Raw genomic sequence first — 57,671 nt, 5'->3', positions numbered from 1 at the left:
TAACCTTAATGTCTGCCCTGTTAATTTGGTTTCGATAATTCAAGCAGCAATGGAAACGGTGCGACTGGCTGCTGAAGCCAAGTCCATCAATTTACGATTTCCGTTTTTAGATTTTGGATTGGAAGATATTGATGTCAGTCCAAAATCTACAAACTCTAACGAGCAACCTGGTAATCTAAAATCCAAAATCCAAAATCCAAAATTTCTGGTTTCCGGTGATGCCAATCGATTGCAGCAAGTAATCTGGAATCTCCTCTCCAACGCCGTCAAATTTACGCCAGAAGGGGGGCGGGTAGACATTCGACTCGAACAAATTGGCTCTGTTGCTCAAATTACCGTCAGCGATACAGGTAAGGGGATCGAGCCTGATTTCCTTCCCTATGTATTTGACTACTTTCGTCAAGCAGATGCAGCCACAACCCGTAAATTTGGGGGGTTGGGGTTGGGACTGGCGATTGTCCGTCAGTTAGTCGAATTGCATGGTGGAACAGTCCAGGCGGAAAGCTTAGGCGTCGATCGGGGTGCAACCTTTACAGTGAGATTGCCACTGATGCACAATCAATCTCAGACCCATGAAGATACTCAACAGTCTGAGCTATCCCGTGATTTAAAGGGTATAAAAATTTTAGTAGTGGATGACGACACAGATACACGAGAATTTATTGCCTTCTTGCTAGAAAAGCATGGCGCAACTATCACAGCCGCCGCCTCCGCTAACGAGGCACTCAGCGCTTTTACTCAGTTCCAGCCAGACATACTGTTGAGCGATATTGGAATGCCAGAAATGGATGGATATATGTTAATGCGACAGGTGAGATCTCTGCCGCCAGAACAAGGAGGACAGATTAGCGCGATCGCTCTGACAGCTTATGCCGGAGAAATTGACTACCAGCAAGCGCTCACAGCAGGCTTTCAAAGGCATATTTCCAAACCAGTCGATCCTGTTACACTTATTGAAGCCATAACCGTCTTAGTTGGTAAATAATGTCTAGTAGGATGGCAGTGCCCACTATATCAAGGTTTTGCTAGTCAATGCCACACCCTACATCAAATAAGCAACTCATGGCAATGCCCAACACCCAATACCTGATATATACCGTTTCCTAGAATCCCTGAACCTGTAACAATAGCGATCGCAACAGCCTTAATTCATACATACCAGTGAACGTCCCCAACAGCATCTCAGCACAAACCCAGTCTCGTAAAGCCGAGCATATTCGCATCTGTCTAGAGGAAGATGTTCAATGTCACCAAATAACCAATGGACTAGAGCGCTATCGTTTCAGCCATTGTTGCTTACCAGAATTAGATCGCAATGATATAGATATCAGTACAAATTTTTTGGAAAAACGCCTAGGCGCACCTTTGTTAATCTCTTCCATGACTGGGGGAACTGAACAAGCAGGGATCATTAATCAGCGTTTGGCACAAGTTGCCCAAGATTACAAAATTGCAATGGGTGTTGGTTCTCAGCGCGTAGCGGTGGAAAAACCTCAGGTAGCTGATACCTTTGCTATACGTAAGTATGCCCCCGATGTTCTGTTATTAGCCAATTTGGGTGCTGTGCAGCTTAACTACAAGTATGGTTTAGAAGAATGCCTGCGAGTAGTTGAGATTTTAGAAGCCGATGCCTTAATTTTGCATCTTAACCCTTTACAAGAATGCATTCAATCTAAAGGTGATACTAATTTTCGAGGATTGCTTGACAAGATTGCTATCTTATGCTTTAAGTTGCCAGTGCCAGTGATTGCCAAGGAAGTAGGCAATGGGATTTCTGCGGCAATGGCAGAGAAATTACTCGCGGCTGGGGTAAAGGCGATTGATGTGGCGGGTGCGGGAGGAACTTCTTGGGCAAAAGTAGAAAGCGAACGGGCGGATAATGACTTGCAACGGCGTTTGGGAAAGACCTTTGCTGATTGGGGTTTACCAACAGCAGATTGTATTACAACTATTCGAGCGATCGCACCTCATGTGCCGTTAATTGCCTCAGGCGGGTTGCGTCATGGACTAGATGTAGCAATGGCGATCGCCTTGGGGGCCGATATCGCTGGTTTAGCTATGCCATTTCTGCAAGCAGCCGTGACATCACAAGCAGCACTTGTTGATTTAGTTGAGGTATTAATTGCAGAAATCACTACAGTTTTATTCTGTACTGGTAACGCAACTTTAGATCAATTAAAGCATTCTGGAAGTTTACAGCGGATACAATAATGATTGCGTATGTAATAAACAGAATCCAATTTTTAAGGTGAGATAAAAAATCTTCCTAGCTTAAATAAATATTTTCTGTTCCCTGTTACCTCTTCCATGTTCTCTTTTTATTGACTATTAACTATTAACTAAAATGCGTAATTTTCTGCAACAAACTTTTGCCAGCTTACTAGGCAGTTTACTAGGACTAATTATTTTCAGCGGTATTGGAGCTACTGGATTATTATTGCTATTATTTGCCGCCGCTACATCCAAAGATACGGGGCCAGAAGTAAAAGATAAGTCTGTTGTAGTTTTTGACTTATCAATGAACATCACCGATGGCGAACCTAAGTCTGCTGAATTTTTTCAGAAAGCGCTATCAGGTGTCGATGAAAACCAGATGTCACTCCGCAGCGTTCTGAATACCTTAGAAAAGGCGCAGCGCGATCCCCGAATTGTGGGTATATATCTAGATGCAACACGCACCAACTCAACTAACAGCGCAGGCTATGCATCCATGAAAGAAATTCGGCAAGCACTAGAGAAGTTCCGCGCTGCGGGCAAAAAGGTTGTAGCCTATGGTAAGGACTGGGACGAACGGGAATATTATCTCAGTTCAGTAGCAGATACTGTTGTACTCAATCCTCTGGGGATGATGGAAGTCAACGGTTTAAGTTCGCAACCAATGTTTTTGGCAGGTGCATTGCAGAAATATGGTATTGGTGTGCAGGTTGTGCGAGTCGGAAAATTTAAAGGCGCAGTCGAACCGTTTATCCTCACAAAGTTGAGTCCAGAGAACCGCGAGCAAACTCAGAAATTGTTAGATGATGTTTGGGCGGAGTGGCGCACATCTGTGGGAGCTAGTCGCAAAATCGGTGCTGATAAATTGCAGGCGATCGCAGATAATCAAGCAGTGTTGGAAGCACCAGAAGCAAAATCTAGCGGTTTGGTAGATCGGGTAGCTTATGTTGATGAGGTGGTTAGCGACCTGAAAAAGCTAACCGCTAGCGATAAAGATGATAAAACCTTCCGCCAAATTAGCCTCAGCGACTACGCCCAAGTTCCCAATAAGTCCCTGGATGTAGAACGTAAATCAAAAAATCAAATTGCCGTTGTTTATGCTGAAGGCGAGATTGTTGATGGCAAAGGCGACGATGGCGAAATAGGAGGCGATCGCTTTGCTAAAATCTTCAGCAAACTGCGACAAGATGATAATGTCAAGGCTGTGATTTTGCGAGTTAACAGTCCTGGTGGTAGCGCTACAGCCGCTGAGGTAATGCAACGAGAAGTGCGACTCACTCGTGCAGTCAAACCAGTTGTAGTTTCAATGGGAGATGTCGCCGCCTCTGGTGGTTACTGGATTTCTAGCGACTCCAACCGAATTTTTGCCGAACCAAATACAATTACAGGTTCAATTGGTGTATTTGGGTTACTATTCAACGGTCAAAAGTTAGCAAACGATAATGGTATTACTTGGGATTCGGTGAAAACTGGACGCTATGCAGACAGTCAAACCGTTTCTCGCCCAAAATCACCCCAAGAGTTAGCACTTTACCAGCGCAGTGTTAACCGGATTTACAATATGTTTCTCAATAAAGTATCTCAAGGACGCAAACTCCCAGAAACCAAGGTTGCAGAGATTGCCCAAGGAAGAGTTTGGTCAGGTACAGCCGCCAAAGAAATTGGTTTAGTAGATGAAATTGGTGGTTTGAGTACTGCTATAGAATATGCTGCTAAACAAGCAAAGTTGGGAAAAGATTGGCAAGTCAAAGAGTATCCCCAAACTAGCAGCTTTGAAGAACGCTTTTTTGGCAAAGCAACTGAAGAGACGCGGAGTGCTTTAGGGATCAAAGGAACAGAAATCAAACCCTCCAATCCCCTCACTGCTGAATTCCAAAAACTGCAACAGGAATTGGCAGTTCTGCAAAAGATGAACGATCCCCAAGGAGTTTACGCACGCTTACCCTTTAACCTCAAAATTGAGTAGGCGTTGGGATTTCGCCTGTCTTAATCGTGCAAATTACATTCCGCAGCTATGCAATATTATGAAATTATTCAAAATATTGCATAGCAAGGCTTTGAGGAATTTATCTTGAGATCGCGATCGCGCAGAGCATTTTTAAGAAAATTGAGTAAGAAATGAAATTCCTTGATTCACCCAAAAGCCCTATTTATCAGGGTGAAGGTAAGAAGCGATTGCGCATAGCACTCCAGCAAGTGTATATTTAACTACTTGCTTTTGTTTATACTCCTCAGTTACTTGAGATTCCGCAAAATGACATAAAACTTTCGTAGTCAAGACTTCAAACCAATTCTCTAAAATTGGGTGCAAGTAAGAAAAGCAATTAAGAAAAATTTGATTTCCTTACTACAATGCTTTATTTATAAGGATTACAGACGCCAATACTGTACAACTTCCTTGCGCGATAATAGCTTCAAAAACTTATAACGTATCATTAGGTGTATGAGTGATATCGATAAACAGTGGGAGAACTTAAAGCAGAAATTTCCCATTGGTTACAAATTTTATGGAGAAATTACAAAGGTCAAGCCTTTTGGTATTTTTGTGTACCTTGGCTATCAAGTCATCGACGGTTATAAACTAAGCGGAATTATAGATATTGTTACAAAGCCCGATTGTGATTCATCTGGTTTACCGACAGACACTTCTTTGTGGCCACAAGTTGGTCAACGAGTTCATTGCAAAGTAATCGCTTACCGAGAATGTAACAAGGAAGTAGATTTAACATTGGTTAAATAAACAATATAAATTTGTTGTGTGTCCCGGACTCTGCTGCTGTTGAGCGAGAACTTAAATAGAATTAGGACTTATGATCTGGTACATACTCTTCAAAAAAGCGATCGCTTTTTTCTCCCCCAGCTGCGACTTCGCAATTGAGATGCTCGGCACTGGCTCTCAAAACTTTTGATACGACTCGGCTGTAGCAACTAAAGTAAGAAACTAAGGACTGAATTTTCTTACTTTGAGTATCCAATATTAACTATTGCTATGGGTTCTTATTTTGTTAATCGCGGAACCTGTAGCAAATCTAACCCCCGTTCAAAAATTTCATCAATCGGTAACATTTCTCCATCAGTAGTCATAAATTTATGGTCTTTTGTCGCCCGAATAATCGAACCATCTTCTAAACAATATTCAAACACTTCTTGTTGACCGCGATTATGCCACTGTGCTACAGGTTGAGTATAAACATTGCCATTGGTATCAACACTATAAACGCTGCATTCCAGGCGTTTTTCGACAATTTCACCAATCGCAATTAACCCATATTCTACTGTCAAAACTTCCGTATCATAGCTTAAGCAATATTCGGCGAATTTTAACATATCATCAAATAACTTTTCAGCTACTTGCTTTTTAACGCCGTTTTTAGTCGCACCATCAATAAACTTTTCCTGCTGCTTCTGCATCTCCGACACTTTCTTTTTACCCATTGCGCGACGCAGCAAGTCGGCTTGTCCTAGCGAATATCCGGCCATGTCCTGAGCAATTTTCATAATTTGCTCTTGATAGACCATAATTCCATAGGTTTCATTTAATATGGGTTCTAAAATAGCAGTTTCATAGTCAATATTTTCTCGACCATGTTTGCGGTTAATAAACTTAGGAATTAGTCCCGCATCTAAAGGGCCAGGTCGATAAAGTGCCAAAATTGATGAGATATCTTCGATATTAGATGGCTTCAAATCTCGGACTATCTGCTTCATCCCAGAAGATTCTAATTGAAATATTCCTTCTAGTTCACCCGCTTCTAATAGTGCATAAGTTTTTTGCACATCTTTTGGTAAAGTGCTATGTTCACCTTTCGCTAATATCTTCTGCGCTTTTCTTTCTTGACCTGTAATTTCATCAGGATCGACGCGATAACCATTAGTTTGTTCAATCAAATCTAAAGTCTTTTGAATCAAGGTCAAGTTCCGCAGACCGAGAAAGTCCATCTTTAACAATCCCATTGATTCTAGATCTTCCATGAAATACTGAGTAATCACGGAACCGTCGTTATTTCTCTGTAACGGCACAATTTCATCAAGAGGATCAGCAGAAATTACCACGCCTGCTGCATGAACCCCAAAAGTTTTGTTAGTTCCTTCAATTCGCATCGCCATATCAAGCCAATGGCGAACATGAGGCTCATTATCATACTTTTCTTTAAACTCTGGTGCTGGGGTGTCATCAGAAACCATCACCTTGAGTTTAGTTGGTTTCCCTCGCACTACAGGAATTAATTTCGCCATTTTGTCGGCTTCCCCGTAGGGAATATTTAATACCCTGGCGACATCTTTTAATACAGCTTTAGAAGTCAGGCGGTTAAAGGTAATAATTTGAGCAACTTTATCAGCACCATATTTCTCAGTTACATATTCAATAACTTTATCTCTTTGTTCAATGCAGAAATCCGTATCAATATCAGGCATGGATTTCCGTTCTGGGTTTAAAAAGCGCTCAAATAGTAGACCATGATGTACTGGATCGATGTTGGTAATGCGCATGGCATAAGCAACTAATGAACCAGCAGCCGATCCGCGTCCAGGCCCCACAGGAATATTATTATCTCTAGCAAATTTGATATAATCCCATACGACTAAAAAGTATTTGGAAAACCCCATTTGTTGAATCATTTTTAGTTCGTATTCCAACCTTTCTTTATAGGTTGGATCGACTTCGCTGCGGGATTTGCGATTTAACCTTTCTAAAAGTCCGCTCCATGCAACTTCTTCGGCGTAAGTATCAGCAGTATGACCAGAGGGAATGGGAGGGGTAGGAATTTGCGGCTCACCCATAATCTGGTAAGGCTCGACTTTATCGGCAACTTCTTCGGTGGTGGCTACAGCTGACGCAATCACATCATCAGGCAAATGATCGCGAAATAGCAGCTTCATTTCTTCGGCAGATTTGAGATATTCTGTGCCGCTATAACGCATTCGGTTTTCTTCAATAATTAGCTTACCTGTTTGAATACACAGCAAAGCGTCGTGTGCTTCTACGTCATAACAGGAAATAAAATGAGAATCATTAGTAGCAACAACTTTAATTTCTAATTCCCGAGCAATTTTAATAATTTCTACGTTAACAATTCTGTCTTCTTGGGAACCGTGGTCTTGAATTTCTAAATAATAGTCATCACCAAATACATCTTTATACCATTTAGCAACTTTACGCGCTGCATCTGGTCTATTGCTAAGAATTGCTTGCGGAATTTCTCCACCTAAACAAGCACTGGTAACAATCAATCCTTCATGATATTCTTTTAATAATTCTTTGTTAATGCAAGGACGGGAAAAAATACCTTTTCCTTGTACACCTTTTAGATGGGAAATAGTAGTTAATTTGACTAAATTTTTGTAGCCTTTAGTATTTTTAGCTAAAACAACTTGATGATAACGGGGGCGGCGTTCTTGCTTTTCAATATCGCCATTAATGATATACATTTCGTTGCCAAGAATTGGCTTAATGTTCTTACTCCGGCAGATTTTGATCAGTTCCACCGCACCGTACATCACACCGTGATCGGTGAGGGCGATCGCTTTCATCCCCAGAGCGATCGCTTGATCCACCAACTCTGGTAGCTGACTGGCTCCATCGAGCAAGCTGTAATCACTGTGAATATGCAAAGGAACAAAGGACATATCGATCTCCAACCACAAGCCAACGATAGCTCTTGGGGCATACTAGTGACATACCCTTTTGAGCAAGATTCTGCAAAGAAAGCAACGGGATCTTAGATTAACGCGTTTGTGAAAATTTCACTTCCGCAAGTGATGTTTAAATAGTTACAGCAGTCCAGTTACCCAACATATAACAATGAGTGAACCAGAGAGCATTACTTCGCTTGAAGCCAAAACCCGTCCTTGGTGGCTGCGTATTCCTCTGACATTACAAATTGTTATCGCCTTAGTGCTTGCTGTCAGTTTAGGAATCGTTCTCGGTGCAGGAAATCCTAGCCCAGACAATGCCACATTTATTACCAACTTAGCCATTCCCGCGGAATTAGTACTAAAGGCTCTCCGTGCCCTAGCTACGCCGCTAATTTTGGTAGCAGTGCTGCATACCTTCATGACTACCAATATCCCTGGTACAGCTGGTAGGCGGCTAGCAGTATTACTATTAACAAACACTACCGCCGCTATTCTCATAGGTTTGCTTGTAGCCAACGTCTTGCGTCCAGGTAGTTGGGGAAGTTTAGCAGTGACCCCAACAGGTACGGAAATACCTGCTCAAAGTGTCGACCCTTGGGGTTTAGTCAAAGATGCTGTACCCGATGCCATCCTCAAGCCGTTAGTCGATAATAATGTTATCCAACTGATCGTTATTGCCCTTTCCTTTGGGATTGTGCTGCGGGCATTAAAATCAGAACAAATTGCTCAAGGCAAAACAGGATACCAACCAATAGAAGATGTAATTGGGATTTTATTTGAGGCGGTAATTCGCATCCTCAACTGGGTAATTGCCTTAGTCCCCTTAGCTGTCTTTGGAATTGTCGCTAAAACTGTGGCTGAAAAAGGTTTTGCTCCCTTCCAATCTTTGGGGGCCTTTATCGTGGCAGTACTGGTCGCTCTGACGTTACAAGCTTGTTACTATCTCACTAGGGTAAAAATAGGTTCTTGGGTAAGTCCATTAAGATTCCTCGTTGGTGGTTCCGATGCTTTTATTACAGCTTTTTCGACTTCTTCCTCAACGGTGACAATGCCGATTACCTTTGAAGTTTTGCAAACAAAAATAGGTTTAAGGGAATCTTCAGCTTCTTTAGGGGCATTAGTCGGCGCAAACTTTAATAATGATGGTACTGCCCTGTATGAGGCAATGTCTGCATTGTATATTTCCCAAGTACTAGGGCAACATCTAAGTTTAGGACAGCAGTTAATCGTCATCCTCACATCTATTTTTGCATCCGTAGGCGCAGCTGGTATTCCGAATGCGGGATTGGTAACGATGACCTTGGTGTTTACTTCGGTTGGCTTGCCAACGCAGTATATAGCTTTGTTGGTAACTGTAGATTGGTTTTTGGATCGCTGCCGTACTGCGCTCAATGTTATGGGAGATATGACAGTCAGTGCTTTACTAGACGGTAAAAAGCCTCGTACTTTAGACGAGGCTTAATTTGCACCCTTAATAATAAACATTTAATGCTGTTGAGGCCCCTTGGCATCACATTCTCTATGCCAGCATCGTTCTAAAAGTTGAATTCGCCATATAGAAGCAAAAGTACGAGGATTCCATATTAATTTAGTGTGGCTACTAAACAAGGGCTGATTGAGATAATGCCAAAGTGGAAATTTAACGTTCTTAAGTTTGGGAGCCATAGGAAGAAATACTATACAGGCTATGTCGCAGTCTAGTTAAAGATTAAACAATGATATACACGATCGTCCTGGTGACAATTGCGGAAAATCACTAAATTTTATTGCAAAAATCATGAGAAAAACCTTGGTGGGAGAAATTTCCGCTGCAAGCTGATTTTGTATGGAATTATCTGAGTTATTTCGGCTTAAAGGAGTTTAAGCTCAGGTTTTGGCGCTCTTACTCCGCGGTAAGCTAACTCAGCTTAGTTGTTTCAGCCTAGAGTATTTATAGCGATTTTCAGACAATTTAAAAAATTATTAAGATAGATGCCTCGCTCAATACAATTACCAAAAAATTTTTTATGATTTAGCATTTAACATCTAAGTAGGTCGGCGTGAATATTTATCGTTGGGATGAGGCAGGAGGCAGGAGGCAGAAGGCAGGAGGGAAGAGGGTTTAAGCCTATTTGATTTTTCAAAACATAGTTTTGTTTTTCTACACCGTTCTACTTAAAATGGCAGAACTGAAGAAAATTAAAGACGTAAGGACAGAATATTTTGTGTCCTTACAATTTGCCATCAAAATACAACAAAATAAGATTGCGCCTGCTGACTAAACTGAGGGTATATTTGCCTCGCTGTTGTGGTCAAATAAATAATACAAATTTGCCAAAATACTGGCTATGTCCAAAAATTGAACAGTTCCTTTGGCAAAAGTGGTAAAAGCTGGGTAAATTTTCTTAAAAATGTCTTTAATCTAAAAATCTAGCCCACCCAGGTAGGCTTAGTGTTAAATGCCGCACACATGCACATAAAATCAGAGATTAGATAAAATCCCAAGTCTAACTCTTGACTCTGAAGTATGGACTAAACTAGTTATTTGTAGTGTAGTGTTATAAAATCCTGTTGATTAACTGTTTTATGGTGACCAGACTCTCAACATCACCAACTATAGCTCCTGAACGGTCTAATCAAGTTACCCGCAAGCTATATCCAAATTACAAAGTGATCGTTTTAAACGATGATTTTAATACATTTCAGCACGTGGCTGATTGTCTAATGAAGTATATTCCGGGGATGACAAGCGACAACGCATGGGATCTGACCCACCAAATACATTTTGAGGGTCAAGCGATCGTTTGGATAGGCCCGCAAGAACCAGCAGAACTTTATCACCAACAACTACGGCGTGCGGGTTTGACAATGGCTCCTCTAGAGGCAGCTTAAAAATGGGCAAACCCAATGATGGTAGATTAGTCTGGAACCACTCAACCCACATTAGTGGACTCATCCCCATATTAGAACGTCTATGTCAGCAGCATGGCATTCAAACTGTGACCCCAGGCGTAATTGGGCGAGTTAAAAGTCATGCTCCCAAAATGCAACTGCGTGTGTCTGTACCGATTCGGGGGGGTTATAAAGTCATCGCTCGACAAGGGAAGACAGTGCAGGAGGTATTTATTTTGACGACTTTAGATCAAGATAGCCTCTTAGAAGCGATCGCGATCGCTATGAAAAGTTAATCACTTCAATAGTCCATAGTCCAGCGACTATGCACTGTTGACTCTCAACTATTCTTCTACCTGATGTACTGCAAATCTGTGGAGTGGCAAACTGAGAATACAAGAAAATGTTAAAAAATATGACAGCGCTGTAGTTATTTTTAAAGACATTACTATTGGTTCCCAGCTTGGTAAAAGTATTTTTTCCAAGCTAAAAGCAACACAATAAACTAGCCAGTAAGTAAAGCTCATTCTAAACAGAATCTGCTCTGTTTCTTCCAAATCATCTTTCTGCTGCTTGCCATCCCAAAGTAAAAATAGACCAAGGATACAAGCAATAAAGGAAACAGCAACTACAAACTCATGACAGAATATGTTTACCGAATGCATTTGTCTTGATCCCAATATTTTTCAATTGAGATTCAGTCTAAAGGAATAGGCCTTTAGGATGCACAAAATAGTTACAAACTGCAATAGAACAATCGATATTTTGTAACCAATTGCAACAATAACACTGTATATTGACATCTGTAAATTATACGTAACTGTGATAAATTATTCCCAGTTTGCATTTGTTGATTACTGAATATAGGAATCCGTTTTGATTCCTGAAATTATTTGCGTAGCGAGGGAACAGGGAACAGTGAAGAAGGAATAAAAGTGTACTGAGTTTTTTTCAAAAATCAAATATGAGTCCTATAGTTTTGACTAAACCTAAATAGAGCCTTAATTTTCTAATCTTGGATAAGCATGAGTAGTATTTTTTTTGACATAATTCCTGAAATATCAATTGTCATCTGCACCTATAACCGAGCTAAACATTTAAATAAAGCTATTGATAGTGTGATTGCTCAAACTTTTAAAGATTGGGAATTAATTATAGTTGACGATGGTAGTCAGGATAATACTTTTGAAATAATTGATTCATATATTGAAAATTTTAATAATATCCGTTATTTAAAACATCGCAACAAAAAACAATGCTATGCCAAAAATGCCGGAATTCAAGCGTCTTTTGGCAATTACATTACATTTCTTGACAGTGATGATGCATACAAACCCAATCATCTAGAATCGCGGCTGGAATATATGCAAGCTCATTCTGAAATTGATTTGATTCAAGGTGGCTTTGCTACTGAAGAAGATATTTGGGTAGCAGATTATTTTAATCCTGGTGAAAAAATTAATATCCAAGAATGTGTATTAGGCCCAACTTTTTTTGGCAAAAGGCATGTATTTTTTGATTTACAGGGATTCAAACATATGCTTTACGGAGAAGATACAGATTTATGGGAACGGGCAGAAAAAACCTTTAGAATTCAAAAAATAGTCACACCCCAAACATATCTCTATACCAGGGCAGAAACTAGCGTTAGCAAGACTTTTTCAGAGCATATTTCCTGATATAGCTAACTAATTGGCATGAAAAATCACCTTTTCCCGTCTCTAATTCAGAATTTATTTCGCCAGTTTGTCAGTTATATTAGGCATCTTCTACCTTTAGCAATTTCTCTTAGTTTATGTTTAGTTCTGTTATCTAGTTGTCAAAGTTCAGTACATCAAAAGAATGGAGTAATTCATCTTACACTATGGCAAGGAATCAATCCACCAACGAATCGAGATGTATTTCAGAAGCTGGTAGATAAATTTAATCAGGCTCATACTGATATTCAAGTAGAATCTATATTTGCGGGTGAACTAGACCAACAATTGCCGAAGATACTAACAGCAGTTATTGGCAATTCCCCTCCAGATATTTTGTCATTCTATCCTCAGATTACAGGTCAGTTTGTAGAATTAGGCGCAGTTCGACCATTGGATGATTGGTTAGAAAAATTGCCAATTAAGTCGGAAGTCGTTCCTAACTCACTTAATGAATTAAAATTAGACGGTCACTTGTGGTCAGTCCCGCTTTACACCAGCAATATCGGCATTTTTTACCGACCTAAGCTTTTTAAAGCTGCTGGAATCACAGAAATGCCCAAAACCTGGGAAGAATTACGGCGAGTTGCGAAAAAATTGACTATAGACCGCAACGGTGACAAGCGACCGGAACAGTACGGTATGTTGTTACCTTTAGGAAAGGGAGAGTGGACGGTTTTTAGTTGGTTTCCCTTTTTATTGAGTGCTGGGGGAGAAGTAGTAACAAATAATCACCCGAATTTAACAAATCCTGGAGCTATTACCGCCTTAAAATTTTGGCAAGACCTAATGAAAGATGGTTCAGCAACCCTTTCTCCCCCAGAACGGGGTTATGAAGAAGATGCATTTATTGCGGGTCGTGTGGCGATGCAAATTACAGGACCTTGGACTTACATTACAAAATCTGACGTTGATTATGGAGTTTTTCCCATACCTGCAAATGTAGGTCAAGCTACGGTAATAGGAGGCGGAAATCTTTATGTGATGAAAACCACAGCAGAAAGAGAAAAAGCGGCACTGAAGTTTTTAGAATATGTTTTAAGTGAAGAATTCCAAACAGAATGGAGTATTGGCACAGGTTTTTTACCTGTGAATATCAAATCTGCTCAAAGTGAAGCTTATCAGCAATATCTTAGCCAAAAACCTTGGTTAAAAGTGTTTGTAGAACAAATGTCTGTAGCTAATGCGCGACCGACTATTGCTGGCTATAGCCGTTTATCAGATAGTCTTGGTAGAGCAATTGAGTCTACATTAATGGGTAAATCTACTGCTGAAAATGCTCTGAAAATAGCGCAAGAACGTTTAGATTTAATTTGGGATAGTAATAAAAGTTAGATTTTGTATTCTGCATCGTACTGATGGCAGAGGAAATTTTAATAAACAAACCAGTTATCCATTGGAAGTTGTTGAAAATCGGCAAAGTCCGACACATTATTAGTCACTAAAGTTAGACTATTTACCTTTGCGATCGCCGCAATCTGTCCATCTGAATATGCAGGAGTTTTTCCTATCCTCACTAGTCGCGCTCTTTCCAAAGCAAACCATTCAGCTGCCATATCATCATAGGCTAGGATGGGAATATTTGGCTGGACTATTTCCTTGAAATACCGCTCAATTCTCTCTCTCCTTTTAGAAGCAGGTAGACGATAGCAACCAAACAACAGTTCGTGCCAGGTAACGGATGCAATGACAATTTCCTCCTCATACTGTTGTAATTTCTGGATAACAGCTGGATTCGGTTGCGGTCTTAACGGTTCAGAGATAACGTTAGTATCAAGTAAAAAGCGACTCACAAGATTACCTGACGTCCGGGAGAATTGTCGCGCACATCATGCCAAACTTCATCGGGGTTAATTTCGGTTCCTTCTTCAATCATTTCTTCACGGAATTGCTCCATAGATTCCCAAAAACCTGGTTTTCTACGGATTAAACGTTCGTATTCAGCCGCAGACACGATAACAGCCACTTGCTCTCCTTTTCGAGTAATTTGCACTGATTCGCCTTGTTCAACTTTCTGAAAAATTTTGTCTAGGTTCCTGGGAACCTGATCTATCGAATACTGCTGAGACATCACGCTTTTACCTCCGTCCATTAAGTAGCATTTCACTCTGACAAACCTAATCTATCCAGAATAAAAGCATATTCAAAAGCCAGTTCTCGCAAGCTTTCATAACGTCCAGATGCACCGCTATGTCCTGCACCCATATTAGTTTTCAACAGGAGAATGTTGCGATCTGTTTTGATTTCTCTAAGTTTAGCTGTCCATTTAGCTGGTTCCCAATATTTGACGCGAGAATCATTTAAGCCAGCAGTGATTAACATATCTGGGTAATTTTTCGCCTCAACGTTATCATAGGGCGAGTAGGATTTCATGTACTCGTAATAAACTGGATCGTTGGGATTACCCCATTCTTCCCATTCCATTGCAGACAGAGGCAATGAAGTATCCAAGATAGTAGTTACTACATCTACAAAGGGGACATGAGCAACTACTGCTTTGAATAGTTCGGGACGCAGATTAATTACTGCTCCCATCAATAAGCCGCCTGCACTACCGCCTGTAATAATTAGGCGATCGCTCGTTGTCCAATTTTCATCTATTAAATATTCAGCACAGGCGATAAAATCTGTAAAGGTATTCTTTTTCTGCAAAAATTTGCCATTTTCATACCATTTACGCCCCATTTCTTCTCCACCACGAATATGGGCAATGGCAAACACTACTCCTCTATCTAGCAATGTGAGGCGATTTGATGAAAATGTTGCTGGGTAAGAAGCACCATAAGCACCGTATCCTGTAAGTAACAAGGGATTTTGTCCATTTTTTTGCATACCCTGTTTGTACACAATCGATATGGGAATTTGTGTACCATCTTCAGCGGTAGCCATCAACCACTCGCTTTGATACTGTGTTCTGTCATAGCCGCCAAGCACTTCTGTTTCTTTTTTTAACTCGCGCTGGTGTGTTTCCATGTTGTAATCGAAAACTGATGGCGGAGTAATAAAAGAGGTGTAATGGAAACGCAGGATGGTAGTATTAAACTCTGGGTTATTGCCTTCGTAAAATTCATAGGTAGGCTCTGGAAAATTGATATTACTTTCCTCACCTGTTGATAGGTTTTTTACTCTGGCAGTTTCTAACCCCCCTTTTCTTTCATAAATTACTAAATGATTGGCAAAAAGACTAATTCCTGATAGCAGCACATCTTCCTGATGGGGAATTATAGTCTGCCAATTTTCTTTACTTGGGGAAGCTACCAAGGTTTTTACCAGTTTAAAGTTGGTCGCCTCATCATTGGTAACAATGTAAAAGTAATCGCTGTGATGATCGACATCGTACTCCATTCCTGTAGTACGTGGATGAATTAAATTCCAATCTTTTTCAGGATAATTTGCATCTAAATAATGAACTTCTGTTGTAATGCTGCTTTTTAAAAGCATCAGAAGATATTGTTCACTGCGGGTTTTCTCAACATATAAATGGTAAATATCATCCAGTTCTTCATAAATTAAAATATCGTTATCAACAGCAGTACCTAAAGTATGGCGAAATAGCTGATAAGGACGATTAGCATCATCAATTTTGGTATAAAATATTGTTTTGTTATCGTTAGCCCAAGCCAGAGAGAAATAGGTATCAGGGATAGTTTCAGCCGATAGTTCAAATGTAGTTAAGTCTAAGAAGAAAAGCGTGTATTGCTCAGAACCACTAGTATCAACTGAGTAAGCTAAGATTTGATGATTGGGGCTAATATCAAACACGCCTAAGCTGAAAAATTCGTGTCCCTTTGCTAGTTCATTTTCATCCAAAAGGACTTCTTCCGGTGCTTCTAAGCTACCTTTTTTGCGACAATAAATAGGATAATCTTTGCCTTCTTCGGTACGTACATAATAGTAGTAGTCGTCTTTGCGGTATGGCACCGATAAGTCAGTTTCTTTAATCCGTGCCAGCATTTCATTATAGAGTGTTATTTGCAGCGCTTGGGTATGTGCCATTATCGCTGCTGTATAAGAATTTTCTGCTTCTAGATAGGCAAGAACTTGAGGGTTATCAATATCGCGTAGCCAAAAGTAGTTGTCAATGCGGCGATCGCCGTGTAACTCCAAAACCTGTGGCTGTTTCTCGGCAACTGGTGGTTTAGTTATATTGTGTAAAAGCTTATCCTTATGCATCATCAATAACAAGCAGCAGTTCGCTGCCTAGTAATCTTATGATGGGCCAGGAATTACAGTTTTGTGGTGTTGTTTTCTCTTTAAAGTACACAAGCCAATTGCTGGGATAAATCCCAGAATAAATGCTGTAAATCCTTGCCCATTCCAATACAATATCGAAGTCCGGTTGGCTTCGGGAATAAAATTTTGCAACAGAGAAAGCAGCCAAATTAAAGTACTGATGAAGAAGAAGCAAATTGCCGGTAGAAAATTCCACCACCAAGCATTGACTGTATATCGCCGCAATACCAGCCATTGGCAAAGTCCAAGCCAAATTCCCGAAATAATATATGAAATAGTAGACAAGCATCCCAAGACCACCATTGCCTCAGAAGATAAAGTTTCGTTAAAGGATGCGGCAATGGAAGAAATATAGTTAATCCAGGCTGTAGAAACGCTGTTGGCAATTAGCCAACCGATGCTAGTAGCTAGCAACCACCACCACCCAGGGATGTATGGACGTAGAACCAGCGCTTGATCGGCACCGAAAATCAAGGCAAAGACAAGACTACCCAGAAAGCTGGCAAAGCTATTCCACATTTGGGCATCTGGAAAAAAAGCGGGTGAGAGATTATCTAGAAGATTTTCCAAAGCTATACTGACAAGGCCACCCACAACCCATCCCAGACAGGTCATGAAGGTAAACTTGATCAGGAAACCTTTGGTTTGAGAACGCGGGATCAAAAACTTTCCGAGTTTGGGAGCGTTCTGAGTCGATGCAACATGAGAGGAAGTGTTGGAATCAGCTTGCATATGAAGTTAAGTTAAGCAGAGACTAGAGTGAGACCAGCCTCCTGAAAAAGCGTAATCTCAGAATGATAAGCTAAACAGTGGCATAAAAAAGTGACTTAGGATGAAGTGTTAAATGGGTGTTTCCTCAACAGCTCCTAGACTCCTGAGAGCAGCTCGTGGTGAAGTAGTAGACCGTCCCCCTGTATGGATGATGCGACAAGCGGGAAGGTATATGAAAGCATATCGAGATTTAAGGGAGAAGTATCCTTCTTTCCGCGATCGCTCAGAAATTCCCGAAGTAGCGATTGAGGTTTCCCTACAGCCTTGGAGAGCCTTTCAACCAGACGGGGTAATTTTATTTTCCGACATTGTAACGCCATTGCCGGGTTTAGGCATTGACATGGATATTGCGGAAGGTAAAGGACCAATTATTCACTCGCCCATTCGCACTCAAGAACAAGTAGATAACCTGCGTCCCTTCGATCCCGAAGCATCCCTGCCGTTTATCAAAACTATATTGCAGGCGTTGCGTCTAGAGGTAGGGCATCAATCAACGGTGTTAGGCTTTGTTGGTGCGCCGTGGACATTGGCTGCTTATGCAGTCGAGGGAAAAGGTTCTAAAACCTATTCCATCATCAAGAATATGGCGTTTTCTGACCCGACAATTCTGCATCAATTTTTAGCGAAATTAGCAGATGCGATCGCCGTTTACGCACGCTACCAAATTGACTGTGGTGCTCAAGTTGTGCAAATGTTCGACTCCTGGGCAGGTCAATTGAGTCCTCAAGATTATGACACCTTTGCTTTGCCATATCAGCAACGGGTTTTTGAGCAAGTCAAGCAAACCCATCCCGATACACCTTTAATTTTGCTGGTTAGCGGTAGTGCTGGTGTATTGGAGAGAATGGCAAAATCTGGTGCTGATGTTGTGACTGTAGACTGGGCAGTAGATATGGCAGAAGCAAGAGCCAGATTGGGCAAGCATGTGAAAGTTCAGGGAAATCTCGACCCAGGCGTACTATTTGGTTCCAAACAGTTTATCCGCGATCGCATCCTCGATACTGTTCGCAAAGCTGGCAATTGGGGTCATATTCTCAATCTCGGTCATGGTGTACTACCAGAAACTCCAGAAGAAAATGTCGCTTTCTTCTTTGAAACTGCAAAGCAGCTTAATGTACTGGTTTAGTCAGTTGTCAATCTGTTTCGCGGTTTTACTTTTTGTGTCTTCGTGTCTTTGTGTTTAGAGAATAATTTTTTAACCACAAAGGCATAAAGGCACGAAGCAAAAAATATTAATTTTTCCTAAATGATTTAGCATTACTATAGCTGATTGTGTATTACTCATAGAGCTACACCGGGAACTAAAAATTCATTACAAGCAACTAATAAATAAAACTCAAAACTCTCTATGAGCCAGAAACGAATTTTAGTGACTGGTGCAAGTGGCTGCATAGGTCACTACCTCAGTGAAGCCTTAATTCAAGAAACAGATTACGAGCTGTATCTCCTAGTTAGAAACCCAAGTAAATTGCAAGTTGATATTCAGGCGCGTCCGGGTATCACCGTGTTGCAAGGTGATATGCAACAAATTGGCCAGTTTGCTGAATTGCTATCCACAATTGATATTGCGGTGCTAACAGCAACAGCTTGGGGTGGTGAGGAAACCTTTAATATTAATGTAAATAAGACTTTAGAATTGCTGAAGCTGCTAGATCCAGACAGATGCGAACAAGTAATTTACTTTTCTACAGCTAGCGTTTTGGATCGACACAATCAACCACTCAAAGAAGCTGGAGAAATTGGTACAGATTACGTCAGTTCTAAGTATGAATGCTTGCACCAAATCTCAAAATTGGCGATCGCACCTAAAATTACCACAGTTTTTCCCACTTTAGTTTTAGGTGGTGATGCCAAAAAACCCTATTCTCATTTAACATCTGGTATCCCTGAAGTCACAAAATATATTAATATAATTCGGTTTTTGCAAGCAGATGGAAGTTTCCACTTTATCCACGGAAGAGACATTGCGACCACAGTCAAATATTTAATTGAACATCCCTCGGCTGGACAGGAACCACGCAAGTTTGTTTTAGGTCAAGAGCAATTGACTGTTAACGATGCCGTAGAAGAAGTCTGCGCCTATTTGGGTAAAAAGATTTACTTTCGCGTTCCATTATCTATAACATTAGCCAACTTGATTATTGCTGTCTTCCGAATTCAGATGGCTGCTTGGGATAGATTCTGCATGAACTATCGACAGTTTACTTACGAAAACGCTATCAATCCTGCCAGTTTTGGGTTACCAAATTACTGTGCAACTATGACTGATGTTTTGAAAATTAGCGGCGTGAAAAGTGGCGTTGTCAAGACCCGTTGAGGGAATGAATAAGAGTGAATTATTAGAGCATGTGGCAAGGCTCGGTTATTAATTGTTGTTTATACTATGAGAGAGGAGACCATTAGAATTAAGGAAAGTTGATGTTACAAACTATTCAAGGAATTTATAAGAACGGCAAAATTGAACTTGCTGAAAAACCACAGGGTATTACTGAAAGCCCAGTCTTTGTTACTTTCTTAGAAATAAAAGCTACAACTTGGCCAGAAATAATTATGGAATATCAAGGTGTAGCCGAAAGTATCAACTTTGAATCCTATCGAGATGAGCTTCTACCACCTAAAGAAGTAGAATTTTAATGATGGGTTATCTACTCGATACTTGCGTAATTAGCGATTTTGTCAAAGGAGAAGAAAACACCTTAAAGAAATTAAAAGTTATCTCTCCTACTGAGGTTTTTATTTCATCTTTAACGGTTATGGAAGTCAAATATGGATTAGCAATCAATCCAGAAAGAGCCGTTAAAATTCAACCGTTGATTGAAGCATTTTTAAAAGCAATTATAGTTTTACCTTTTGGTTCAACCGAAGCAGATCAAGCAGCCCAAATCAGAGGAATTCTGAAAACAGCAGGCTCTCCTATAGGTGCTTATGATGTACTGATTGCCGCAACAGCAGTAACCCATAATCACATTGTTGTTACATCTAACGTTAGAGAATTTCAACGGATACCCAGTTTGCAAATCGAAAATTGGCGTTCTCCTCTCTAAAGTTATTACCCCCTATAGTGTTAGCGTCGCTTACCGTAGGTATTGCTTTTATTAGCAATAAGAAAAAAATTTTAGTAAACAGCTGAAGCTGCTTAGATAAAAAGTCAATGAGTCTTAATTTTCGTTAAAGTGGGATAACAATCAAAGTGTGAGGATTGATACTGTATGCGAGTCCTACTGGTGTATCCAATATTTCCAAAAACCTTTTGGTCTTACGAAAAAATTTTGGCGTTAGTCGATCGCAAGGTTTTGTTACCACCTTTGGGTTTAGTGACAGTGGCGGCAATTTTGCCTCAAGAATGGGAATATAAACTAGTCGATCGCAACATCCGTCCAGTTACCGAGGAAGAATGGGCTTGGGCTGATGTAGTTATTTTCTCCGCCATGATTGTCCAGAAACAGGACTTACTAGACCAAATCCAAGAAGCCAAGCGGCGTGGTAAGTTAGTCGCTGTGGGCGGCCCCTACCCCACCTCTACACCCCATGATGTGCAAAACGTGGGCGCAGATTTCCTGATTTTGGATGAAGGGGAAATCACCTTACCTATGTTCGTTGAGGCGATTCAACGGGGTGATACATCTGGTACTTTCCGCACGAGTGAAAAACCAGATGTCACAAGCACACCAGTACCCCGCTTTGATTTATTAGAATTTGATGCCTACGATATGATGTCCGTGCAATTTTCGCGGGGTTGTCCTTTTCAATGCGAATTCTGTGACATCATTGTTCTCTACGGTCGCAAACCACGCACCAAAACCCCAGCCCAACTATTAGCAGAGTTGGATTATCTTTATGAATTGGGTTGGCGGCGGGGTGTGTTCATGGTTGATGACAACTTTATTGGCAACAAACGCAATGTGAAATTGTTGCTGAAAGAGTTAAAAGTTTGGATGCAAGAACATCAATATCCCTTCCGCTTTGATACTGAAGCTTCAATTGATTTAGCACAAGATCCAGAATTGATGGAGTTGATGGTTGAATCTGGTTTTGCGGCGGTATTTTTGGGGATTGAAACCCCAGATGAAGATAGCTTGCAAATGACGAAGAAATTTCAAAATACCCGCAGTTCCCTCACCGACGCTGTGCAAACCATCATCAAAGCTGGATTACGCCCAATGGCTGGATTTATTATCGGGTTTGATGGCGAAAAAGCAGGTGCAGGCGATCGCATTGTCCGGTTTGCTGAACAAGCTGCAATTCCTTCCACTACCTTTGCCATGTTGCAAGCGCTACCCAACACAGCCCTGTGGCATCGCCTGAAAAAAGAAGGGAGATTACGGGAAAACAAAGACGGTAACATCAACCAGACAACCTTGATGAACTTTGTTGCTACCCGTCCCTTGGAAGATATTGCCAGAGAATACATTGAAGCATTTTGTGCCTTATACGATCCAGTGAAGTATTTAGATCGCACCTACCGCTGCTTTTTAATGATGGGTGCGCCAACGTGGAAAGCGCCATTTAAATGGCCAGAGTTGATAGTAATTAAAGCGCTATTAATTGTCATCTGGCGACAAGGCATCAAACGCGAAACCCGCTGGAAATTCTGGCATCACTTATTTAGCATCATCAAGCATAACCCAGGAGTTGCCGAGCATTACCTTTCAGCTTGTGCCCACAATGAGCATTTTCTCGAATATCGCCAAATTGTGCGCGATCAAATTGAAAGTCAGCTAGCCGAATATCTCGCCCAAGGTGCAGAAAAACCTTATGTGCCACCTGTGAAGGAAAAGGCAGAGGCGGTAGTTAGTTAAGCGGGTAACAAAAAATAAATTTCCTAAATTGTAGGGGTAGGGGCACAGCAATGCTCATACGTGTCAACTTAACGTGAAACCCTTGTTATAAGGTGATTTTGTATTCACTCACCTACCATTACGATCCTCGTCACCCCACCCCAGTTTTGTCTAAAGCCAAAACTTCCCCTCCCCGCCTGCGGAGAGAAGTTGCGTGCGGGGGTTCCCCCCCGTTGAGCAAACTTCGGGGGAGGGGATTAAGGGGTGGGGTAAAACGTATGTGGGATAAGCGTTGAGCTTAAGTTGACACCAATGAGCATTGCAAAGGGCACAGCAATGCTGTTATTAATTGATGATGTGCCTGACCACTCACCACAAAATACTCCCGCTTCGTTGTCATCTCGCCTTAGAATCAATTCCAAGGCTAATAGCTAAAGTCTACTGAAGTAGACTAGCTGCATATTTCAGTCCACTTGAGTGGACTTGCGCTATTAGCCCGGAACTTCAGTTCTGGGCGGGATGAAGGTCAGCACGATATGTTGACTATTACAAAACTACTTTCTTTAATATCTCGGAAATCTGGGAAAATTACTGATGCTGGTGTATATACTCGTAGTCAAAAGCTGAAGCAGGCGCGAGTATGATAGTGGAATGGCTAGTTGGCTGGGTAGCAACCAATGCTGTGGGATTTCTGGTCAAAAATATTCTTACCTCAGAATTTGCCAATGATTTAGCTAAGGACTACGCCAAAGATTTTTTTAAAGACCGTTTTAACAACGTTCCTGACCTATTTAAGAAAGAACCTATTCACAAAGCTATTGCTAAAGCACTCAAGGAATTTTTGCAACTGCTAGAAGATGAGTTAAAGTTTCGCAAGGCTTCTGAGGAAGACATCAAGAAATTCCAGAAACCACTCAAAAAATTTATCTACCACAAGTCGGTTAAAGAAATACTCGGTAAAGCTTTTGATCCAGATTGTGATGAGCTGGATTATCAAACTCTGGAAGAAATTTGGAAGAGTCTGAATTTCCCTGCTTTACCAGCTAGATTTAGCTGGCAATTAGTGACTGATAATTATCTGAGAAAATGCCAACAAATTTTAGCTGAATCAAAAGATTTACGCGATATTTTAATTCTCCAGAAGCTCGATGATATTAGCAAAGATAATCAAGGTAGAGGCGAGATTAAACCAGAATTTGACTTGCGGCAATATCAAGAAGCAATTCGCGAGCGCTATGTCAATTTAAAATTAGATAGTTTAGATACCAGCGGTTACGCCTATAACGAACTGAGATTATGGGGAATATTTATCGCGCAAAATGTGCGAGAAGTTCACCAAGTTTTACCCCAAATCCACGAACTACCTAAAGAACATCTGCGGCGACTGCGAGAAACTGACCAAGTAGAAGCAGAAGAAGTTGCTTTAGAAGAATTAGAAAAATATAAACGAGTTTATTTTGAACAGCCGATACATTCAGTATTAGATATTGTCAATCAGCCCCAAACTTATAAATACATAGTCATCTTAGGCGATCCTGGTGCGGGTAAGTCTACGTTATTGCAATACCTAGCGCTAGATTGGGTAGAAAAAACTATCGATCAACTCGATAAAGCGGGATTTGTTTTACCACCAATTCCCTTGCTAATTGAACTACGCGCTTATATGCGAAATTCTGATGACGGACATTGCAAGAATTTTTTAGAGTTCTTTCATCAAAGTCCCGGTGCAATTTCTCACCTCAATCAGCATCAATTACAAGCACAGCTAAAGTCTGGTAACGCTTTGGTGATGTTTGATGGTTTGGATGAAGTATTTGACCCTGGTAAACGTGAGGATATTATTACAGCTATTCATCGCTTCACCAATGAATATCCTAATGTGCAGGTGATTGTCACTTCTCGCGTGATTGGCTATAAACCGCAACGATTAAGGGATGCTCAATTTCATCACTTTATGTTGCAAGATTTAGACTCATCACAAATTCAGGATTTTATTTACCGTTGGCATGAGTTAACTTTTAGCGATACAGCAGATAAAGTTAGGAAACGCGAACGATTGCAAAAAGGAATTGAAACTTCCAAAGCTATTACAGAACTAGCGGGGAATCCCCTATTGTTAACGATGATGGCGATTCTCAATCGTAATCAGGAATTGCCAAGAGATAGGGCCGAACTTTATAACCAAGCATCGCGGGTACTGTTGCATCAATGGGATGTAGAATGTGCTTTGGTGGAAGATAAAAGAATAGATCCTAAAACTATTGATTATAAAGATAAGCAAGCGATGCTGCGTCAGGTTGCTTATTATATGCAAACTGGCGACAAAGGTTTAGCAGGTAATTTAATTAAAGAAGATGATTTAGTTAAAATTTTGACTGACTATCTCAAAACTATAGAAGTCAGCCAAGCCAGAGAAGCTGCGAGGGTGATGATTAATCAACTGCGGACTCGCAACTTTATGTTATGTTTCTTGGGTGCAGATTACTATGCTTTTGTGCATAGAACATTTTTGGAATATTTCTGTGCTTGGGAGTTTGTCTGGCAGTTTGAGAAAGAACGCAGTATTACAATTGAGTATTTAACAACTGAAGTTTTTGGCAAACACTGGCAAGATGAAACTTGGCATGAGGTTTTGCTGCTAATTGCCGGAATGATTGAGCCAAAATTTGTTGGTGAAATTCTTGAGCACTTAATGGCACAAGATGGAGAACCACAGAAGTTTGTCAACCTATTTTTAGCGGCTAAGTGTTTAGCAGAAGTCAGAAATAGGAATGCAATCTCTGCAACTGATAATAGACTCTTAAACTACCTCAAAAACTTAACGCAGTATGAAACTGGCAAAGAACCTACAAATACAGAAGAGTTTGAGTTAATTAGTCAAGTTTGCGCTCAAGCAGTTTCGGCAATTGCAACTACTTGGAAAAGTCATCCAGAAACACTACCTTACCTTAAAAATGTCCTTGATTGTACTCGCTATTGGGCTGTAGCTCAGGCATTTATAGATGAGTTAGTCACAGAATTAGCAATTGATGCTAATAATTTACCAATGCTAAAGATATATGCTCAATCAGATGATGTTCATATGCGAATAGCAGCAATACAAGCACTAGCTAGGAAACGGATAAGAGACTCTGATACTTTGTCTATTCTTAAAATCTGTATTCAACAGGATAGCGATATGCGTGTGCGACGAAGCGCAATACTAGAATTAGCTAGTATTGGGAAACACGATCCTGATACTTTTTCAATTCTCAAGGTCTGCGCTCGTTTTGATAAAGCTTGGCCAGTACGAAGATTAGCAATAGTATGTCTAGCTCAAGATTGGAAAGATGAACCTGGAATATTTGAATTTTTGCATGATTGTACTGTCACAGACTCTTTCAAGCATCCAAGCTACTGGCTAAATCCTCGGCGTGTTGCACTTGCGTTCATTATTGAGCAATTTCCTCAGCATCCCCAAACTTTACCACTTTTGCTTGACAGAGCAGAGAATGACCCAGATGAGAAACTGCGAGAGTTCGCTCAGAATAAATTGAGGAAGTGGGGAGCCAGAATGTAAGCTGAGGTTATCCCAAGAAAATTAGAGAATTAAAAAGCTTATTGCTGCAAGCAGGGTTTGCCTATAAACCAGCAAAAGGTAGCCATAGTAAATGGATACATCCACAATTACCTCAAGCTATTATCATCGCTGGCAAAGATGGTAGTGATGCCAAGCCTTATCTAGAAAAACAAGTTAATGAAGCGCTGGAACAACTCAAGACTATAGAAGTAGAACCAGAGGAAACAGAAGAATGAAATATACAATTATTATTCAATGGTCAGATGAAGACCAATGTTATGTTGTGCTGTTGCCTGAGTTTACCAATGTCATGCAGCCTTGTACTCACGGAGATACTTACGAAGAAGCGCTGAAGAATGCCCAAGAGGTACTAGAGATGTTAATTGAAAAAGCCTTGGAACTTGGTGAACCTCTCCCGGAACCAAAAACTCTCGGACAGCCATTGCAGGTAGCTTAAAGATTTTTATCCTCACGCAGAGGCGCGGAGGCGCAGAGAGGAAGGGAAGATTGAGGAATTTTGCGATTTATTGTGACTGATTGGTTGTAAGATGTGCGATCGCATTTATCGCTGGGAATCCTAGAGAGAGTTAAATCATCAGGGTAATTCTCCCATGCCATATCAAAATATTACCGCCTCCCTTACGCCAGAAGATATCCAAGAAATCAAAGCAGCGTTGCAAACAATTCAAAAAAAGCTGCCGTTTCTGGTTACTCTAAGTGTGGAAGAACGACGTAAGTTATTTAAAATGGGCGATAAAAGCTTGGCTTTTGTCAATAATAGTCTGACTGCTGCTCAGACTAACCGCGATATTCTCCCAGCCAGTTTTGATGTAGAGGAGTTTACGCGAGATTATCAATTAGCTGCAACACTGACGGAATTGTTAACCGGACTGCGCCAAGTCACAGAACAAGTTGATGATACTTTATTGGCGGTCGGTAGCGAAGCGATGAGCAGCAGTTTGACGGTTTATGATTATGTGAAGACTGCGGCTAAAAAGACTCCAGGTTTGAAAACTATTGCTGAACAGTTGGGTGAACGCTTTAAAGCAATGAAAAATAAACCTGTTAAGGTTGCTTCTGGTTCTTAGGCTAGATGTTGATTTGTTGATTGGACATCTCCAACAATCAATGTAGAGACGTTATATGTAACGTCTCTACGCGTATTCCATGAATATGTAAACTGCTGTAAATATAGATTTTTCGTAGGGGTTTAGCATTGCTCATTGGTGTCAACTTAAGCTCAAACGCTTATCCCACATACGTTTTACCCCTCCCCTTAATCCCCTCCCCCGAAGTTTGCTCAACGGGGGGGAACCCCCGCACGCAACTTCTCTCCGCCTGCGGGGAGGGGAAGTTTTGGCTTTAGACAAAACTGGGGTGGGGTGACGAGGATTGTAATGGTAGGTGAGTGAATACAAAATCACGTTTTAACAAGGGTTTCACGTTAAGTTGACACGTATGAGCATTGCTAAACCCTTAGCCGTGTATTTGTATCATTATTAAACTGAAATGCTATGAGTCTGGTTTCAATACGGTTCAGTTAAGGAAAATTATCGTAGTAGGGGCACGGCATCATTAATATTATCAGCTTGTAGAAAAATTTTGGATGCCGTGCCCCTACCATGTATACTTTGCTGTGTCTATTTTCTCATTCACGAGTATTAAAGACTCATCGGCGAGTATCAAAGACTCGTTAGCGAGTATCAAAGACTCATTCACGAGTATCAAAGACTCGTCGCCGAGTATCAAAGACTCATCGCCGAGTATCAAAGACTCATTCACGAGTATCAAAGACTCATTCACGAGTATTAAAGACTCGTCCGCGAGTATTAAAGATTCGTCCGCGAGTATCAAAGACTCATCGCCGAGTATCAAAGACTCCGTTCAGTTTAACCTTCTGCCTCCTGCCATCTGCCATCATCATTCCTCACCCCAAGTTCGTAATTGCAAATACACAAACACTAGGGTTACTGCTAGTAATACTGTCGCGGCTGCGGCTGCATAACCAAAATCAAATTGACCAAAGGCTTCTTGGTAAATGTAATAAACCAGCAAATTTGTGGAATTTAACGGCCCACCACCTGTAATTACATAAACTTGCTCAAAACTCCGCAAGGTAAAAATCGCAGTGGTGACAATCGCAAATATTAAAGTCGGTTGCAATCCAGGGAGGGTGATATGCCAAAATTGTTGCCAACCATTTGCACCATCCAGTTCCGCAGCTTCGTAACGACTGGGGGGAATTGCTTGCAATCCTGCTAAGAACACCACCATATTAAAACCGAGTTGTTTCCAAATACTTACTAAAATTAGTACTGGCATAGCCCAAAATGTGTCTCCTAACCAAGGAATTGATGGGATGCCAAATATATTTAAAAATGCGTTTACCGGGCCAGCGGTTTGAAATAACCAGCGAAATCCTAACCCTGCGGCGACAAGAGAAATAATTGAAGGCAGAAAGTAGGCACTTCGCATTGTGCCTTGTCCAGGTACAGAACGGTTTAATAGTACTGCCAACCCTAAGGGAATAACTAAACTGGGAATGACAGTGGCAACGGTAAAATAAACGGTGTTACCTAAAACTTGCCAAAAATCGGAATTGAATAACAACCGCCAGTAATTTTTTAAGCCTACTAGGTAAGTGCCTTTTGAAGTAAAACTACCAGCGGTAAAACTCAGATAAAACAAATAGGCGATCGGCCAAATGATAAACAGACCCAGTAAAATCAATGCTGGTGTCAGAAAAATCCAGGCGGCAACTGTATCATTATCCAGCAGTTGCATGTCAGAAGAACGGGATGGTTTCATAGCTATTTTGGCTATCAAATGCGGTAGAGTGTGATTCTACGCAGAGGTACTGCTAAGATCCTTTCATTCTATTGGCTCAAACAAATGCCTAAAATTTTCCCCTTCTTTGGCAAATTTTTCATCGCCAGCACCATGCTGACCTCTAGCGTACTTATAGCATTATCGATGACACTCGATACAGCTGTGCTGGCTCAACCAACAAAAGCACCAATCCCAACACCGCCAACAAATCAGCCGACAAAAGCACCAATCCCAACGCCATCGTCCACAAATCAGCCAACAAAAGCACCAATCACAACGCCATCGCCAACAAATCAGCCGACAAACCCAATTTCCCAGAAATTATTAGGGCAATGGCAAAGTAAAGACCCTTCATCGAATGTTGCACTCACTTTTATTTTCTCGCCGGATGGTAAATTATATATTCTCTCGCCCAATCCGCAAAAGCCGATGGCTGTGGAATTTAAGTACAGCATTAACCCAACACCACAACCAATGCATTTGGATATCACAGTTTCCGCTGAGCAAAAACAAGCACTAACAATTTTTGAATTTACTCCTGATGGTCAGCTGCGACTGCAATTAGATAACACCGACCCAGGACAACCCAGACCTACAGCTTTCTCTCCCACAGCAGCCCTACTCACAAAAGTTTCCGAGAACACGAAATTACCGGAGAATGTCAAAATTATCGACCTTCGCTTATGAGTAATAATCCTATTACGGTTACTGCTACTAGTAGTTTGATTTCTCCCAAGATTTCTAGTAACCAATTGGCATCTACCACTCCCTTAAAATTAGGGATTCTCGCTTCTGGAAATGGCAGTAATTTTGAGGCTGTTGCCCAAGCTATTGAACAAAGGGAACTAAATGCTCAAATTCAAGTTTTAATTTATAACAACCCTGGGGTTAAGGCTGCTGTTCGGGCTGCAAACAGGGGTGTAGAAGCGGTATTGCTGAATCACCGCGATTACAAAAGCCGGGAAAAGTTTGATGAGCAACTTGTACAAACTTTACGACAGTACGATGTGGAATGGGTGATTTTGGCAGGCTGGATGCGGCTATTAACGCCAGTATTAATTGATGCCTTTGCTGACAGAATTATTAATGTCCATCCCAGCTTGTTGCCTAGTTTTAAAGGTATCCATGCAGTAGAACAAGCCTTAGCCTCTGGTGTAAAAATTGCTGGCTGTACGGTGCATCTAGTTTGCTTAGAAGTAGATAGCGGCCCAATATTAATGCAAGCGGCAGTACCAGTCCTTCCAGATGACACAGCCCAAACCCTCCATGCGCGGATTCAACTTCAGGAACATCAAATTTTGCCCCAGGCGATCGCACTAGCAGCACAAAGGCGATCGCCAATCCTCAATCATTCTTGAAAAATTAACAATTCTGTTGGGTGGGCATTGCCTGCCACAACACTACACTTTTAATCCAAAGTCAAAAATTGCTCTCATAATCCATTACCAATGAGAATGAACGGTGCCCAATAGTAGGGGTGGCTGAGGTGATCTCCTCCATCTTGCTGTTTACCTAAAGCCTCATAATTCCCAGTAATTAATGCTATTTGTGCTGCTTGCAGGGCTTCAGCCTTCGTCGTGTTCGGTTTTTTTAGTGCGCTATAAAAAGTATTCATTAAACTTTGCGTACCGCCATCATCAACAGACCATAAACTGGCGATCGCAGCTCTTGCTCCTGTTCTTTGAATTTGGTAACCAAAGCCCAAAATCTCTTTACCGTCGCCTAATTTATCACCCAAGCCAGTTTCGCAAGCACTCAATACAAATAAGTCTACGTGGGGTAAATTCCAGTTTTGGACATCCCCTAGAGTCGCATATTTGCCATTACCAAAAACAATGAAAGAATCTTCTGGTTGGCCAGCAACAAAAGCAGCATGAGTTGCCAAATGTACAACGTTGTAATCATTCATTGAGTAAACAATATCTGGGTTGAATTGCTCATCAACTACTTTTTTAGTATCCCGAATTGTGGCTGCTATTCCTTCCACCTCACGACCTGCAAATTGTAGCCCTTGAAATTTGAAATCTTTGTTGCCAACTTTGATATCGACATTACGTTGAGAATTAGCAAATGCCGCTGCTAAAATTTGCAATTGTGGCTGTGGTTTAGTGGTGAAATTTGTCAAGCTCAGAGCAGTAATATTATTGATGCGGAAGCGTTGTACTAACCATTGTTTACCATCATATAAAGCGGCTAACGGAATATAACGCAGTTTACCATCGGGAGCGTAAATAATGGTTTTGGTTTTGGCTTCAGACAAGTCTTTTTCTATAGGTTTAATTAGCCATTCATAGAGTTGACCGCCAGAAACTTTAGCATTGCTAATTGGACTTTTTAGATCACGGCGATATTTTTCGATGGTACTATTCAGTTGTTCCTCAGTCACCGCAACTGTGCGGTGAATAGGAGGCCCGTAGGGAGTAGCTAACACCAATTCCAGACGATCTTTAAGAACCAACGGATAGAGAATTACTGCATCTTGCTTAAGTCGCTGAAGATTATCTTGGAGAGTTTTTACTTGCGTTTCTAAATTAATATTTTCTCCCCCAGTACTTTGTTGTAACTCTGCCACAAGTTTCTCTACTTCTGGGTCTTTGAGAAATTCACCAAACTGTTTGCGAATATCTGTTTGAGATTTCCGCAATTCTACAATTCGCTGTTGTTGGCTACTTGTTCTTTTAGTAGGTTGAATTTTTTCGAGTGTGTCTAATTCCTTACCCAATGCTACTGCTTTATCAAGGATGGCGTTAGTATTGGGGTCAGTTGGTCGTTCTAGTGACCTAGTTCTTTGGCTAATACGCAGAAAATCTTTCACCTCTTGCAGTTTCAGCAAATCTAATACCTGCTGTGCCTCGGCTATCTTACCTTGAGCAAGTAATAAATCACCCAACTCGCGATAAATATCTGCCCTAGTTTCTCCTTTGCGACCAGCTTGTAGGAATGATGTTTGCAACTGTGGAGGTAAACCTTGAATTTTTTGCCGCACTTGCTCTATTCCACGAACAGCTTTTTGGTAATATTCAATAGCCTTCTGTGGCTGATTTAAACTGCGATAAGCACGAGCTAAACCTGTATAAGCACCAGCACCACTCCCTGGAATATTTGGAGTCGGATCTGTTTTCAATGCTTCTTCATAGAAGGATATCGCCTGTTGAAATTGTCCCGATTTGCGGTAAATATAACCTAAATTGCCTAAAGCATTAGACTCTAGCGATCGGTCTTTTAGCTTCCTCACAATAGTCAATGCTTCTTGGCTTGTAGCAATAGCTTTTGGATAGTCTTGTAACCTTTCATAACCACCGCTCAAACTCATTAGCGCCACAGCTTTGAACACAGGACTTTTACTTTCCTCAAATGCTGCTGCTGCTTGCTGCGCCACTTCCATTGCTTTTTGGGTATTTCCTTGGTCATCATAAATGCCGCCTAACGATAGCAGTGTAATACCTTCCATTACATGATTTTGCGTTTTGCGAGCAATTTTCAAAGTTTCTTGATTGAAAGAAATTGCCTGTGGATAGTCTCCCAAATTCCCGTAAATAATACCTAGTGAAGGTAAAGATATTAATTCTGCTATTGGATTTTTGATTTCTTGAGCAATAGCTAAACCTTGTTTGGCAAAATCAATTGCTTTGGGATATTCCTTGAGATCTACATAAGCAATACTTAAATAACTCAAAGCCATCGATTCTAAAAAACGGTTTTTACTTTCCCGCGCAATAGTCAAGCCTTGTTGTAGCAACTCAATAGCTTTTTGATCATCATTTTGCCCAGCAGAGTAAGCACCACCTAAAATAATTAATGCTAGCCCTTCTGTATCATGGTCTTTGATATGCTGACCATTTTTTGAAGGATTTTCGCCTCTGGCAATTGCTAAGGATTGCTGACTCAAGTCAATGGCTTTGAGATAATCTCCCTGTGCCATGTAAATAACAGCAATATTGACCAAAACACCACTTTCAAATTCAGTTCCTTTGGTAATGGATAACGCTTGTTGAAGTAGCTCAAATCCCTTTGGCAAGTTACCCATGTAGTTGTAATCAATTCCTAAAAGCATTAAAATCTTCCCCTCGTCATCGCGATTTTTAGTTTCCCGTGTTATGACTAGGGCTTGCTGATAGTATTCAATGCTTTGGGGTAAATTTCCCTGTAACAAATAACTCGTTCCCACTTGCGTTAGGGTACGCTGTTCTAAATCTCGGTCTTTGCTCTCCCTTGCCACTTTGATAGCTTGCTGATAATAGGTAATTGCTTGAGGTTCGTTTTTAATATCGCTAAAAGCCTCGCCTAAATTTATTAGTAGTTTTGTTTCTTTTTCCCAGTCTTTAAGTTCTTGGGCAATGGCAAGTGCTTGCTGATAATATTCAATTGCTTTTTGAGATTTCTGTAATTTATAATTAGCCAGTCCAAGACCTCTAATAGAAGTGAGTTGATATGGTCGATTTTTAATTTCTTGAGCAATAACTAATGCTTGCTGGAAATATTCAATTGCCTTGGGATATTCTTTAAGTGAATCGTGGTAAATGCTACCTATATCATTCAATAAATCAGATTCTTGCTCGCGCTTCTTTAAATTCCGCACAATTGCGAGACTTTGCTGATAATATTCAATTGCTTTTGCATATTCCTGTAGCGAATTATATGCCTTACCAAAACCATAAGCTAATATTTTAAATTCGCTTTCCCGGTCTTTAATTTCTCTAGCAATTATCAAAGCTTGTTGTGACGTGCTAATTACCTTTTGATAATCTTTTAGAGAATTATAAGTGTCAGTCAGAGATTTTAGGATATTTAACTCACAATCACGCTTGTTAGTTTTCCGCTCAATTACTAATGCTTGATTATAATAATCACTTGCTTTGGTATATTCTTCTAAGTCTTCATAAGCTGCACCGAGAGAATAAATATCTAGTGAGTCACAATTGAGTTTTTTAAGTTCTAAATTAATTTTGGCATTCTGCTGAATGTACTCTAGGGCTTTTGGCTGATTTTTCAAAGACTGGTAAGCTTTACCAATGCCATATAAAATACTGGACTCCCGATCCTTATTTTTTATCTTTCGTGTAGGTGCTAATGCTTGTTGATAATAATTAATCGCTTGTTGGTAGTCTTTGAGTTTATAGTTGTAAACTTGACCAAGATTTTGTAGGCTTATAGATTGATATTCACTGTTTTTGATTTCTTTAGCAATTACTAGAGTTTGCTGATAGTAATCACTGGCTTTTTGGTAATCATGGAGAGAATCATAGTAAATATTACCTATAGTATTTAGAGCGTATAATTCACCATCACGCCGCTTGATTTTTCTTGATATTTCTAGAGTTTGCTGATAGTAATTAATTGCTTTTTGGTAATCTTTTAGTGAGTTACAAGAATCCGCCAAGCTGGATAGAGCAGAAGCTGTTAAGTAACCATTGTTAATCTGTTGTGCAACTACCAAGCTTTGCTGATAGTAGTCAATTGCTTTTTGATAATTTTCTTGAGCATAATAAACATGACCAAATCGCCGTAAACTATCTGCCTCAAGTTCACGATTTTTAATGTCTCTGGCAATGACCAGTGCTTGCTGTTGGTAATCTAGAGATTTGGCATAGTCCTTTAAGGATTTGTAAGCTACACCTAGTATACTTAAAGACTTTCCTTCTAGCGTACGGTCTTTGATTTCCTGTGCAACTGCTAAACTTTGCTGAGAATATTCAATCCCTTTCTGATTCTTATCGGAGAAGACATAAGCACTACCTAAACCTTGCAATGCTTTACCTTCTCCCTGACGGTCTTTAATTTGTTTATAAATAGCTAGTGCTTGTTGGAAAGATTGCAAAGCCGCTTCGTATTGATTTTCATCAAGCTGCTTAGTTCCTGTTTCCACAAGTTTATCGGCTTCAGCCTTACGGTTTGGCGCTGGGGTTACTGTACCTGTATTTGGTGTTTGTGCTACAGCGCTATAGATTTTTACTTGACCGAATACAGTCGCAACTATCAAAATTATCAAGGTTGCGGTAATTGTAGAGAAGCGATATGTGCTATTTTTGCCAAATTGTAGAGGTCGATTCATAGGAAAGCTTTAAAAATCTGTTGAAAAGATGTTTTATTTTCTCTACAGATATATTTCTCGGACTTCCTAAATTTATGCAAGCAGTATATAAAAATGTGATATTTATTAATAATTACTAGTTTCTACCTCTTAGCTATAAGCTCTCGCAGAGTAAAGATGATGAGTTCGTAGTGAGTTAGCGACGGGTACGTAGAGGAACGACTGCGCTCTTAGTACACAGCACTGATGAGGTACGAGCGTCACCTGTTCGCTCTCAAACGTTCCCAAAGGATAGGGTTAGCACTTTAGTAATTTACACTCTGCTTAAGCTATTACTATAATTTTCGCTCTACACCCGGCGCAATTTCCACAAATAGCTAGAAATCAAATTCGTCATAATATGGGCAATAATCGGTACTAATAAGTTGCCTGTCAACAGAGCGCTATACCCGAAAATTAGCCCGACAATGGTTGCCCATAGTACGTAAGGCCATTGTTCAGAACCACTCAGGTGCAATACCCCAAAGCAAAGACTCGATACAATTACAGCTACATGATCTGCTCCTAAGGCTGGTAACATCACACCCCGGAATAATAATTCTTCACTTAACCCCGGTAGCAACCCTAGCCAAATTATGTCTGGTAATACTAAAGGCTTGAGCACCAAGTCTAAATAATAATCTGCACTTTTACGGTAGGGAGGGCAAAAGCGATAAGTTAAGCCACTCAAAGCGGTGATAATTAATCCTAACCCTATCCCAAAAAGCAAATCTTTCTCGTTCCACTGCCAAGAAAATATAGAAAAGTCGCCAAAGCGTAGCCACAGTTTGGCAACTATCCACAAAATAATTGCAGTTGCTCCCATCGCCCCCAGTACTTGGACGCGTGTTAGGTATGGAATTTCTGGCTCTTGTTTTTGTTGTTCAACCACGGGTATTTACAGGGATGGGGGACGACAAACAGACAGTGGGGACGCGGGGATGGGGGGACAAGGAGGACAAGTGAGAAATAACAAATGACTATTGACTAATAATTAAGTTGCTGTAACGAATTGATTTGAGGACGGAGAGCAGATGGATCAACACCAGCTTTATGTGCTACTAATACACCGACTGCTTCTAGATAAGAGTTTACCTGTATGGGCTTGATCTTTAAGGGTTGGGGAGGAACTTGGATTTGAGTTTTATTGTCCTCAATAGTGATAATTTGGCATCGCTTCTGATTTAAGCTCAGAATTGCACTACTACCACAAGCAGTTGCTGGTATTATTGCAGCATCAATTTGATCTGCCCAAATATCCTCTGATAGATATTTGATTGTTTCTTTCTCTATGATAAATTGTGGTGCGCGACTTAAGCCGACAAGCACGCACGGTAAGAAGGTGTAACCTAATTCTTCGGCGGCGGAACGGGGAGATAAATCAGGATCTGGGGGTGCTGAGGCTAAGGCTGGAGAATGGGCACAAGGAATTTGAAAGGTACGGACTATTAAATGGCTGATGACAGCTTCCGCACCCGCCAAAGGATCGACACCTTTGCCGCGACGATAGTTTTCTACTGCTTCCTCATCCATATCATCGGGGAAACGCGCAACAACTGCGATCGCTTCTGCCCCCGCTTGTTTAATTAATACCTCTGCTGCTCTTAATAAACTATCTGGGTTACCAATTGTTCCCCAACTAATCCCCGATGGCGAAGTTCGTAATTCTATATTTAATGGAGTATCTGTAATTACATAATCTGTCAGGCTTAGGCCTAGAGTTGCTCTGGCTGCATCCGCTGCTTGCAAGTGTCTTAGCCGCAATTCTGGTTCTATACCCTGGTCTAAAAGCAAACCTATTTTGTTACTATGTACAGGACGCAATCCCCAGTAGCCTGCGGCAAATTTGTCAAGTCCATAACCTTCAACGTAGAAAGTGTTTGGCAGATTCCAATACAAACTCGCACCATTGAGGACATTGGGGTGAGTGATGAGGCGATCGCACACCTGTGATATAACTTTGGCTACTGGCAAAGCATCTCCAGCATAACCTCCGATTGCTGCCCCCACGCCAGTTGGTACAATTAAAATAGCAGTATATGGACTTTGCATTAAAAAGTGCTGAGTGCTGAGAGATAAGAAGGAAAAAGAGTTTCAAATTAATTAGTGAAGTATGAAGTGTTGATTCCTAAGTAACCAGACAGTAGCTTTACTCTTCTAGCACTTCCCACTCTCAGGACTCAGGACTCACAACTCAGCACTAACTTTGGTGACAACAGCTTCCACAGTAGCCTTTTGCTGTTCTGTATCCACAGAGGTAATTGCCCAACGTAAAGGTTCACCTTGTGTTTGTAATTCTGCCGTGATTACTTGCTCTAACTCTGTGGGAGTTTCTTGGAGGTCAATTTCTGCGGTAATAAAATGTGTAGTCATTCTCACCTATTCCTGGTAATTTGTGCTTTCTAGAATAACTGATATCAGCATAAAGGATGAAGTATTAAAAGAGAAATTTCTGTCAAATTTTCATCCTTTAGCCTTTAGCGTTCATTCTTTAATTAGTCTTTGCCAAATTGCAACTGATAGAGTGTATCTTCTTTTTCTGTTTCAACTTTTATATCAGAAAGAGGTCTGGCTACACAAAGCAACACATAGCCTTGTTTTTGTAATTCTGGACTAACGCCCATACCATCGGTTTGATCGACAGATCCGGAAATAATTTTACCCGCACAAGTTGTACAAACACCCGCATGACAAGAACTAGGTAATTCTAAACCAGCTAGATCGGCAACTGCTAAGATAGTTTCATTTTCAGGGACTTGTAAAGTGTGACTCTTGCCTTGATGGATTACTTCAACGGTGTATGTTTTGGACATATACAAACATGAGTGTAAATTAACTAACAAAGGAAATATTTTATCTGATGAATAGACACACAACCAAGTCGAGAAATGCCAACCCAAGAATTATTTTCAAATAGATTTATTGGCAAAAGTCGCTATACAGTGATAATTATAAGTCCTGGCCAGACCAAAAACTTGAAGTAGGGAGACTTATTAGCAGTTGATACTGTCGATAAAGACCTGTAAGCTAAAATTCTCCTGAAATATAGGCAGTGATTATAAACACTAAAACCCTCTGTGGCTAATATTTGGAGTCTAGAATGTTGGAATCATATCGTCAACACGTTGTAGAAAGAGCAGAATTAGGAATTCCCCCCTTACCGCTAGATGCAAAGCAAACCTCAGAACTGTGCGAATTACTAAAAAATCCGCCCAAAGGGGAAGAAGATACATTATTGCATTTATTGCGCGATCGCGTTCCTCCTGGAGTTGATAGCGCCGCTTATGTAAAAGCTGGGTTTCTGACTGCCATTGCCAAAGGTGAAACGAAAAGCCCCTTAATTTCGCCTATCCAGGCGGTAGAATTACTGGGAACGATGGTAGGTGGCTACAATGTGCAATCTTTAATTGAATTGCTGCAAACTCCTACCACCTCAGTTTCCGACTCTTCCGAAACACCGCTAGTAATGGGGGGACAAGGAAAAGAACCAATCGCCGCCTATGCCGCCAACGCTTTAAGTAAAATTCTGTTGGTGTATGATGCTTTCCATGATGTTTTGGAATTATCCAAAACCAATCCCTACGCCAAGCAGGTGATTAACTCTTGGGCGGAAGCTGAGTGGTTTACCGTTCGTCCCCAACTACCCAAAGAAATCACCGTTACAGTCTTCAAAGTTCCTGGTGAAACGAACACCGACGACTTATCCCCTGCACAAAGTGCTACCACCCGCCCTGATATTCCTTTACACGCCTTAGTGATGCTAGAGTCACGGCAACCGGGAAGCTTGAAAACCATTGCCGAGTTAAAGAAAAAAGGGCATCCTGTTGCTTACGTAGGTGATGTAGTTGGTACAGGTTCATCCCGTAAATCTGCTATCAACTCGGTATTGTGGCACATGGGAAATGATATTCCCTTTGTTCCCAACAAGCGAGCTGGGGGGTATATTTTAGGTGGTGCGATCGCGCCTATCTTCTTTAATACAGCTGAAGATGCCGGTGCTTTGCCGATTCAGTGTGATGTCACCAAGTTAGAAACAGGTGATGTAATTACCATCCATCCCTACAAAGGGGAAATCACCAACGAAGCCGGCGAAGTCATTTCCACCTTCACCCTCAAACCAGATACCATTCTCGATGAAGTTCGTGCAGGTGGACGCATACCTTTGTTAATTGGGCGTACCCTCACCGACAAAACCCGCCAAGCACTAGGTTTAGAACCCAGCACCTTATTTATCCGTCCCCAAGCACCTGAAGATACAGGTAAAGGCTACACCCTCGCACAGAAAATGGTAGGGAAAGCTTGCGGATTACCTGGTGTGCGTCCCGGTACATCTTGCGAACCCATCATGACTACCGTTGGTTCCCAAGATACCACAGGCCCCATGACCCGCGACGAGTTAAAAGAACTCGCCTGTCTCGGTTTCAGTGCTGATTTGGTGATGCAGAGTTTCTGTCACACCGCAGCTTATCCCAAACCAGTAGATATCCAAACTCATCACGAACTCCCCGACTTTTTCGCCCAGCGTGGCGGCGTTGCCCTGCGTCCTGGTGATGGTATCATCCACTCGTGGTTAAACCGGATGCTACTACCCGACACCGTAGGAACTGGCGGCGACTCTCACACCCGCTTTCCTTTAGGTATTTCCTTCCCCGCAGGTTCCGGGTTAGTAGCCTTTGCCGCAGCTTTGGGTGTGATGCCTTTGGATATGCCAGAATCAGTTTTGGTAAGATTCAAAGGAGAATTACAACCAGGTATTACTCTCAGAGATATTGTTAACGCCATTCCCTACGTCGCCATTCAAAAAGGATTGCTAACAGTAGAGAAAGAGAACAAGAAAAACGTCTTCTCTGGGCGGATTTTAGAAATGGAAGGTTTGCCCGATTTAAAAGTCGAACAAGCCTTTGAATTAACAGATGCATCAGCAGAACGTTCCTGTGCAGGTTGCACCATTAAACTGAGTACAGAAACAATTGCTGAATATCTGCGTTCTAACATCACGCTGTTAAAGAATATGATAGCCAGAGGCTACCATGATGAGCGTACTATTTTACGACGCATCGCCAAAATGGAAGAATGGTTAGCCAATCCCGTTTTACTTGAAGCTGATGCCGATGCAGAGTATGCCGAGATAATTGAAATTGATTTGAACGAAATCAAAGAACCAATTGTTGCTGCTCCCAATGACCCCGATAATGTGAAATTATTATCGGAAGTTGCTAACGATCCGGTGCAAGAAGTATTCGTTGGTTCTTGTATGACAAATATCGGTCATTATCGCGCAACAGCGAAAGTTTTGGAAGGTGCAGGTGAAGTAAAAACACGCCTGTGGATAGCACCCCCAACCCGCATGGATGAATACCAGCTTAAAGAAGAAGGTGTATATAGCGTTTTTGGTGCTGCGGGTGCTAGGACAGAAATGCCAGGATGCAGTTTATGTATGGGTAACCAAGCGCGAGTTGCTGATGGCACAACTGTATTTTCCACCTCTACCCGCAACTTTAATAATCGCATGGGTAAAGGTGCAAGAGTGTATTTAGGTTCCGCAGAATTAGCCGCAGTTTGTGCGTTATTAGGACGCATTCCCACAGTACAGGAATACCTGGATATTGTGGCAAACAAAATTCATCCTTTTGCCGAGAATTTGTATCGGTATTTGAACTTCGATCAAATTGCCGGTTTTGAGGATGAAGGGCGAGTGATTACTAAGGAGCAGCAGGCTTTGTTGGTATAGTTTTATCAGGTGGGTTTAATGCCCACCTGACTGTTATTGCCAGGGTGACAATGCCAGCAAAAGATACCTACCATGACGGATTTAAAAACGCCTTAATTAAGGATGGTTGGACAATTACTCGCGATCCTTATACTATTATCTACGAGGGGCTAAAGCTATTTGCCGATCTGTCAGGTAAAAAATTGTTTTCTGCACAAAAAGCCGAAGCTAATATAGTAGTTGAGATTAAGAGTTTTCTTGGTCTTTCTCCCATTCATGAATTTCAATGTGCTTTAGGGCGTGTCATCAATTAGGTAAACTGGAATCAGAATTGCTGAAAAAGAATAAACACTCTTGAAAACGATGACGCGCCGATACGCACTACGAGATGACCAGTGGGAAAGAATCAAAGACCTGCTACCTGGGCGAGAGGGCTATGTGGGAGTGACGGCGAAAGATAATCGATTGTTTGTTGAAGCAGTGTTATATCTTCCCCTTGCAGGCATACCAGCCGCGTGACTTACCAGCAAGATTTGGAGATTTTCGTGTGATTCACACCCGCTTCAGTCGATGGTCAAAAACAGGCGTGTGGGAGCAGGTATTTCAGCACTTGGCAGATGATGCCGACAACGAATATGCGATGATTGACTCAACAATTGTCCGTGCCCATCAACACAGCGCGGGTGCAAAAGGGGGGATGGATCTACAGAAGCTATTGGTCGCAGTAAAGGTGGATTAAGTACCAAGATTCATGCTGTAGTGGATGCGTTAGGCAACCCAATAAGCTTCCACGCTTACTCCAGGACAAGCCTGCGACCTTGATGGAGCCGACCAACTGCTACCCAACATTGTTGCTGATACAGTGTTAGCAGATAAAGGCTATGATGCGGATGAGCGAGTAATTGAGCGGCTTCAGACACAGGGGAAAACCGCAGTCATTCCCCCCAAGCGTAACCGTAATCATCCTCGTGAATATGACCGTGATTTATACAAAGCTCGTCATCTTATTGAAAACTTTTTTGCCAAACTCAAACAGTACCGAGCAATCGCAACACGCTACGACAAACGCGCTGCAAACTTTCTAGGTGCAATTTATCTGGCTGCTTCTGTTATTTGGCTCAATTGATGACACGCCCTAGGTCAATATATTTTATACCGTACACTTTTATCTGTGATTAATCCTCAGCAAAATGTTTATTTGGGGATTGAACAAGAAATTTACGAAACTTTCTTTCAGCAACCAGGTATAAAACTGGTTATCGAACAATATCAAATCTTACTTATTGTTATTAACATTGATCGCGAGGAAATTGTGCAATGGATAAATTAAATCATTACCGTTCAATCATCAAAAAAATCTTAACTGAATACGATCAACTAGCAGGGCAAACTCCTAATATCTCTGGAGTTGATACTGTGTTAGCTTTTGATGAAGAAAGAGATCAATATCTGTGGTTTGATGTTGGTTGGAACGAAAGAAAACGAGTTAAAGCAATTTCTGTTTATGTTCGCATCAAAAATGAGAAAATTTATATTGAGGAAGATTGGACAGAAGAAGGAATCGCTACTGAGCTATTAAGGGAAGGTGTACCGAAAGAAGATATTGTTTTAGCTTTTCATGCTCCAGAAACTCGTAAATTGACTGAGTTTGCGATCGCCTAAAAAGCTAAGTTAGATGAAAAAATAAGTGTTTTTTAAATTAATGTAAGTCAAAAGGGAAATTATGTGCAGTATCAAATAGAATTTAAACCCAAAGCTATTAAAGATTTAGCGCAACTTTCAGCCGATATTAGAGAACGGATAATTTCTAAAATCGAAGCAATGCAAGATAATTTGCAAGGCGATGTTAAACACTTAACTAACTTTACTCCAGAATACCGATTACGAGTAGGTGATTATCGCGTTTTGTTTGAAATTGAAGAACAAACTATAATGATTTATAGGGTTAAACATCGCAGTAAGGCTTATGAGTAAAAGGATAGGCTAAAAATGATTGAATTACATCCTGAATTTATCTCAAAAAATGGGCAAAAGGAATTTGCTGTTTTGCCATACGAAGAATTTTTGCAAATTCAAGAATTGTTAGAAGATTTAGAAGATTTGAGAGATTTACGTGAAGCCAAACAAGAAGAAAAAGATAGTCTTTCTGTACCTTTAGATGAAGTAAAAAAGATATTAATCTCTTGAAGATGGGGCATAATTCCGTTGTAAGAAATGCCCAAAATTGAGGATATTTTGGGTATGCCAGCTAGTAGTTTGCGTTAATCTAAGTATAGAAGGGTGCACAATGCCAGCCAAAGATATATACTATGAAGTCTTTATAATCCTGAACATGGCAACCTTATTAAGTTTTCAAAATTTTTACCTCCCTAAATAGGGAGGTTTTCATTTGAGTCAGCCTGACCTAGAACCTCGGTAGAGGAACTTTTCTGTGTTGACGAAATAAATTTGTACTATGTTATACTCTAGGGTCATCACTTGCTGTTAACTTATAGCAAGGAGGGGATCACCGTAGAATTTACAATTCCAATCATAGCTCATTCATCTTTATTTTGTCAACCTTATTACTAATAATGCTCAACCAAACTTGTCTTAATCGACCTAATTTAGTAAAACCTAAACTGGATAATCTTAATTTTTTTGAAAAAGCTTTTTCAAGTGCAAGAATAGAAAAATATTTGAAAGCTGTATACCAACCCAACAAAGCCAAACATGAAAATATTAAGAAAGCTATACGGCTTTATCAAATTAACATGATATATTGTGAGTCCTTATATGTAAGTTTGCATACTTTAGAAATAGCTCTTCGTAATTGTATAGATCTAAATCTAAGTGCTAGGCATCAATCAAATTGGTTTTTTGCTAACACGGATTCTTTCCATGAATCTATATTATATTTAAGAAATAAACATAATATTAATATTGTTATACCAAAAACTTCTACCAAAATATTATTAGAATGTGAAGAGCAAAAAGTTGTTTATGCTATAGAAGATTCTATAAAAAATATATTTGAAAAATCGGGTAGAAAATCTAGTGAAAAGCAAGAATTTAAAATTATAGAAAACAGAGATAGAATTGTTGCCAACTTAAGCTTAGGTTTTTGGATAACACTTTTAACGCAAAATAAAAAAGGAAATAATAATTATTTCAATAATATTTTTATTCCTTGTGTAAAAGGTATATTCCCTAATGCAAGAAATTCTGAACGTAATACTTCTACCATTCAACCGATTTTAGAAAGAATCCTAAAATTACGCAATAGAATATTTCATCATGAACCGATAATATGGGAATACTATGATATAGAAAAAAGATATCACGAGATTTACAGAGTAATTAAATGGATTGATCCAACACTAGAAATTTGGTTAAGGCATGATTCTAAAATTGATCGTTTTCTAGATATTTATCAAAGTCTATCAGAAGAAGTTAAGGAACTAACACAGAAAAATATAACCAAGAAAATTCAATACGAAGATCGGAGTTATTCTTGAATATCTTCCGGCTAGTGATATTGTGCTAGCTTTTCAGCCTTCAGAGGTGAGACAATACACTGATTTTGTGATCGCCTTTACTTGGGAAAAGGCATGAGGAAAATCAATACTCGCTCAAAAATCGTAGCTTTAAGACACTTTCATCTGAAACACTAGCTGATGTGAGTTGCGATCGCCCTCTTAATTCTCCAAGCTTGATTGTATAGTTTCAACTTTTGCAGGACTTACGCAAGATGTGACCGAAAAGCTTATTATTGCGTAGCGGTAATTCATGAATTACCGCTACTTTCGTGATGTTTTGCGTAAGTCCTATTTTGTAGCGATCGCACTCCTCACCCCAAAAAGTGCGATCGCAATTCCTCTAAATCACTACTTCCTCACGCTGACAATCAAAAACCACCATAAAGCTAGCATCAGGTATAAGTTGACGTAACCGTTGCAAATGACCATCTGCATCAGACCGAGTGCGGAATCTTGCAACTGTTATCCGTTGCATATCTGGAAGTAGGCGAGTAATAGCCCAAGGGTTCAAACGCTCTTTATATGCAATCGCCTGAGTCTCTAACGAGAAATCGTTGTATTCGTTGTTTTGTGGCATGATTAATTTATCCATAAACAGTTTAGTGAAGGGCGTTAGCGAGTCTCTTGCCGGGGATGCACTAACGCCTCTTCAATAATGATTAAAGTGCAAACGACTACATATTGTCAATATTTAACGCTAAAAGTTAACGCTAAAAACTTATATCAAAGGTCTAGTCAGCTATGGATTTGAGAGCCTTGAGAGAACGTGCAGGGCTGAGAGTCTTTGATGTAGCGAAAGAGCTAGACTGCGCGGAATCTTCAATTCGCAATTGGGAAAAGGGAAGAACAACACCGAAAATGGAAGTATGGCAAGTATTTCGCCTGCGAGATTTGTATCAATGCACAGAAGAAGAGTTAGTACAAGCAGCGAAAGAATCAATGCTTGCTCAAGACCCTTAGCTTCAACTAACTTCCCGCTTCGCCTTGAAGAATGGTAGTTGAGAGGCCAAGTCAGGCGATCGCACTCCTCAATTCCTAAATGCGATCGCCTGAACCACAGGGTACAAGTTCTGCTTTGACTAAAGCGCTTTGTATCTACTTTGCTATGCCAATCTCATCCCAAAATATTGCGATCGCTGCACGAACATCAACACAGAAGAATTTCCGGCTTTTTCGTCGACAATTTTCTTTTTCAGCAACTTAATTTTTCCAACTATTTAATGTCAGATTTAAGAAAATAGCGACAACTATTACTACATGTTATAAGCTAATTTTCTTGTACAGCTTGGGCTAATATTTGCCTATCTAAAGATTTACAATAGCAATTTTATAAATTTAGGCAACAGATTCAAATCTATCAACCTAGATTTGAATCTGTATTTCGTAATGATGATTTAAGCACTGATATAAAATAAATATTTCAAATTTTTCCAAATTAAATAATATTTAAAATCCAAAATCAGCTTTTACATTACTAGAATAAATATTCAAATAAAATTAGGATTATCTGTAAGTAATTTAAATTTTTAAGGACAGCTGTATGACCAATGATTTGTTTGGAACGTCAAGGAATGTATCTGCCCGTATACCAGGTTGGTCATTAACAGAGCGAGATGCTCAGTTTATTGAGATGTTAATGCCTGTATGGGAATGGTTTTACCGTTACTACTTTCAAGTAAAAACTGACGGATGGCATCACATACCAGCAGAAGGAAAGGTACTACTAGTTGGCTCACATAATGGTGGAATGGCTTCTCCCGACCTGATAATGATGATGTACGATTGGTTTTCTAGATTTGGCACGAAGCGTTTGGTTTATGGTTTAATGCATCCTTCCGCTTGGAAGGTAAGTCCCAAAATAGCCGAACTAGCTCAAAAACTAGGAGCTATTGTCGCACATCCAAAAATGGCTAGTGCTGCTTTTGATATAGATGCTAGCGTTCTGGTATATCCAGGAGGACAATATGATATGTTTCGTCCTCACAGCCAACGCTATAAAATTAATTTGGCAGGTCATAAAGGCTTTATTAAGCTAGCTTTAAAACAAGAAGTTCCTATTATTCCTTTGATATCAGTGGGCGCTCATGATACCTTAATAGTTTTATTTGACTGTTATGATTTAGTAAAACAATTGCATAATTGGGGATTGCCGTGGTTATATCAAATAGACCCAGGAGTCTTTCCAATTTACCTAGGTTTACCTTGGGGCTTATCTATTGGTCCTTTACCTAATATTCCTCTACCTGTGCAAATTCATACTCGTGTCTGCCAACCAATTATTTTTGAACGATATGGCAAAGATGCAGCTAGAGATCGCGACTACGTGAATGCTTGTTATGAATTAGTTCATATCCAAATGCAGCAGGAGTTAGATAAATTAGTTAGAGATGTTGAAAAATCTAGCTAAAATATCAGCCTTGGAAAAAATCTTGAGTTTTCGGCAGAAAAAGCGTGTAAGTAATAAAGCTCTAGCGAAACACATCTAAGAAAGTTGGATTTTTGAGACTATTAGGGTAAACGGATCTAATCCTAAATATTCCTCAAGTTACAATGCTGGAGGCGTCCCTAACAGTCCTACTATTCCCAATAGCATCCCAATACGCTCCCAGAAAACAAATCCTTCATAAGCACTGACACTATCTTGTTGTTGATAGTGTGCCAGTACGATACTCACAATCAGCATCATCACTGTGGCAAAGACTAAAAACAAGAGGGGATGTGCCATCGGTAATACTAGCAACGCTATCGGAATTGACACAATCAACATGGCAATTAATCCCCAAGCAATCCAAAAAGCCGTTTCCTTTCCCCAGCTATTGGGAATTGTGACAATTCCCTGAGTGCGATCGCCTACTGTATCGTGAAAATCCCAGATAATTTCTTTAGCCAATGTATAGAAGAATAGAAAGCAGATTGGGTAAAGCATGGCTAAAGGTCGATCTACTACCAAACTCCCTAGAAAAATTATCGCCGCAGTGATCGTTGCCACAATGAAATTTGCGAAAATACCACTTTGGAGTAGTATATGGGAATAATTCCAGAGCAAGATGGAACTTACTACTACCAAGAGCAAGCAAGATATTCCTAAAGGAATGGCTGCGATCGCCGCGCCGATAAACAGAATCAAAGCCGCCCACCAAACTTGATCGGGTGAAAGGCGACCAGATGGGAGTGGTCTTTCGGGGTGATCTATACGGTCTTTATCCACATCCCAATAGTCATTAATCGCACAAGCCGCAGAGTGTGTACAGACTAAAATAGTTGCCGTTAATAGATATTGCTGTAATGTAGCTGCTGAATTCAACGCATGAATTGTGGCACAGCCTGCTAAAGCAGCAACAATAGCAACTGGTAGTCGGAAAAGCTGGGCAAAATCACGAATCAGTCTGATTTTGTTACTCTTTTCAGGAGAAGGATAAGCATTTTCTCCTGACGCAGAAGTGAGCACACCAGCTTTTTTGTTAATATGCAATTGTTCGCTCATCGCCAACCTCACATATTTAATGTGGGTAATCACAAACACCATTTCATTCCCATAGCTATTACCTCTGAACAGTTATGAAAAATCTCTGCTCAATCGCTGCGTGAGCATCAATTTCGACTCGTTCAGGTCTAAGCTATAGGGTATTCAATATAGGCGAAAAACAAATTTTGGATATTTATTTATTAGTTTGTTTTCTTGCCATCTACTTACTTAGTTTATCTCACATATATGTATGTAGGGATTTTGTCAAGCTATTTTTTAAAAAAATCTGCAATTTGCTATATAGATTTGGTAGAGTTTGGCATATCCATCAGGCAACTTTTCTAATAACTTTAGCCTCTGATGCCGCTCTACCCTTCTTCTCTTAGCTATCGAGATATTGAAAACAAAGGTCTCTAATTCATTAAGTTCTCCAACTGATGGAATATTTAGGCAAATTATTCAGCGATCGCTGGAGTAAAGAAATTAGTGAAATGCGCCATTAAGCTTTAGGTTCTGGTAGCGTTAAAAAGTCTAATGTAAAACTTGCATCGCCGTTCATCAGCAGCCTTAACTCTACGCATATGTAAATTGTGATTTTACAGGAGAGTAAAGTATGGAAATAGCAGATGTGGTTATTATCGGTAGCGGTCAAGGAGGGGTGCCACTAGCGGCAGACTTTGCGAAAGAAGGTCGCAAAGTAGTTCTGTTTGAACGAGATTCACTAGGTGGTAGTTGTATCAACTATGGTTGCACTCCTTCTAAAGCGTTTTTGGCAGCTGCTCATGCTGCCGGTCGTGCCCGTCAAGCAAAGAATTTAGGAGTTCACGCTCAAGTCGAAGTTGATTTTCCTACGGTTATAGAACGGGTACGCTCAGTTCGCGATCGCTTCAATCAAGGAGTGAAAAGACGGTTGGATGAAGCAGGCGTGAAGGTGGTGTGTGCAGAAGCGTCCTTCACTGGAGAACGTACAGTTACGGGCGGCGATCTTACCGTTCAAGCACCGTTAGTCGTAATTAACACAGGTACATCATCATTCACACCCAACATTCCTGGTTTAGCGGGTACGCCTTACCTTACAAACCGGAATTTTTTTGACTTGAAAACGTTGCCACCACGGCTACTCGCGATTGGGGCTGGTTATATTAGTCTAGAACTGGGACAGGGATTAGCGCGTTTGGGTAGCGAAACCCAGATGATTGTGCGCGGCTCACGTGTCCTCGATCGCGAGGAACCTGATGTCAGCGAAACCTTAGCCGAGGCACTCAGGCGAGATGGCGTTCAAATTCACTTGAATGCAAATACTGAGAAAGTCATTTATGCCAATGATGTGTTTACCCTCAAGTTAGACAATGGTCAGGAACTGCAAAGTGAGGCATTGTTAATTGCGACCGGACGTAAGCCTAACACCAGTGCTTTGAACGCGGCTGCTACTAGTGTTGAGCTAGATGAAAAAGGTTATGTCAAAATTGACGATCAATTTCGGACGACATGCGATGGTGTGTATGCGATCGGTGACGCCGCCAAGCAGCCCGCCTTCACCCATGTTTCCTGGGAAGACTACCGCCGTGTGAAGGCGATTTTACGTGGAGAGAATCGGACTCGCAATGACCGTGTGTTGGGTTATGCCATATACACCGAACCGCAAGTTGGGCGAGTCGGAATGACAATAGAAGATGCTCAAAACAAAGGCATTAATGCCCAATGCGTAACTCTACCAATGGCTAACATTGCTCGTGCGATCGAATGGGGGCATGATTTAGGCTTCTACCGCATGGTGGTAGATACAGATACTAACAAAGTTCTGGGAGCAACTTTAGTGGGTTATGAAGCAGCTGAATTAGTGCATGTGTTTCTGTCGCTGATGGAAGCAGGAGCGAATTGGCAGTTACTTGAACAATCGGTTCATATCCATCCCACCTATGGCGAAGCATTGCCCAGTCTGGCGCGATTACTGATTGGATGAGTTTCACGCCTGAAGTTAAGTATTTGCCAGCATTCCATATCCTATCGAAAAGACTGGTTCTTGAATCTATGCAATAGTTTCAATCAAGTGATCGCCGCAGGATAACAACCTAGTTGCACCAAATCGATGCAAGCAAGGTTGTCTGCGGTGAGTCAACCGCAATGTTAGGTAGTATTTAGAGGATCTATACGAATGGCACACTGGTTCAGTGAGCTGTTGCGGCAAGTTCTTGAAAGCTGGAGGCTAGGATGACCAATGATATCATGTCCGGCAAATTACTTGTGATATGTCCGCAGCGAGTGCAACACAGTGGAACGTAGCAATCGCGAGGTTTTGGAGATTGCTTTACTCCGTACCTACCATTCGGGTTCTCCGAAGGAGTACGCAATTACAAGTGTTTAACCGGACATGATATGAAAACTGGCTGTTTAAGCAACTTGCGCAACTCGCTGTTGAATTGGAATTTGAATTACAAATTCCGTTTCCTTTCCAGGTATGCATTGACAAGAGAGACTACCGCCATGCTTTTCTGTAACAATCTGGTGGCTAATCGATAACCCTAATCCGGTTCCTTTTCCCGAAGGTTTGGTTGTAAAGAACGGATCAAACAACTTGGCTTTGACATCTTCGCAAATTCCTGGACCATTATCAGTAATGTAAATGCCGATCCAATCATCCCCCATCATGGTGGTACGAATCTTAATGCGGCTTGGTTGCTTTTGAATTTCCTCAAATGAACGCTGTTGATTGTATTCATCTAAGGCATCAATGGCATTGGCGAGCACATTCATAAATACTTGATTAATTTGTCCAGCGCAGCACTCAACTAACGGCAACTGACCATACTCTTTAATTACTTCGATACCAGGATGTTCTGGTCTTGCTTTTAAGCGATAATTCAAAATGGTAAGTGTGCTATCAATACCCTCATGGATATTCATTGGTTTCATGTTGACTTCATCTAAGCGAGAGAAAATCCGCATAGACTGTACAATTTCACGAATACGTTTTGCGCCGATATTCATTGAGTTGAGCAGCTTTAACAAATCATCCTCGATAAAATCTAAATCAGTCGTTTCCAGTTCTTTTTGAATGCGAGGAGTGGGATTAGGATATTCTTCTTGATAAAGATGCAGGAGATTCAGCACTTCTTGGGTATATTCATTGGCATGACTAAGATTGCCATAAATGAAATTCACGGGATTGTTAATTTCATGAGCAATTCCCGCCACCATCTGTCCTAAGCTAGATAGTTTCTCGCTTTGAATTAGCTTGATTTGCATTTGTTGCAAGTCATCATAAGCAAGGCTAACTTCTGCAACTTTACCCTCTAAAAGAGTATTTTTTTGCTCTAATTTCTGTGCTAAATCATAGATTTTTAAGTGTAATTTAACCCGTGATAAAACTTCTTCTTGCTGGAAAGGTTTGGTGATGTAGTCCACAGCCCCAACTTCAAAACCTTCAACTTTGTTGGCAGTATCAGAGAGTGCGGTCATAAAAATGACTGGAATATCTTTAGTTGCCGGATTAGCTTTTAATTGACGACAAGTTTCAAAACCATCCATCTCTGGCATCATAATATCCAACAAAATTAAATCGGGTAGAGCATATGTAACTCGTTCTAGAGCTACCTTCCCAGATTTCGCTACCCACACTTCTAAGCCAGCCTGATCTAAGGCATCAGATAACACACCTAAATTAGCAGGATTATCATCAACAATCAGAACTGTTGCAGATTGTTCAGTTACAAGATTCATAGTTTTTATTTGTAATGTTGAATGAGTGCGAGAATGTCTTGATCTTGAAAACCCTTTGCCAATTGGTGCAGCTTTTGAGCAAACTGGATGTATCTTTCATCCATTTCTGCTATCAATGCTGCTTGTTTAATAATTCCTTTAAAGTTACCTTTCATCACTAACTCGTACAGAGTTTCCATTTCTGCTGGAGGTGGAGCAACTAACTCACTATTTTCTGGCTCTGAGAGACTTAAAACTTTCTTTTCCTCATAAACCCACTCTAGATGAAGATATTTCCGCAATTTCTGGAATAGATCTATTGCTTGTACGGGTTTGGGAAGAAAATCATTTCCACCTACTTCTAAGCTGCGATGTTGATCGGTTTCAAACACACTTGCAGAAGAAACAATAATGGCAATATCTTTAAATGCATCTGACTCACGAATGCGCTTAATCAGAGCAAATCCATCAAGTTTTGGCATTAACAAGTCTGTGAGAACGAGATCTGGCTGAAATTCCCAAACTTTCTCCCAACCCTCTTGCCCATCTATCGCTTCGGCAATCTCAAAGCCGATGGGAATGAGCAAGTTGGCAATGACTGAGCGATTTGCCCATTTGTCATCAACAACTAGAACCTTGGGATGCCAGTCTTTGATGCCAATAATTTGCCCTTTGTCGTCAGCTTGCGATGTTTTCACCCATTCATCAGCTTCGGGCAGGTTGACATCAAACCAGAAAATACTACCAACCCCCATCTCACTTTGAACGTGAATGGTGCTGTCCATTAATTCCACAATTCTTTGGCTGATTGCCAATCCCAACCCAGTGCCCTCGGTTTGGCGGCGGCTATCTCCTGCTTGCTCAAAGGGTTGAAAAATGGCTTGGAGTTTATCTTGGGGGACACCAATACCTGTATCGCGGATTTCAAAGCGAATTTTTTCTTCACAAGCATAGCTAATTGTAAAGGTAACGCTGCCTGCATCGGTAAATTTGATGGCGTTGCTCAGAAGATTGATCAATACTTGCCGCAAGCGTTTTTCATCAGCACGAATGCCAATAGGTAATTCTGAGGCTAATTGATATTGGAAGTTAATATTTTTCAGTTCGGCGCGGATGCGGCACATCTCGGCTACGCCTTGCAAGAATGCTGGGAGATGGAAATCACTAGGCATGAGTTCCACTTTCTGCGCCTCTATTTTTGACAAATCTAGGATGTCATTGATTAAAGTCAGCAAATGAGAACCGCATTGGTAAATCACATCTACACGCGATCGCTCTTCTTCTTGCAAATGTTTGGAACGTTGAAGAATTTGGGCATATCCCAGGATACCGTTGAGGGGAGTCCGTAACTCGTGGCTCATGTTGGCCAAAAATTCGCTTTTGGCGTAACTCGCTGCTTCTGCTGCTTCTTTGGCTTTGGCAAGGGCGATTTCTGCTTGCTTGCGTTCAGTAATATCAGTGTTAGCTCCTACCCACTCTCGAATAGTACTATCTGCATTCAAAATTGGTACACCACGCGCATTGAAGTAGCGATACTCACCGTCATCACGCTGAATCCGTAGATCGGCTTCATAAACAGTGCGGTTAGCAAGTGCTGCTAACCAGACCTCGGTAGTGTCAGCTTTATCTTCAGGATGTACTGTATTTAGCCAACCCCAACCCCAGAGTTCTTCAACTGTTTGTCCTGTAAAGGCTCGCCATTGTGGTTGGTCGGTAACAAATGCACCTTCAGCATCAGTACTCCAAACAATTTGAGATGTCGCTTCAATTAGCGAACGGAATCGTTCTTCACTCTTTTGCAGCGCTAGTTCTGCTTGTTTGCGATCGCTAATATCTCTTGTTGTGGCAACGATGCCAAGAATGTTGCCAGCAGCATCACGCCAAGGAGCCTTTGTCGTTATAAAGGTGCAGTTGGTGACACCATTGGAGAGATATTCTTCATAAGCCTCAGTAATACCTGTGCTGATAATCTGGCGGTCTTTTGCCATCATTTCACGCGCAATTTCAGGCGGAAATACTTCAGAATCGTCTTTGCCGAGAATGTCCTCAATTGTTTTTCCAAGAAAGTTTGCCGTATTAGAGTTGAGAGCAACATAACGCCCTTCACGATCTTTGACGACAATGATGTCTGGTGTACTTTCCAAAATAGAACGTAAGAGAATGTTACTTTCTTTTAAGGCTTCTTCAGCTTGTTTGCGATCGTGGATATCAGTACAAGTGCCTACCCACTCCCGGATAGTGCCATTCTCATTGAGGATGGGAACACCCCGACCTTGAAAATAGCGGTAGTTTCCATCCGCGCCTCGAATACGATATTCTACCTCATACAGGCTAGTAGTCTGCACAGCCTGCATCCATGCCTGAGTCGTTTTTTCGCGATCTTCTGGATGAATTGCATTCAACCAACCCAAATTAATTATCTCTGATTCGGTTAGTCCGGTGTAAGCTCTCATACTCGGCATATCTGGCGATCGCCCTTCAGTATCCGCTGTCCAGACAATTTGAGAAGTTGCCGCAATTAGCGAACGGTAACGTTCTTCACTTTGCTGAAGTGCTATTTGCGCTTGTTTGCGCTCGCCAATATCTTGAAGTGTAGAAATAAAGTATACAGGTTCTCCAGAGACTTTACGCAGCAAGGAAACGTCAAGGTTAATCCAAACGATCGAACCGTTCTTATGGATATATCGCTTCTCCATTGAGTACCGAGGAATTATACCTTGAAGCAATTGCTGGACATATTCTAAATCGGTGTCCAGATCGTCGGGATGAGTAATATCTTGAAACGTCAGTGCTAATATTTCCTCACGCTCATACCCTACAATGTCACAGAAACGTTGATTAACCAGTAACCAACATCCATCTAAACTCACATGACAAATGCCTATGGCTGCTTGTTCAAAAGTTAAACGGAATTGTTCTTCACGTTCTTGTAACACTAACTCCGCTTGCTTGCGTTGAGTGATGTTTTCGCTCAACAACGTAATGCCGCCGATTTCATCGTTGGGGGTATGCCAAGGGCGGATTGACCAGCTTACCCACTCCATAGATCCATCGGCTCGTGGATAGGGATCTTCATCGCGTTGTGTGATCGCTCCTGCTAAACACTGTTGATGAATTTGTTTCCACTCTGGTGTAATGTCAGGAAATATCTCGTAGTGAGAGCGTCCGATAATATCATCGCTCAGGTGATATTCTTCTAGCCATTTGCGACTGACACTTAGATAACGCATTTCTCGATCGAATATGGCGATCGCCACAGGAGCATAGTCAATTGCTTCTTGCAAATATGCTGCGCTCTCACACAGAGCGATTTGTGCCTGGTTATTTCCTATCACACCAGTTTTCGCTCCAACATTTGTCTGGGGGTTTTCAGATGAGAATCGTTGGCTCATGGTCAGTTTTGAATTCCAGCGGAGATTATCGGGTTTCTATGCGATCGCAGGTTTAAATTAGCTCAACATCTGAGCTTTTTGTTGGCGAACTATCGAGGATGTTCATCCAAAAATGTTGGCTGTCAAATATGAAACATCAAAAAGTAAACCATTGTTGATTCCTCTATTTCTATTGAATCTAATAGTTTTAAAGCCGAGATCCGGGTAAAAACGGAAATATAACTTTACAATACTTATTTTTTAATCAATCAGAAATAACTACCTAAAACGCTTGCTGGACAAAAGAAAAAAATTTTCTCAGCTTTTTAATTAGCTAAACAGTCTTTTACAAATAATGTAGTAATAATTACAGTTATTTGTTACAAACTTCGTTATTTACTTAAATCAAGGTTTTTTGTATTTCTAATTTGAAAATGGGCACAGGGCATAAGAAAATCTTTCCTATGCCCTGTGCCCAAAAACCATGCTTACAAGGGGTATGGTTTTTTATCTAATTCTTTGTCGTGTATATCGCCCATCCAGCCCTTGTTTAATCCAACTCAGGCATTCATATTCTGATTTGAATAATTTTGGTGCAGCAATATTATTCAATAAGTCTGGTGGGTAATGGTCGTAAAAATATTTACCCTCCTCTTGGCAGACAATAATTAAGTTGTGGCGGTAAATATAGCGAGATTTAAAACTATCCCCGTAGCTAACAAAGTCGGACTGCTGCTCGATATGTTCTTTGGCAATATCAATGATATTACTGATACTACTGCCATAAATTCCCGCTGGATTCTCTGTTTTGTGAAATTGGCTTTTATGCCCAACTTCTGCCAATAATTTATATGAATAAATTTCGTAATTATCGGCTTTGCCAAAAACAAATGGAATGATGAGATATCCTTTATATGACAATGAGCTTTCATAAAGAAGACGACTCATCTCAACCTCCTTTGGTGTAAGTGCTCCCTGAGTTCTGCCTCAATTTTCTCCATACTAACAGGTGACATATTACTGTTAGTTAGTAGTGGAAGCTATATCTCCACATTATCTTTTTGCAAAGAGGGCTATCCCCCCTTTTTTTAGGAGAATAGAAATAATAGAGGCATATCAGAAAAGTATGCAACTACAATTATCACTCTTTTTGAAATTATTAGGTATTAGATATATTGCAAAAGTCAATAAATCCTGAATTGGATTGAGTGAAATCTCATGATAATGTCTCCATCATCAATAGAAATTAGAAAGCTTGATAGAGAAATATCTATATAATGCACAAATAAGAGTAATCAGCAAAATGTCAGCAGATACATCTTTAATGGACTGATTTTTGGCTTTTTAGACAACATCAATCAGTTGAAATTACTAACAAATGAGGATGCTCACCATAAACTCAACTGGTTGGGCGGATGCTCGAGGTTATTCCAAGGTAGAGGCGGAACTGCGACACCATGCTGTTCTAGTAACTTTTGGAAGTGACGTGCTGTGCTGGGCGATCGCTCTTCCATCGGACAATGAACAAAGAAATAAATCCGCACTCCCGCCTGTAACCACTGCTGAATCTGCGTTACCCACTCTTCCATAAAAGGCTGATTCACAGCCAAATTGGGATGAGAGATGAACCGAATCAGGCTAAAAGGTGCTGTGACGCTAAATTGCACTGGTAATTTGGGTTTGCGTCGTTCCGAGTGTAGTTGGGGATCATTATCTCCTGTATAGATAGGGCGCGAATCTAACAGTACCCTGCCCACATTTAGCTTCTCTAACAGCGCTGTCAAATTACTAGCATGGGGTTCTTTAAACCAATCCTGATGGCGAACTTCTAGGGCTAAGGGTGCTACAGTACGCGGCCAAGCCTCTAGAAAGCTAGCCAAATCTTCTATTAATATAGGTGCGTAACTTGGTGGTAATTGGGCAAATATGGGGCCTAGATGCCTACCTAAAGGACGCATCCCCTCCAGAAATTTTAAAGCAGCTGGAATATAGGGTTGTAGCAAACCTTGATGGGTGATATCTCGCGGCAGTTTCAAGCAAAATTCAAATCCAGGGGGTGTTTCTGTTGCCCAACGAGTCACAGTTTCTTGATTAGGGATGGCGTAGAAAGTGGTATTACCCTCAACAGTCGTAAAGCGCCGACTGTAAAGGGAAAGAAACTCAGTTGTGCGAGTACCTTGGGGATAGAGTTCGCCCACCCATCCTTTATATGCCCAAACTGCACATCCAATAAAAAAGTTCACAAGCTTTGCGCCTAAAAGCTTTGATGTTTCCTACTCAATTGTACAAGTAGGTTATGTATCTGAAGGGAGCGATCGCAGCCAAAGACAAACAACCCTCCTGAATTCGATCTCCACTAAACATAGTTCTATGAGTGAAAATTACTTAGCTATAACAGCGATTAATAATACCTAGGCTAAATATAGGCGAAAATGAAATCTTGACTTATTGTTGCAAAATCCTTGCCTGATGAATGGTCGAGAGTTCTACTCCAGTTTAATTCGGCTTCACATTCTGCATCATGCAGTTCAGGAGCCAATTTTTGGACTAGGCATTATTGAAGAACTGGCACGTCACGGCTACAAACTCAGTGCTGGAACACTCTACCCAATGCTGCATGATATGGAGCGCAAAGGATATCTCTACTCTGTTGAAGAGCGCTCGGGGCGACAAAGCCGACGACTCTACCGAGCTACCGACTTGGGAAAAATGATGTTAGAGGATGCCAAACAAAAGGTGCGGGAATTATTTGGCGAATTATTTGAGGAGTAATGAAGAGTGCTGAGTGCTGGTTACAAGACTGCCCACAAGCGGGAGACATTGCCTATGACGGGTTTCTCGGCTTGAGTCCAGTGGCGTTTGAGGAACGAGCGTCGCCCGAAGGGCTTGCCACAGGCTAATCCAATCATTTTTCAGTATTCATTGGGTTGAACGAAGTGAAACCCAACCTTGTATTGTCTAACGCTCTTTAATCACTCTCGTGAGATAAAAATCTACAACCCTTATTATGCTGGACTTTGATAAATTTAGGCGTAGGTTGGGTTGAGGAACGAAACCCAACATCCTTAAACCTTGATCTAGTTGGGTTTCACTGCGTTCAAACGCCACTTCACTCAAGTCGGGAAACCCGCCCACGTGAGTGGCTCCCCAACCTACATTTATTTTCTCTCCCCAAAGTGACGGAAGAGCGCTAATACCAATTCACGAAAAGCCTGATACAAATAAAGCGTCAAGAATAAAATCCCAAC

At 40.9% G+C, this 57,671-nt stretch carries 53 protein-coding genes and 2 pseudogenes (1 of these 55 running past the window's edge); 34 read left to right on the top strand and 21 right to left on the bottom strand.

The window, feature by feature from the left end; genetic code table 11:
• The 4 genes from BV375_RS30295 to BV375_RS30280 form a co-directional block, all read left to right on the top strand.
• Window positions 1-985: the final stretch of an ATP-binding protein gene (locus BV375_RS30295; protein ID WP_086767480.1), read on the top strand. 3,797 nt of this gene lie to the left of the window's left edge; the window shows 985 of its 4,782 coding nt (coding positions 3,798-4,782); its start codon lies beyond the left edge, outside the window; it ends in the stop codon at window positions 983-985.
• 176 nt (window positions 986-1,161) lie between these two features.
• On the top strand, window positions 1,162-2,211 hold the full coding sequence (fni, locus tag BV375_RS30290; protein ID WP_086767412.1) for a type 2 isopentenyl-diphosphate Delta-isomerase: 1,050 nt from the start codon (window positions 1,162-1,164) through the stop codon (window positions 2,209-2,211).
• 133 nt (window positions 2,212-2,344) lie between these two features.
• Entirely contained in the window at window positions 2,345-4,180 is a 1,836-nt protein-coding gene (gene sppA / locus BV375_RS30285; protein ID WP_086767410.1) for a signal peptide peptidase SppA, read from the top strand.
• Between the two features lie 477 nt (window positions 4,181-4,657).
• The gene (locus BV375_RS30280; protein WP_086767408.1) at window positions 4,658-4,954 is read left to right on the top strand and encodes a hypothetical protein; all 297 of its coding nucleotides are present in this window, start codon (window positions 4,658-4,660) and stop codon (window positions 4,952-4,954) included.
• Between the two features lie 61 nt (window positions 4,955-5,015).
• On the opposite strand, the gene BV375_RS37315 is transcribed toward BV375_RS30280, so the two are convergent.
• Complete coding sequence (locus tag BV375_RS37315) at window positions 5,016-5,189, bottom strand: hypothetical protein (protein ID WP_166507563.1); 174 nt, start codon at window positions 5,187-5,189, stop codon at window positions 5,016-5,018.
• A gap of 22 nt (window positions 5,190-5,211) precedes the next feature.
• Window positions 5,212-7,842, bottom strand: a complete 2,631-nt coding sequence (locus BV375_RS30275) for a DNA polymerase III subunit alpha (RefSeq protein WP_086767406.1) — start codon at window positions 7,840-7,842, stop codon at window positions 5,212-5,214.
• Between the two features lie 175 nt (window positions 7,843-8,017).
• On the opposite strand from BV375_RS30275, the gene BV375_RS30270 reads away from it, so the two are divergent.
• The 3 genes from BV375_RS30270 to BV375_RS30255 all read left to right on the top strand — a co-directional run bounded on the left by BV375_RS30270 (window position 8,018) and on the right by BV375_RS30255 (window position 11,018).
• Entirely contained in the window at window positions 8,018-9,313 is a 1,296-nt protein-coding gene (locus BV375_RS30270) for a dicarboxylate/amino acid:cation symporter (protein WP_086767404.1), read from the top strand.
• A 1,103-nt stretch (window positions 9,314-10,416) separates the two neighbouring features.
• Window positions 10,417-10,722, top strand: a complete 306-nt coding sequence (clpS, locus tag BV375_RS30260) for an ATP-dependent Clp protease adapter ClpS (protein ID WP_086767400.1) — start codon at window positions 10,417-10,419, stop codon at window positions 10,720-10,722.
• Window positions 10,723-10,724: 2 nt separating this feature from the next.
• Window positions 10,725-11,018, top strand: coding sequence for a DUF2103 domain-containing protein (locus tag BV375_RS30255; protein WP_086767398.1), 294 nt, complete (start codon window positions 10,725-10,727; stop codon window positions 11,016-11,018).
• A gap of 48 nt (window positions 11,019-11,066) precedes the next feature.
• Here the strand turns inward: BV375_RS30255 and BV375_RS30250 are convergent, their stop codons facing one another.
• Window positions 11,067-11,387, bottom strand: coding sequence for a hypothetical protein (locus BV375_RS30250; RefSeq protein WP_086767395.1), 321 nt, complete (start codon window positions 11,385-11,387; stop codon window positions 11,067-11,069).
• A 360-nt stretch (window positions 11,388-11,747) separates the two neighbouring features.
• On the opposite strand from BV375_RS30250, the gene BV375_RS30245 reads away from it, so the two are divergent.
• Both BV375_RS30245 and BV375_RS30240 read left to right on the top strand, forming a co-directional pair.
• On the top strand, window positions 11,748-12,401 hold the full coding sequence (locus BV375_RS30245; RefSeq protein ID WP_086767393.1) for a glycosyltransferase family A protein: 654 nt from the start codon (window positions 11,748-11,750) through the stop codon (window positions 12,399-12,401).
• Between the two features lie 18 nt (window positions 12,402-12,419).
• Window positions 12,420-13,754: an ABC transporter substrate-binding protein gene (locus BV375_RS30240; protein WP_086767391.1), complete on the top strand. Its 1,335-nt coding sequence runs from the start codon at window positions 12,420-12,422 to the stop codon at window positions 13,752-13,754.
• 38 nt (window positions 13,755-13,792) lie between these two features.
• Here BV375_RS30240 and BV375_RS30235 read toward each other — a convergent pair whose 3' ends face one another.
• Genes BV375_RS30235 through BV375_RS30220 form a run of 4 tightly spaced genes read right to left on the bottom strand, consistent with a single transcriptional unit; the run spans window position 13,793 to window position 17,384 of the window.
• Entirely contained in the window at window positions 13,793-14,212 is a 420-nt protein-coding gene (locus tag BV375_RS30235) for a type II toxin-antitoxin system VapC family toxin (protein ID WP_086767389.1), read from the bottom strand.
• A complete protein-coding gene (locus tag BV375_RS30230) occupies window positions 14,209-14,490 on the bottom strand; it encodes a type II toxin-antitoxin system Phd/YefM family antitoxin (RefSeq protein ID WP_086767478.1) in 282 nt (93 codons plus the stop codon). The genes BV375_RS30235 and BV375_RS30230 overlap by 4 nt, the downstream gene beginning before the upstream one ends.
• A 32-nt stretch (window positions 14,491-14,522) precedes the next feature.
• A complete protein-coding gene (locus tag BV375_RS30225) occupies window positions 14,523-16,592 on the bottom strand; it encodes a S9 family peptidase (protein WP_086767476.1) in 2,070 nt (689 codons plus the stop codon).
• A 36-nt stretch (window positions 16,593-16,628) separates the two neighbouring features.
• Complete coding sequence (locus BV375_RS30220) at window positions 16,629-17,384, bottom strand: hypothetical protein (RefSeq protein WP_086767387.1); 756 nt, start codon at window positions 17,382-17,384, stop codon at window positions 16,629-16,631.
• A gap of 112 nt (window positions 17,385-17,496) precedes the next feature.
• Here BV375_RS30220 and hemE point away from each other — a divergent pair, with 112 nt between their 5' ends.
• From hemE to BV375_RS30180, 9 genes are all read left to right on the top strand, one after another.
• Window positions 17,497-18,549, top strand: coding sequence for a uroporphyrinogen decarboxylase (gene hemE / locus BV375_RS30215; RefSeq protein ID WP_086767385.1), 1,053 nt, complete (start codon window positions 17,497-17,499; stop codon window positions 18,547-18,549).
• Window positions 18,550-18,771: 222 nt separating this feature from the next.
• Window positions 18,772-19,740: an NAD(P)-dependent oxidoreductase gene (locus BV375_RS30210; protein ID WP_086767383.1), complete on the top strand. Its 969-nt coding sequence runs from the start codon at window positions 18,772-18,774 to the stop codon at window positions 19,738-19,740.
• 101 nt (window positions 19,741-19,841) lie between these two features.
• A complete protein-coding gene (locus BV375_RS30205) occupies window positions 19,842-20,057 on the top strand; it encodes a hypothetical protein (RefSeq protein WP_086687063.1) in 216 nt (71 codons plus the stop codon).
• 2 nt (window positions 20,058-20,059) lie between these two features.
• Complete coding sequence (locus BV375_RS30200; RefSeq protein WP_086767381.1) at window positions 20,060-20,467, top strand: type II toxin-antitoxin system VapC family toxin; 408 nt, start codon at window positions 20,060-20,062, stop codon at window positions 20,465-20,467.
• A 165-nt stretch (window positions 20,468-20,632) separates the two neighbouring features.
• On the top strand, window positions 20,633-22,222 hold the full coding sequence (locus tag BV375_RS30195; RefSeq protein WP_086767379.1) for a B12-binding domain-containing radical SAM protein: 1,590 nt from the start codon (window positions 20,633-20,635) through the stop codon (window positions 22,220-22,222).
• Between the two features lie 291 nt (window positions 22,223-22,513).
• A complete protein-coding gene (locus tag BV375_RS38915) occupies window positions 22,514-22,636 on the top strand; it encodes a hypothetical protein (protein WP_279432983.1) in 123 nt (40 codons plus the stop codon).
• Window positions 22,637-22,841: 205 nt separating this feature from the next.
• The gene (locus BV375_RS30190) at window positions 22,842-25,760 is read left to right on the top strand and encodes a HEAT repeat domain-containing protein (RefSeq protein ID WP_243714101.1); all 2,919 of its coding nucleotides are present in this window, start codon (window positions 22,842-22,844) and stop codon (window positions 25,758-25,760) included.
• 20 nt (window positions 25,761-25,780) lie between these two features.
• Entirely contained in the window at window positions 25,781-25,996 is a 216-nt protein-coding gene (locus tag BV375_RS30185) for a type II toxin-antitoxin system HicA family toxin (RefSeq protein WP_086767377.1), read from the top strand.
• Window positions 25,993-26,217 carry a type II toxin-antitoxin system HicB family antitoxin gene (locus BV375_RS30180; protein ID WP_086767375.1) on the top strand — a complete coding sequence of 75 codons (225 nt, stop codon included), beginning with the start codon at window positions 25,993-25,995 and terminating at the stop codon, window positions 26,215-26,217. Before BV375_RS30185 ends, BV375_RS30180 begins: the two co-directional genes overlap by 4 nt.
• Here the strand turns inward: BV375_RS30180 and BV375_RS37310 are convergent.
• Window positions 26,214-26,378: a hypothetical protein gene (locus tag BV375_RS37310; RefSeq protein WP_166507562.1), complete on the bottom strand. Its 165-nt coding sequence runs from the start codon at window positions 26,376-26,378 to the stop codon at window positions 26,214-26,216. The two genes, BV375_RS30180 and BV375_RS37310, sit on opposite strands and share 4 nt — an antisense overlap.
• On the opposite strand from BV375_RS37310, the gene BV375_RS30175 reads away from it, so the two are divergent.
• Window positions 26,372-26,848 carry a hypothetical protein gene (locus tag BV375_RS30175; protein WP_086767373.1) on the top strand — a complete coding sequence of 159 codons (477 nt, stop codon included), beginning with the start codon at window positions 26,372-26,374 and terminating at the stop codon, window positions 26,846-26,848. The genes BV375_RS37310 and BV375_RS30175 overlap by 7 nt on opposite strands.
• Before the next feature lie 832 nt (window positions 26,849-27,680).
• Here the strand turns inward: BV375_RS30175 and BV375_RS30165 are convergent.
• Window positions 27,681-28,568, bottom strand: coding sequence for a sugar ABC transporter permease (locus BV375_RS30165; RefSeq protein ID WP_086767369.1), 888 nt, complete (start codon window positions 28,566-28,568; stop codon window positions 27,681-27,683).
• Between the two features lie 84 nt (window positions 28,569-28,652).
• Between BV375_RS30165 and BV375_RS38910 the strand changes: the two genes are divergently transcribed.
• Both BV375_RS38910 and purN read left to right on the top strand, forming a co-directional pair.
• Window positions 28,653-29,276 (top strand): hypothetical protein, encoded by a 624-nt coding sequence (locus tag BV375_RS38910; protein ID WP_086767472.1) that lies wholly within the window; start codon window positions 28,653-28,655, stop codon window positions 29,274-29,276.
• Window positions 29,273-29,947 (top strand): phosphoribosylglycinamide formyltransferase, encoded by a 675-nt coding sequence (purN, locus tag BV375_RS30155; RefSeq protein ID WP_086767367.1) that lies wholly within the window; start codon window positions 29,273-29,275, stop codon window positions 29,945-29,947. Before BV375_RS38910 ends, purN begins: the two co-directional genes overlap by 4 nt.
• A 74-nt stretch (window positions 29,948-30,021) precedes the next feature.
• Here purN and BV375_RS30150 read toward each other — a convergent pair whose 3' ends face one another.
• The 5 genes from BV375_RS30150 to BV375_RS30130 all read right to left on the bottom strand — a co-directional run bounded on the left by BV375_RS30150 (window position 30,022) and on the right by BV375_RS30130 (window position 37,472).
• Window positions 30,022-34,641 (bottom strand): tetratricopeptide repeat protein, encoded by a 4,620-nt coding sequence (locus tag BV375_RS30150; RefSeq protein ID WP_086767365.1) that lies wholly within the window; start codon window positions 34,639-34,641, stop codon window positions 30,022-30,024.
• A 328-nt stretch (window positions 34,642-34,969) separates the two neighbouring features.
• Window positions 34,970-35,551 (bottom strand): CPBP family intramembrane glutamic endopeptidase, encoded by a 582-nt coding sequence (locus tag BV375_RS30145; protein ID WP_086767363.1) that lies wholly within the window; start codon window positions 35,549-35,551, stop codon window positions 34,970-34,972.
• 95 nt (window positions 35,552-35,646) lie between these two features.
• Window positions 35,647-36,711 carry a DUF3326 domain-containing protein gene (locus tag BV375_RS30140; protein WP_086767361.1) on the bottom strand — a complete coding sequence of 355 codons (1,065 nt, stop codon included), beginning with the start codon at window positions 36,709-36,711 and terminating at the stop codon, window positions 35,647-35,649.
• A 135-nt stretch (window positions 36,712-36,846) separates the two neighbouring features.
• Window positions 36,847-37,032 (bottom strand): hypothetical protein, encoded by a 186-nt coding sequence (locus BV375_RS30135; protein WP_086767359.1) that lies wholly within the window; start codon window positions 37,030-37,032, stop codon window positions 36,847-36,849.
• 122 nt (window positions 37,033-37,154) lie between these two features.
• The gene (locus BV375_RS30130) at window positions 37,155-37,472 is read right to left on the bottom strand and encodes a 2Fe-2S iron-sulfur cluster-binding protein (protein WP_086767357.1); all 318 of its coding nucleotides are present in this window, start codon (window positions 37,470-37,472) and stop codon (window positions 37,155-37,157) included.
• Window positions 37,473-37,759: 287 nt separating this feature from the next.
• On the opposite strand from BV375_RS30130, the gene acnB reads away from it, so the two are divergent.
• The 8 genes and pseudogenes from acnB to BV375_RS30090 all read left to right on the top strand — a co-directional run bounded on the left by acnB (window position 37,760) and on the right by BV375_RS30090 (window position 43,866).
• Window positions 37,760-40,390 (top strand): bifunctional aconitate hydratase 2/2-methylisocitrate dehydratase, encoded by a 2,631-nt coding sequence (gene acnB / locus BV375_RS30125; RefSeq protein ID WP_086767355.1) that lies wholly within the window; start codon window positions 37,760-37,762, stop codon window positions 40,388-40,390.
• Window positions 40,391-40,440: 50 nt separating this feature from the next.
• The gene (locus BV375_RS30120; protein WP_086767353.1) at window positions 40,441-40,683 is read left to right on the top strand and encodes an element excision factor XisH family protein; all 243 of its coding nucleotides are present in this window, start codon (window positions 40,441-40,443) and stop codon (window positions 40,681-40,683) included.
• Window positions 40,684-40,732: 49 nt separating this feature from the next.
• A pseudogene (locus tag BV375_RS30115) lies at window positions 40,733-41,495 on the top strand (IS5 family transposase).
• A gap of 18 nt (window positions 41,496-41,513) precedes the next feature.
• Window positions 41,514-41,699: pseudogene (locus BV375_RS30110) on the top strand (element excision factor XisH family protein); the annotation flags it as partial.
• Window positions 41,687-42,031 (top strand): XisI protein, encoded by a 345-nt coding sequence (locus BV375_RS30105; protein ID WP_086767348.1) that lies wholly within the window; start codon window positions 41,687-41,689, stop codon window positions 42,029-42,031. The pseudogene BV375_RS30110 and the gene BV375_RS30105, both read left to right, overlap by 13 nt.
• A gap of 63 nt (window positions 42,032-42,094) precedes the next feature.
• Window positions 42,095-42,343 (top strand): type II toxin-antitoxin system RelE/ParE family toxin, encoded by a 249-nt coding sequence (locus tag BV375_RS30100; protein ID WP_086767346.1) that lies wholly within the window; start codon window positions 42,095-42,097, stop codon window positions 42,341-42,343.
• Window positions 42,344-42,358: 15 nt separating this feature from the next.
• Complete coding sequence (locus BV375_RS30095; protein ID WP_086767344.1) at window positions 42,359-42,556, top strand: prevent-host-death family protein; 198 nt, start codon at window positions 42,359-42,361, stop codon at window positions 42,554-42,556.
• Between the two features lie 386 nt (window positions 42,557-42,942).
• The gene (locus BV375_RS30090; RefSeq protein WP_086767342.1) at window positions 42,943-43,866 is read left to right on the top strand and encodes a hypothetical protein; all 924 of its coding nucleotides are present in this window, start codon (window positions 42,943-42,945) and stop codon (window positions 43,864-43,866) included.
• A 361-nt stretch (window positions 43,867-44,227) separates the two neighbouring features.
• Here the strand turns inward: BV375_RS30090 and BV375_RS30085 are convergent, their stop codons facing one another.
• Window positions 44,228-44,464, bottom strand: coding sequence for a hypothetical protein (locus tag BV375_RS30085; protein ID WP_086767470.1), 237 nt, complete (start codon window positions 44,462-44,464; stop codon window positions 44,228-44,230).
• A gap of 164 nt (window positions 44,465-44,628) precedes the next feature.
• Between BV375_RS30085 and BV375_RS30080 the strand changes: the two genes are divergently transcribed.
• Together BV375_RS30080 and BV375_RS30075 are read left to right on the top strand one after the other, a co-directional pair.
• A complete protein-coding gene (locus BV375_RS30080) occupies window positions 44,629-44,847 on the top strand; it encodes a helix-turn-helix transcriptional regulator (protein ID WP_086767340.1) in 219 nt (72 codons plus the stop codon).
• Between the two features lie 580 nt (window positions 44,848-45,427).
• Entirely contained in the window at window positions 45,428-46,294 is an 867-nt protein-coding gene (locus BV375_RS30075) for a lysophospholipid acyltransferase family protein (RefSeq protein WP_086767338.1), read from the top strand.
• Between the two features lie 138 nt (window positions 46,295-46,432).
• On the opposite strand, the gene BV375_RS30070 is transcribed toward BV375_RS30075, so the two are convergent.
• The gene (locus BV375_RS30070) at window positions 46,433-47,371 is read right to left on the bottom strand and encodes a geranylgeranylglycerol-phosphate geranylgeranyltransferase (protein WP_086767336.1); all 939 of its coding nucleotides are present in this window, start codon (window positions 47,369-47,371) and stop codon (window positions 46,433-46,435) included.
• Window positions 47,372-47,966: 595 nt separating this feature from the next.
• Here BV375_RS30070 and BV375_RS30065 point away from each other — a divergent pair.
• A complete protein-coding gene (locus BV375_RS30065; protein ID WP_086767334.1) occupies window positions 47,967-49,316 on the top strand; it encodes an FAD-dependent oxidoreductase in 1,350 nt (449 codons plus the stop codon).
• Window positions 49,317-49,744: 428 nt separating this feature from the next.
• On the opposite strand, the gene BV375_RS30060 is transcribed toward BV375_RS30065, so the two are convergent.
• The 4 genes from BV375_RS30060 to BV375_RS30045 form a co-directional block, all read right to left on the bottom strand.
• The gene (locus tag BV375_RS30060) at window positions 49,745-51,073 is read right to left on the bottom strand and encodes a response regulator (protein WP_086767332.1); all 1,329 of its coding nucleotides are present in this window, start codon (window positions 51,071-51,073) and stop codon (window positions 49,745-49,747) included.
• Window positions 51,074-51,078: 5 nt separating this feature from the next.
• Window positions 51,079-54,444, bottom strand: a complete 3,366-nt coding sequence (locus BV375_RS30055) for a PAS domain S-box protein (RefSeq protein WP_086767330.1) — start codon at window positions 54,442-54,444, stop codon at window positions 51,079-51,081.
• 486 nt (window positions 54,445-54,930) lie between these two features.
• The gene (locus BV375_RS30050) at window positions 54,931-55,371 is read right to left on the bottom strand and encodes a hypothetical protein (RefSeq protein WP_086767328.1); all 441 of its coding nucleotides are present in this window, start codon (window positions 55,369-55,371) and stop codon (window positions 54,931-54,933) included.
• Between the two features lie 440 nt (window positions 55,372-55,811).
• Window positions 55,812-56,666, bottom strand: coding sequence for a DUF72 domain-containing protein (locus BV375_RS30045; RefSeq protein ID WP_086767326.1), 855 nt, complete (start codon window positions 56,664-56,666; stop codon window positions 55,812-55,814).
• Between the two features lie 226 nt (window positions 56,667-56,892).
• On the opposite strand from BV375_RS30045, the gene BV375_RS30040 reads away from it, so the two are divergent.
• Both BV375_RS30040 and BV375_RS38905 read left to right on the top strand, forming a co-directional pair.
• Window positions 56,893-57,195, top strand: coding sequence for a PadR family transcriptional regulator (locus BV375_RS30040; protein ID WP_086767324.1), 303 nt, complete (start codon window positions 56,893-56,895; stop codon window positions 57,193-57,195).
• Window positions 57,195-57,323, top strand: a complete 129-nt coding sequence (locus tag BV375_RS38905; protein ID WP_279432982.1) for a hypothetical protein — start codon at window positions 57,195-57,197, stop codon at window positions 57,321-57,323. The genes BV375_RS30040 and BV375_RS38905 overlap by 1 nt, the downstream gene beginning before the upstream one ends.
• A gap of 58 nt (window positions 57,324-57,381) precedes the next feature.
• Here BV375_RS38905 and BV375_RS37305 read toward each other — a convergent pair whose 3' ends face one another.
• On the bottom strand, window positions 57,382-57,558 hold the full coding sequence (locus BV375_RS37305) for a hypothetical protein (RefSeq protein ID WP_166507561.1): 177 nt from the start codon (window positions 57,556-57,558) through the stop codon (window positions 57,382-57,384).
• Window positions 57,559-57,671 lie beyond the last annotated feature (113 nt).

It is taken from the genome of Nostoc sp. 106C (assembly GCF_002154725.1).
Lineage (GTDB): Bacteria > Cyanobacteriota > Cyanobacteriia > Cyanobacteriales > Nostocaceae > Aulosira.
The sequence above is the reverse complement of the archived record's forward strand: the minus strand, read 5'-3'. Positions and strand labels throughout refer to the sequence as shown.

Bases quoted from the DNA above. Each gene is read 5' to 3' on its own strand.
- BV375_RS30095 (WP_086767344.1), top strand. From the start codon at position 42,359: ATGATTGAATTACATCCTGAATTTATCTCAAAAAATGGGCAAAAGGAA.
- BV375_RS30195 (WP_086767379.1), top strand. From the start codon at position 20,633: ATGCGAGTCCTACTGGTGTATCCAATATTTCCAAAAACCTTTTGGTCT.
- BV375_RS30105 (WP_086767348.1), top strand. From the start codon at position 41,687: ATGGATAAATTAAATCATTACCGTTCAATCATCAAAAAAATCTTAACT.
- BV375_RS30190 (WP_243714101.1), top strand. From the start codon at position 22,842: ATGATAGTGGAATGGCTAGTTGGCTGGGTAGCAACCAATGCTGTGGGA.
- BV375_RS30135 (WP_086767359.1), bottom strand. From the start codon at position 37,032: ATGACTACACATTTTATTACCGCAGAAATTGACCTCCAAGAAACTCCC.
- BV375_RS38915 (WP_279432983.1), top strand. From the start codon at position 22,514: ATGAGCATTGCAAAGGGCACAGCAATGCTGTTATTAATTGATGATGTG.
- BV375_RS30245 (WP_086767393.1), top strand. From the start codon at position 11,748: ATGAGTAGTATTTTTTTTGACATAATTCCTGAAATATCAATTGTCATC.
- BV375_RS30250 (WP_086767395.1), bottom strand. From the start codon at position 11,387: ATGCATTCGGTAAACATATTCTGTCATGAGTTTGTAGTTGCTGTTTCC.
- BV375_RS30070 (WP_086767336.1), bottom strand. From the start codon at position 47,371: ATGAGCGAACAATTGCATATTAACAAAAAAGCTGGTGTGCTCACTTCT.
- BV375_RS30255 (WP_086767398.1), top strand. From the start codon at position 10,725: ATGGGCAAACCCAATGATGGTAGATTAGTCTGGAACCACTCAACCCAC.
- BV375_RS30200 (WP_086767381.1), top strand. From the start codon at position 20,060: ATGGGTTATCTACTCGATACTTGCGTAATTAGCGATTTTGTCAAAGGA.
- BV375_RS30220 (WP_086767387.1), bottom strand. From the start codon at position 17,384: ATGCAAGCTGATTCCAACACTTCCTCTCATGTTGCATCGACTCAGAAC.
- BV375_RS30075 (WP_086767338.1), top strand. From the start codon at position 45,428: ATGACCAATGATTTGTTTGGAACGTCAAGGAATGTATCTGCCCGTATA.
- BV375_RS30120 (WP_086767353.1), top strand. From the start codon at position 40,441: ATGCCAGCAAAAGATACCTACCATGACGGATTTAAAAACGCCTTAATT.
- BV375_RS30165 (WP_086767369.1), bottom strand. From the start codon at position 28,568: ATGAAACCATCCCGTTCTTCTGACATGCAACTGCTGGATAATGATACA.
- BV375_RS30270 (WP_086767404.1), top strand. From the start codon at position 8,018: ATGAGTGAACCAGAGAGCATTACTTCGCTTGAAGCCAAAACCCGTCCT.
- sppA (WP_086767410.1), top strand. From the start codon at position 2,345: ATGCGTAATTTTCTGCAACAAACTTTTGCCAGCTTACTAGGCAGTTTA.
- BV375_RS30275 (WP_086767406.1), bottom strand. From the start codon at position 7,842: ATGTCCTTTGTTCCTTTGCATATTCACAGTGATTACAGCTTGCTCGAT.
- BV375_RS30280 (WP_086767408.1), top strand. From the start codon at position 4,658: ATGAGTGATATCGATAAACAGTGGGAGAACTTAAAGCAGAAATTTCCC.
- acnB (WP_086767355.1), top strand. From the start codon at position 37,760: ATGTTGGAATCATATCGTCAACACGTTGTAGAAAGAGCAGAATTAGGA.
- BV375_RS30180 (WP_086767375.1), top strand. From the start codon at position 25,993: ATGAAATATACAATTATTATTCAATGGTCAGATGAAGACCAATGTTAT.
- BV375_RS30225 (WP_086767476.1), bottom strand. From the start codon at position 16,592: ATGCATAAGGATAAGCTTTTACACAATATAACTAAACCACCAGTTGCC.
- purN (WP_086767367.1), top strand. From the start codon at position 29,273: ATGAGTAATAATCCTATTACGGTTACTGCTACTAGTAGTTTGATTTCT.
- BV375_RS30060 (WP_086767332.1), bottom strand. From the start codon at position 51,073: ATGAATCTTGTAACTGAACAATCTGCAACAGTTCTGATTGTTGATGAT.
- BV375_RS38910 (WP_086767472.1), top strand. From the start codon at position 28,653: ATGCCTAAAATTTTCCCCTTCTTTGGCAAATTTTTCATCGCCAGCACC.
- BV375_RS30205 (WP_086687063.1), top strand. From the start codon at position 19,842: ATGTTACAAACTATTCAAGGAATTTATAAGAACGGCAAAATTGAACTT.
- BV375_RS30175 (WP_086767373.1), top strand. From the start codon at position 26,372: ATGCCATATCAAAATATTACCGCCTCCCTTACGCCAGAAGATATCCAA.
- BV375_RS38905 (WP_279432982.1), top strand. From the start codon at position 57,195: ATGAAGAGTGCTGAGTGCTGGTTACAAGACTGCCCACAAGCGGGAGAC.
- BV375_RS30080 (WP_086767340.1), top strand. From the start codon at position 44,629: ATGGATTTGAGAGCCTTGAGAGAACGTGCAGGGCTGAGAGTCTTTGAT.
- BV375_RS30240 (WP_086767391.1), top strand. From the start codon at position 12,420: ATGAAAAATCACCTTTTCCCGTCTCTAATTCAGAATTTATTTCGCCAG.
- BV375_RS30085 (WP_086767470.1), bottom strand. From the start codon at position 44,464: ATGCCACAAAACAACGAATACAACGATTTCTCGTTAGAGACTCAGGCG.
- BV375_RS30040 (WP_086767324.1), top strand. From the start codon at position 56,893: ATGAATGGTCGAGAGTTCTACTCCAGTTTAATTCGGCTTCACATTCTG.
- BV375_RS30140 (WP_086767361.1), bottom strand. From the start codon at position 36,711: ATGCAAAGTCCATATACTGCTATTTTAATTGTACCAACTGGCGTGGGG.
- BV375_RS37310 (WP_166507562.1), bottom strand. From the start codon at position 26,378: ATGGCATGGGAGAATTACCCTGATGATTTAACTCTCTCTAGGATTCCC.
- BV375_RS30130 (WP_086767357.1), bottom strand. From the start codon at position 37,472: ATGTCCAAAACATACACCGTTGAAGTAATCCATCAAGGCAAGAGTCAC.
- BV375_RS30150 (WP_086767365.1), bottom strand. From the start codon at position 34,641: ATGAATCGACCTCTACAATTTGGCAAAAATAGCACATATCGCTTCTCT.
- BV375_RS30210 (WP_086767383.1), top strand. From the start codon at position 18,772: ATGAGCCAGAAACGAATTTTAGTGACTGGTGCAAGTGGCTGCATAGGT.
- hemE (WP_086767385.1), top strand. From the start codon at position 17,497: ATGGGTGTTTCCTCAACAGCTCCTAGACTCCTGAGAGCAGCTCGTGGT.
- BV375_RS30055 (WP_086767330.1), bottom strand. From the start codon at position 54,444: ATGAGCCAACGATTCTCATCTGAAAACCCCCAGACAAATGTTGGAGCG.
- BV375_RS30050 (WP_086767328.1), bottom strand. From the start codon at position 55,371: ATGAGTCGTCTTCTTTATGAAAGCTCATTGTCATATAAAGGATATCTC.
- BV375_RS30090 (WP_086767342.1), top strand. From the start codon at position 42,943: ATGCTCAACCAAACTTGTCTTAATCGACCTAATTTAGTAAAACCTAAA.
- clpS (WP_086767400.1), top strand. From the start codon at position 10,417: ATGGTGACCAGACTCTCAACATCACCAACTATAGCTCCTGAACGGTCT.
- BV375_RS30230 (WP_086767478.1), bottom strand. From the start codon at position 14,490: ATGTCTCAGCAGTATTCGATAGATCAGGTTCCCAGGAACCTAGACAAA.
- BV375_RS30065 (WP_086767334.1), top strand. From the start codon at position 47,967: ATGGAAATAGCAGATGTGGTTATTATCGGTAGCGGTCAAGGAGGGGTG.